General features: G+C 59.3%; 57 protein-coding genes and 1 tRNA gene (2 of these 58 cut by a window edge). 40 read left to right on the top strand and 18 right to left on the bottom strand.

The window, feature by feature from the left end:
* From JWP26_RS04545 to JWP26_RS04490, 12 genes are all read left to right on the top strand, one after another.
* Window positions 1-104, top strand: the final stretch of a protein-coding gene (locus JWP26_RS04545; protein ID WP_299724118.1) for a carbohydrate ABC transporter permease. Its footprint begins 781 nt before the window's first position; the window shows 104 of its 885 coding nt (coding positions 782-885); the start codon falls outside the window, past its left edge; the stop codon is at window positions 102-104.
* Between the two features lie 2 nt (window positions 105-106).
* Window positions 107-973 carry a carbohydrate ABC transporter permease gene (locus tag JWP26_RS04540; protein ID WP_299724115.1) on the top strand — a complete coding sequence of 289 codons (867 nt, stop codon included), beginning with the start codon at window positions 107-109 and terminating at the stop codon, window positions 971-973.
* The gene (locus JWP26_RS04535; RefSeq protein ID WP_299724112.1) at window positions 970-2076 is read left to right on the top strand and encodes an ABC transporter ATP-binding protein; all 1107 of its coding nucleotides are present in this window, start codon (window positions 970-972) and stop codon (window positions 2074-2076) included. Before JWP26_RS04540 ends, JWP26_RS04535 begins: the two co-directional genes overlap by 4 nt.
* A gap of 18 nt (window positions 2077-2094) precedes the next feature.
* On the top strand, window positions 2095-3090 hold the full coding sequence (locus JWP26_RS04530; RefSeq protein ID WP_299724109.1) for an aminoglycoside phosphotransferase family protein: 996 nt from the start codon (window positions 2095-2097) through the stop codon (window positions 3088-3090).
* On the top strand, window positions 3083-4375 hold the full coding sequence (eno, locus tag JWP26_RS04525; RefSeq protein ID WP_299724106.1) for a phosphopyruvate hydratase: 1293 nt from the start codon (window positions 3083-3085) through the stop codon (window positions 4373-4375). Before JWP26_RS04530 ends, eno begins: the two co-directional genes overlap by 8 nt.
* Window positions 4372-5121, top strand: coding sequence for an SDR family NAD(P)-dependent oxidoreductase (locus JWP26_RS04520; protein WP_299724103.1), 750 nt, complete (start codon window positions 4372-4374; stop codon window positions 5119-5121). The genes eno and JWP26_RS04520 overlap by 4 nt, the downstream gene beginning before the upstream one ends.
* Before the next feature lie 122 nt (window positions 5122-5243).
* Entirely contained in the window at window positions 5244-6218 is a 975-nt protein-coding gene (locus tag JWP26_RS04515; RefSeq protein ID WP_299724100.1) for an ABC transporter ATP-binding protein, read from the top strand.
* Window positions 6215-7027, top strand: coding sequence for an ABC transporter permease (locus tag JWP26_RS04510; RefSeq protein ID WP_299724096.1), 813 nt, complete (start codon window positions 6215-6217; stop codon window positions 7025-7027). Before JWP26_RS04515 ends, JWP26_RS04510 begins: the two co-directional genes overlap by 4 nt.
* Entirely contained in the window at window positions 7024-7857 is an 834-nt protein-coding gene (locus tag JWP26_RS04505; RefSeq protein ID WP_299724094.1) for an ABC transporter substrate-binding protein, read from the top strand. Before JWP26_RS04510 ends, JWP26_RS04505 begins: the two co-directional genes overlap by 4 nt.
* A gap of 163 nt (window positions 7858-8020) precedes the next feature.
* A complete protein-coding gene (locus JWP26_RS04500) occupies window positions 8021-8665 on the top strand; it encodes a cytochrome c (protein WP_299724091.1) in 645 nt (214 codons plus the stop codon).
* A gap of 50 nt (window positions 8666-8715) precedes the next feature.
* Window positions 8716-10479, top strand: coding sequence for a PQQ-binding-like beta-propeller repeat protein (locus JWP26_RS04495; RefSeq protein WP_299724088.1), 1764 nt, complete (start codon window positions 8716-8718; stop codon window positions 10477-10479).
* 60 nt (window positions 10480-10539) lie between these two features.
* Window positions 10540-11361, top strand: coding sequence for an ABC transporter substrate-binding protein (locus JWP26_RS04490; RefSeq protein WP_299724085.1), 822 nt, complete (start codon window positions 10540-10542; stop codon window positions 11359-11361).
* Here JWP26_RS04490 and JWP26_RS04485 read toward each other — a convergent pair whose 3' ends face one another.
* Window positions 11362-11967 carry a hypothetical protein gene (locus JWP26_RS04485; protein ID WP_299724082.1) on the bottom strand — a complete coding sequence of 202 codons (606 nt, stop codon included), beginning with the start codon at window positions 11965-11967 and terminating at the stop codon, window positions 11362-11364.
* A 535-nt stretch (window positions 11968-12502) separates the two neighbouring features.
* Between JWP26_RS04485 and JWP26_RS04480 the strand changes: the two genes are divergently transcribed.
* On the top strand, window positions 12503-12715 hold the full coding sequence (locus tag JWP26_RS04480) for a hypothetical protein (RefSeq protein WP_299724079.1): 213 nt from the start codon (window positions 12503-12505) through the stop codon (window positions 12713-12715).
* Window positions 12708-13031: a type II toxin-antitoxin system PemK/MazF family toxin gene (locus JWP26_RS04475; protein ID WP_299724076.1), complete on the top strand. Its 324-nt coding sequence runs from the start codon at window positions 12708-12710 to the stop codon at window positions 13029-13031. The genes JWP26_RS04480 and JWP26_RS04475 overlap by 8 nt, the downstream gene beginning before the upstream one ends.
* Before the next feature lie 7 nt (window positions 13032-13038).
* Here JWP26_RS04475 and JWP26_RS04470 read toward each other — a convergent pair whose 3' ends face one another.
* Window positions 13039-14286 carry a VCBS repeat-containing protein gene (locus tag JWP26_RS04470; protein WP_299724073.1) on the bottom strand — a complete coding sequence of 416 codons (1248 nt, stop codon included), beginning with the start codon at window positions 14284-14286 and terminating at the stop codon, window positions 13039-13041.
* Between the two features lie 74 nt (window positions 14287-14360).
* Complete coding sequence (locus JWP26_RS04465; RefSeq protein ID WP_299724070.1) at window positions 14361-14831, bottom strand: hypothetical protein; 471 nt, start codon at window positions 14829-14831, stop codon at window positions 14361-14363.
* 123 nt (window positions 14832-14954) lie between these two features.
* Here JWP26_RS04465 and JWP26_RS04460 point away from each other — a divergent pair, with 123 nt between their 5' ends.
* Together JWP26_RS04460 and JWP26_RS04455 are read left to right on the top strand one after the other, a co-directional pair.
* On the top strand, window positions 14955-15170 hold the full coding sequence (locus tag JWP26_RS04460; protein WP_299724067.1) for a helix-turn-helix transcriptional regulator: 216 nt from the start codon (window positions 14955-14957) through the stop codon (window positions 15168-15170).
* A 54-nt stretch (window positions 15171-15224) separates the two neighbouring features.
* Complete coding sequence (locus tag JWP26_RS04455; RefSeq protein ID WP_299724064.1) at window positions 15225-16487, top strand: PD-(D/E)XK nuclease family protein; 1263 nt, start codon at window positions 15225-15227, stop codon at window positions 16485-16487.
* A gap of 1 nt (window position 16488) precedes the next feature.
* Here JWP26_RS04455 and JWP26_RS04450 read toward each other — a convergent pair whose 3' ends face one another.
* The 3 genes from JWP26_RS04450 to JWP26_RS04440 all read right to left on the bottom strand — a co-directional run bounded on the left by JWP26_RS04450 (window position 16489) and on the right by JWP26_RS04440 (window position 18588).
* Window positions 16489-17397, bottom strand: coding sequence for a hypothetical protein (locus tag JWP26_RS04450; RefSeq protein ID WP_299724061.1), 909 nt, complete (start codon window positions 17395-17397; stop codon window positions 16489-16491).
* Window positions 17398-17763: 366 nt separating this feature from the next.
* A complete protein-coding gene (locus JWP26_RS04445; protein WP_299724058.1) occupies window positions 17764-18093 on the bottom strand; it encodes a hypothetical protein in 330 nt (109 codons plus the stop codon).
* Between the two features lie 42 nt (window positions 18094-18135).
* A complete protein-coding gene (locus tag JWP26_RS04440; protein WP_299724055.1) occupies window positions 18136-18588 on the bottom strand; it encodes a DUF6641 family protein in 453 nt (150 codons plus the stop codon).
* Window positions 18589-18914: 326 nt separating this feature from the next.
* On the opposite strand from JWP26_RS04440, the gene JWP26_RS04435 reads away from it, so the two are divergent.
* From JWP26_RS04435 to JWP26_RS04425, 3 genes are all read left to right on the top strand, one after another.
* Window positions 18915-19277 carry a hypothetical protein gene (locus JWP26_RS04435; RefSeq protein ID WP_299724052.1) on the top strand — a complete coding sequence of 121 codons (363 nt, stop codon included), beginning with the start codon at window positions 18915-18917 and terminating at the stop codon, window positions 19275-19277.
* A complete protein-coding gene (locus JWP26_RS04430) occupies window positions 19274-19885 on the top strand; it encodes an AAA family ATPase (RefSeq protein WP_299724049.1) in 612 nt (203 codons plus the stop codon). The genes JWP26_RS04435 and JWP26_RS04430 overlap by 4 nt, the downstream gene beginning before the upstream one ends.
* A 76-nt stretch (window positions 19886-19961) precedes the next feature.
* A complete protein-coding gene (locus JWP26_RS04425; protein WP_299724046.1) occupies window positions 19962-20456 on the top strand; it encodes a hypothetical protein in 495 nt (164 codons plus the stop codon).
* A gap of 329 nt (window positions 20457-20785) precedes the next feature.
* Here the strand turns inward: JWP26_RS04425 and JWP26_RS04420 are convergent, their stop codons facing one another.
* The 3 genes from JWP26_RS04420 to JWP26_RS04410 form a co-directional block, all read right to left on the bottom strand.
* Window positions 20786-22555 carry a DUF3732 domain-containing protein gene (locus JWP26_RS04420; RefSeq protein WP_299724043.1) on the bottom strand — a complete coding sequence of 590 codons (1770 nt, stop codon included), beginning with the start codon at window positions 22553-22555 and terminating at the stop codon, window positions 20786-20788.
* 239 nt (window positions 22556-22794) lie between these two features.
* Window positions 22795-23286, bottom strand: coding sequence for a three component ABC system middle component (locus JWP26_RS04415; protein ID WP_299724040.1), 492 nt, complete (start codon window positions 23284-23286; stop codon window positions 22795-22797).
* 1 nt (window position 23287) lies between these two features.
* A complete protein-coding gene (locus JWP26_RS04410) occupies window positions 23288-24454 on the bottom strand; it encodes an ABC-three component system protein (RefSeq protein WP_299724037.1) in 1167 nt (388 codons plus the stop codon).
* 543 nt (window positions 24455-24997) lie between these two features.
* On the opposite strand from JWP26_RS04410, the gene JWP26_RS04405 reads away from it, so the two are divergent.
* The 4 genes from JWP26_RS04405 to JWP26_RS04390 all read left to right on the top strand — a co-directional run bounded on the left by JWP26_RS04405 (window position 24998) and on the right by JWP26_RS04390 (window position 30893).
* On the top strand, window positions 24998-26938 hold the full coding sequence (locus tag JWP26_RS04405; RefSeq protein ID WP_299724034.1) for an AAA family ATPase: 1941 nt from the start codon (window positions 24998-25000) through the stop codon (window positions 26936-26938).
* The gene (locus JWP26_RS04400) at window positions 26935-28617 is read left to right on the top strand and encodes an ATP-dependent helicase (protein ID WP_299724031.1); all 1683 of its coding nucleotides are present in this window, start codon (window positions 26935-26937) and stop codon (window positions 28615-28617) included. The genes JWP26_RS04405 and JWP26_RS04400 overlap by 4 nt, the downstream gene beginning before the upstream one ends.
* Before the next feature lie 130 nt (window positions 28618-28747).
* Complete coding sequence (locus tag JWP26_RS04395) at window positions 28748-30097, top strand: hypothetical protein (protein WP_299724028.1); 1350 nt, start codon at window positions 28748-28750, stop codon at window positions 30095-30097.
* Window positions 30098-30323: 226 nt separating this feature from the next.
* Window positions 30324-30893, top strand: a complete 570-nt coding sequence (locus tag JWP26_RS04390) for a site-specific integrase (protein WP_299724025.1) — start codon at window positions 30324-30326, stop codon at window positions 30891-30893.
* 26 nt (window positions 30894-30919) lie between these two features.
* Here the strand turns inward: JWP26_RS04390 and JWP26_RS04385 are convergent, their stop codons facing one another.
* The 4 genes from JWP26_RS04385 to JWP26_RS04370 all read right to left on the bottom strand — a co-directional run bounded on the left by JWP26_RS04385 (window position 30920) and on the right by JWP26_RS04370 (window position 35892).
* A complete protein-coding gene (locus JWP26_RS04385; RefSeq protein ID WP_299724022.1) occupies window positions 30920-32119 on the bottom strand; it encodes a DNA-processing protein DprA in 1200 nt (399 codons plus the stop codon).
* A complete protein-coding gene (locus JWP26_RS04380) occupies window positions 32116-34218 on the bottom strand; it encodes a RecQ family ATP-dependent DNA helicase (RefSeq protein ID WP_299724019.1) in 2103 nt (700 codons plus the stop codon). Before JWP26_RS04380 ends, JWP26_RS04385 begins: the two co-directional genes overlap by 4 nt.
* 143 nt (window positions 34219-34361) lie before the next feature.
* A complete protein-coding gene (locus JWP26_RS04375; RefSeq protein ID WP_299724016.1) occupies window positions 34362-35630 on the bottom strand; it encodes a site-specific integrase in 1269 nt (422 codons plus the stop codon).
* A 187-nt stretch (window positions 35631-35817) separates the two neighbouring features.
* Window positions 35818-35892 (bottom strand) — tRNA-Thr (locus JWP26_RS04370).
* Between the two features lie 127 nt (window positions 35893-36019).
* Between JWP26_RS04370 and JWP26_RS04365 the strand changes: the two genes are divergently transcribed.
* The 6 genes from JWP26_RS04365 (at window position 36020) to rpmG (ending at window position 41723) form a co-directional block, all read left to right on the top strand.
* A complete protein-coding gene (locus JWP26_RS04365; RefSeq protein ID WP_299724013.1) occupies window positions 36020-36193 on the top strand; it encodes a hypothetical protein in 174 nt (57 codons plus the stop codon).
* Window positions 36194-36339: 146 nt separating this feature from the next.
* Window positions 36340-37632, top strand: coding sequence for a UDP-N-acetylglucosamine 1-carboxyvinyltransferase (gene murA / locus JWP26_RS04360; protein ID WP_299724010.1), 1293 nt, complete (start codon window positions 36340-36342; stop codon window positions 37630-37632).
* A 24-nt stretch (window positions 37633-37656) separates the two neighbouring features.
* A complete protein-coding gene (locus JWP26_RS04355) occupies window positions 37657-38040 on the top strand; it encodes a hypothetical protein (RefSeq protein WP_299724007.1) in 384 nt (127 codons plus the stop codon).
* 586 nt (window positions 38041-38626) lie between these two features.
* Complete coding sequence (rnr, locus tag JWP26_RS04350; protein ID WP_299724004.1) at window positions 38627-40915, top strand: ribonuclease R; 2289 nt, start codon at window positions 38627-38629, stop codon at window positions 40913-40915.
* A 4-nt stretch (window positions 40916-40919) separates the two neighbouring features.
* Entirely contained in the window at window positions 40920-41315 is a 396-nt protein-coding gene (locus JWP26_RS04345; RefSeq protein WP_299724002.1) for a DUF983 domain-containing protein, read from the top strand.
* A gap of 240 nt (window positions 41316-41555) precedes the next feature.
* Entirely contained in the window at window positions 41556-41723 is a 168-nt protein-coding gene (gene rpmG / locus JWP26_RS04340) for a 50S ribosomal protein L33 (RefSeq protein WP_299723999.1), read from the top strand.
* Between the two features lie 546 nt (window positions 41724-42269).
* Here the strand turns inward: rpmG and JWP26_RS04335 are convergent.
* Together JWP26_RS04335 and JWP26_RS04330 are read right to left on the bottom strand one after the other, a co-directional pair.
* Complete coding sequence (locus JWP26_RS04335; protein ID WP_299723996.1) at window positions 42270-43637, bottom strand: PleD family two-component system response regulator; 1368 nt, start codon at window positions 43635-43637, stop codon at window positions 42270-42272.
* Between the two features lie 83 nt (window positions 43638-43720).
* Window positions 43721-44092 (bottom strand): response regulator, encoded by a 372-nt coding sequence (locus tag JWP26_RS04330; protein ID WP_299723993.1) that lies wholly within the window; start codon window positions 44090-44092, stop codon window positions 43721-43723.
* Window positions 44093-44179: 87 nt separating this feature from the next.
* On the opposite strand from JWP26_RS04330, the gene JWP26_RS04325 reads away from it, so the two are divergent.
* The 10 genes from JWP26_RS04325 to JWP26_RS04280 all read left to right on the top strand — a co-directional run bounded on the left by JWP26_RS04325 (window position 44180) and on the right by JWP26_RS04280 (window position 52112).
* Window positions 44180-44470, top strand: a complete 291-nt coding sequence (locus tag JWP26_RS04325) for a DUF3572 family protein (RefSeq protein ID WP_299723991.1) — start codon at window positions 44180-44182, stop codon at window positions 44468-44470.
* Between the two features lie 3 nt (window positions 44471-44473).
* Window positions 44474-45832, top strand: a complete 1359-nt coding sequence (locus JWP26_RS04320) for a DNA polymerase IV (RefSeq protein WP_299723989.1) — start codon at window positions 44474-44476, stop codon at window positions 45830-45832.
* Window positions 45829-46293, top strand: a complete 465-nt coding sequence (locus JWP26_RS04315; RefSeq protein WP_299723987.1) for a RidA family protein — start codon at window positions 45829-45831, stop codon at window positions 46291-46293. Before JWP26_RS04320 ends, JWP26_RS04315 begins: the two co-directional genes overlap by 4 nt.
* A gap of 268 nt (window positions 46294-46561) precedes the next feature.
* Window positions 46562-47323 carry a glycerophosphodiester phosphodiesterase family protein gene (locus JWP26_RS04310; RefSeq protein WP_299723985.1) on the top strand — a complete coding sequence of 254 codons (762 nt, stop codon included), beginning with the start codon at window positions 46562-46564 and terminating at the stop codon, window positions 47321-47323.
* A 37-nt stretch (window positions 47324-47360) separates the two neighbouring features.
* Entirely contained in the window at window positions 47361-48488 is a 1128-nt protein-coding gene (locus tag JWP26_RS04305) for a GNAT family N-acetyltransferase (protein ID WP_299724243.1), read from the top strand.
* A gap of 55 nt (window positions 48489-48543) precedes the next feature.
* Window positions 48544-49668, top strand: a complete 1125-nt coding sequence (locus JWP26_RS04300; RefSeq protein WP_299723983.1) for a hypothetical protein — start codon at window positions 48544-48546, stop codon at window positions 49666-49668.
* Window positions 49669-49696: 28 nt separating this feature from the next.
* A complete protein-coding gene (locus tag JWP26_RS04295; RefSeq protein ID WP_299723981.1) occupies window positions 49697-50116 on the top strand; it encodes an HIT family protein in 420 nt (139 codons plus the stop codon).
* Window positions 50117-50212: 96 nt separating this feature from the next.
* Complete coding sequence (locus tag JWP26_RS04290; protein WP_299723979.1) at window positions 50213-51085, top strand: alpha/beta fold hydrolase; 873 nt, start codon at window positions 50213-50215, stop codon at window positions 51083-51085.
* A 54-nt stretch (window positions 51086-51139) separates the two neighbouring features.
* Complete coding sequence (locus JWP26_RS04285) at window positions 51140-51790, top strand: YoaK family protein (protein WP_299723977.1); 651 nt, start codon at window positions 51140-51142, stop codon at window positions 51788-51790.
* A gap of 73 nt (window positions 51791-51863) precedes the next feature.
* A complete protein-coding gene (locus tag JWP26_RS04280; RefSeq protein WP_299723975.1) occupies window positions 51864-52112 on the top strand; it encodes a helix-turn-helix transcriptional regulator in 249 nt (82 codons plus the stop codon).
* Between the two features lie 238 nt (window positions 52113-52350).
* Here the strand turns inward: JWP26_RS04280 and clpA are convergent, their stop codons facing one another.
* The 3 genes from clpA to maiA form a co-directional block, all read right to left on the bottom strand.
* Window positions 52351-54705, bottom strand: coding sequence for an ATP-dependent Clp protease ATP-binding subunit ClpA (gene clpA / locus JWP26_RS04275; RefSeq protein WP_299723973.1), 2355 nt, complete (start codon window positions 54703-54705; stop codon window positions 52351-52353).
* A 9-nt stretch (window positions 54706-54714) separates the two neighbouring features.
* Window positions 54715-55140 carry an ATP-dependent Clp protease adapter ClpS gene (clpS, locus tag JWP26_RS04270; RefSeq protein WP_367184064.1) on the bottom strand — a complete coding sequence of 142 codons (426 nt, stop codon included), beginning with the start codon at window positions 55138-55140 and terminating at the stop codon, window positions 54715-54717.
* A gap of 131 nt (window positions 55141-55271) precedes the next feature.
* On the bottom strand, window positions 55272-55922 hold the full coding sequence (gene maiA / locus JWP26_RS04265; protein ID WP_299723971.1) for a maleylacetoacetate isomerase: 651 nt from the start codon (window positions 55920-55922) through the stop codon (window positions 55272-55274).
* Between the two features lie 240 nt (window positions 55923-56162).
* On the opposite strand from maiA, the gene JWP26_RS04260 reads away from it, so the two are divergent.
* Window positions 56163-56802, top strand: the beginning of a protein-coding gene (locus tag JWP26_RS04260; protein WP_299723969.1) for a serine hydrolase. It continues 935 nt past the right edge of the window; 640 of the gene's 1575 nt are visible here — the first part of the coding sequence; the start codon lies at window positions 56163-56165; the stop codon falls past the right edge of the window.

Genomic DNA, 56802 nt, shown 5'->3' with positions numbered 1-56802 from the left:
AGCTCGGCTACGCCACCGCGATCGGCGTCGTGATGCTGGTGCTGACCTTCGTGCTCATCGTCGTCATGCGCCGCCTGTTGCGCCGCGAACAGCTGGAGTTCTAGGCATGACCGACACCACTGTCGCGGCCCGCCGCCAACCCCGTTTGCCCGGCTGGGTGCGCCGGCTTCCCGCCTATATCCTGGTCTGGGCCTGGACCGCCTTTACCCTCGCCGCCATTTTGTATGTCGTGATGAGCGCGCTCAAGACCAAGCGTGAAGTGCTGCGCTCAGGCTGGAACCTGCCGCAGGAATGGGTCTGGAGCAATTTCGCCACCGCCTGGACCGTGGGCCGGCTGGGCGAATATTTCATCAATTCGCTGCTGGTTGTCGGCGTCTCGGTCTTCGCCATCCTGCTGGTCTCCACCCCAGCCGCCTATGTGCTCGCCCGCGCCCGTTTTCGTGGCCGCGAGACGCTGACCAACCTCTTCGTCATCGGCATGGGCATCCCCATCCCCATGCTGTTCATCCCCATTTTCGGCATTCTGTCCTATCTGCGTCTCAGCGACAGCCTGACTGGGTTGAGCCTCGTCTTCATCGCCATCTCCATCCCGGTGACGATCTACCTGCTGACCGGCTTTTTCGCCTCGCTGCCCTCCGAGCTGGAGGCCGCGGCGGTGCTCGAAGGCTGCAATGATTTCCAGGTGTTCTGGCATGTCATGCTGCCGCTCGCCATGCCGGGCGTGCTGACGGCGCTGATCCTCAACTTGATTTGGCTGTGGAACGAATATCAGCTCTCCCTGGTGATCCTGAACAGTCCGCAAAACCGGACGCTGCCGCTCGGGCTCTATTCGCTGCAGAACGCCATGCAATATACGGGCGATTGGCCGGGCATGTTTGCCGGGGTCACCATCGTCATCATCCCGACCATAATCGCCTATGCGCTCCTCTCCGAAAAGATGATCGCCGGCATGACCATGGGTGCCGTCAAATGAGTACTGCGAGCAAAGCCTTCGAGGCGCGTGGCGTCAGCAAGCTCTATGGCGAAACCGCCGTGCTCAAGGATATCGACCTCAGCATCGAGCGCGGCGAATTCGTCGTGCTGCTGGGGCCATCGGGCTGCGGGAAATCGACCCTGATGCGCTGCATTGCCGGGCTCGAAAAGACCAATTCCGGCCAATTGCTGATCGACGGTCGCGACGTCACCACAGTGGCGCCCGCCGCGCGCGACGTGGCCATGGTGTTCCAGTCCTATGCGCTGTTTCCCCATATGAACGTCGCCGATAATATCGGCTTCGGCATGCGTATCGCCCATACGCCCAAGGCCGAAATGAGCGCCCGGGTGCTGGCGGCCGCCAAGCTGCTCAAGATCGAGCATCTGCTCGACCGCAAGCCGCGCGCCCTGTCCGGCGGCCAACGTCAGCGCGTCGCCATCGGCCGTGCCATCGTGCGCAATCCCAAGATTTTCCTGTTCGACGAGCCGCTGAGCAATCTCGACGCGGCGCTGCGGCTGGAGACGCGCGTGGAGCTGACCAAGCTGCACCATCGCATCGGCAATACCATGATCTATGTGACCCATGACCAGGTCGAGGCCATGACCATGGCCGACAAGATTGTGGTCATGCGCGAGGGCCGCATCGAGCAGATCGGCAGCCCGCTCGAGCTCTACAACAATCCCAAAAACCTGTTCGTCGCCACCTTCCTCGGCCAGCCACCCACCAATGTGGTGGAAACCACCGTGGTCGAAAGCTCCGCAGCGGGGCTGACCGTGGCGGTGGGTGAGGACCGCCTGACCCTGCCGGCGACCGGAGCCGTGCTGACACCGGGCCAGACCGTTCGCATCGGACTGCGACCAGAAAGCTTCTCCATCGGGCAGGGCAGGGGTGCTCTGACCGTGCTGGTCGACCTGGTCGAACAGCTCGGCAACGAAACGCTGGTGCATTGCCAACTGGCGAACGGTCAGACGCTGACGCTCAAGCTCCCCGGCCAGATCAATCCGCCCGCCGGCTCCAGCCTTGCGCTTGACGTGGCGCGCGACCAGACCATGATCTTCGATGGCGACGGCAACAATCTGCGCTACGACGGACGAGCCGAATAAAGCCAGCGGGGGACCCGAATGAGCGACCAATCCATCATCGCCGCACTCACGCGGCTGCATCTTGCCCAACCCGGCGAGACCGTCACGCTGACGCCGCTGACCGGCGGGGTATCGTCCGATATCCAATTGGTGGAAACGTCCGCGCGTCGCTTCTGCGTCAAGCGCGCCCTGCCGCAACTCAAGGTCGCCGCCGTCTGGGAGGCCCCGGTCGAGCGCAATGCCGCCGAGGCCGAATGGCTGCGTCTCGTCTATGGCTGGCTGCCAAACCTGGTGCCGGCCTTGCTCGGCGAAGACCGGGAGGCCGGCCTGTTCGCCATGGATTACCTGGCGCCGGAAGACCACCCGGTGTGGAAACAGCATCTGCTGGCCGGCCAAGTCGATACCGCTTTCGCCGCCCTCGTGGGCACGGCTTTGGGCGTCATTCATCGCCGTTCAAGCACCGAGCCAGGGCTGCCCGCGCGCTTCGCCAATGACGTGCTGTTCGACGCGCTGCGCCTCGATCCCTACCTGCGCGCCACCGCCCGCGTGCATGCCGATCTCGCCCCCGCACTGATCGACCTCGCCGAAACCACGGCCCGCACCAAGCTGGTGCTGATGCATGGCGATGTCAGTCCCAAGAATATCCTGATCGCCGCCCACGGTCCGGTCTTGCTGGATGCCGAATGCGCCTGCTTTGGTGACCCGGCGTTCGACCTGGCATTCCTGCTTAATCACATGCTGCTCAAGGCCACGCTCAAGCGCGACAACCCGGCGCCTTACCTTGCCGCCTTCGACGCCATCGCCGCCGCCTATCTGGCCGAAGTCGATTGGGAGGATCGGGCAGGCCTGGAACGGCGCAGCGCCCGTTTGCTGGCCGGCCTGTTGCTGGCGCGCATTGATGGCAAATCCCCGGTCGAATATCTGGTCGAGGACACCGACAAGACCTGGGTGCGCCAGTCGGCCCGCCATTTCCTCCTCAATCCGCCCGATCGGCTGGACCCCATTCGCATGCACTGGATGACCCGCAATGACTGATAGCTCCATCCGCGCCGTCCGCGCGCGCCGTATCTGGGACTCGCGCGGCAGGCCCACCATCGAGGCCGAAATCGAACTTGCCGATGGTAGCGTCGGCCGCGGCCTCGCGCCCGCCGGCGCCTCGCGGGGATCGCGCGAAGCCCTCGACCTGCGCGATGGCGGCACGCTTCTCGGAGGCTTCGGCGTCGCCCAGGCGCTGGCCGGCATCGCGCGCGAAATCGCCCCGGCTCTCCTGGGCCGCGATGCCCGCGACCAGGCCGGGCTCGATGCCTTGCTGATCGAACTGGATGGCACCGTCCTGAAATCGCGCCTCGGCGGCAACGCCCTGGTTGCCGTCTCGCTCGCCGCCTTGCACGCCGCCGCCGCCAGCGCCCGCCAGCCCCTGTGGCAATATCTTGCCGCGGGCAGTCCGGTGACGCTGCCCATGCCCGAAATCCAGATTTTCGGTGGCGGCGCCCATGCCGGACGGCGCATCGATATCCAGGACCTGATGGTTATGCCCATCGGCGCCACCTCGGTCAACGAAGCGCTAGAAATGACCGCCGAGGTCTATCTCGCCGCGGGCAAGATCATGACCGCGCGCGGCCTGCTGCAGGGCGTGGCCGATGAAGGCGGCTATTGGCCCGCCTTCGACAGCAATGAACAGGCGCTCGATACCCTGGTCGAGGCCATCGAACGCGCCGGCTACGATCCCAAGACCCAGGTCGCTATTTCGCTCGATATCGCTGCCTCCGAATTCGGCGCCGATGGCCGCTATCGCCTGGGCCTCGACAAGCGCGAACTCGACAGCGACGGCCTCTGCGCCCTGATGCTGGATTGGTGCGCCCGCTACCCGATCGTTTCGATCGAGGACCCGCTGGCCGAGGACGACGGCGCGGGGCTGCAAAAATTCACCGCGGCCATCGGCGATCGGGTGCAGGTCATCGGCGACGATTATCTCGTCACCAATGCCGCCAAAGTCGAGCAGGCGGCGGCCGACGGGGCCGTCAATGCCGTCCTCCTCAAGGTCAACCAGGCCGGTACGGTCAGCGAAACCCGCGCGGCGCTCGACGCCGCGCAACGCCATGGCTTCGGCACGATCGTGTCGGCCCGCTCTGGCGAAACCGAGGACGTCGCCATCGCCCACCTGGCCGTCGGCTGGAACGCCAAACAGCTCAAGGTCGGCTCGTTTGCCCGCTCCGAGCGCATGGCCAAGTGGAACGAACTCGTCCGCATCGAAGAAGCCTTGGGTTCGAAGGCCCAGTTTGCCGGCACGTCCGGCCTCCCCAAGGGAAAACAGTCATGACCAAGTCCCTCAACGGTCGTGCCGCGATCATCACCGGCGGCGCGCAGGGCATCGGCTATGCCACCGCCGAACGGCTTCTCGCGCTGGGCGCCGCAGTGACGCTGTGGGACGTCAACCCGGCAGCTCTACAGGAGGCCCAAGCCAGCCTCGCTGGCCAGGGCGACGTAACCATCGCGGCTCTCGACATCACCAACCCCGCCGCCGTTGAAGCCGCAGCAGTAGCCGCGGAAGCCGCCGGCCACAGCTTCGACATTCTCGTCCACAGCGCCGGCATTTCCGGCCCCGCCATGCCCATGGTCGATTATCCGGTCGCCGAATGGGCCAAGGTGCTCAACGTCAATCTGTTCGGCGCTTTCCTCGTCAATCAGGCCGTGGTGCGCCGCATGATTGCCCGCAGCTATGGGCGGATCGTCAATATTGCCTCGATCGCGGGCAAGGAAGGCAATCCCAATGCCTCGGCCTATAGCGCCGCCAAGGCCGGCCTGATCGGGCTCACCAAGAGCCTCGGCAAGGAAACCGCCACGCTCGATATCGCCGTCAACGTCATCACCCCGGCGGCCGCCAAGACCAAGATTCTCGAGCAGGTCAGCCAGCAACATATCGACTACATGCTGGCCAAAATTCCGCGCGGCCGCTTCGTGCTGGTCGAGGAAATCACCGCCATGATTGCCTGGTTGGTATCGGCCGAAAACTCCTTCACCACCGGCGCCGTGTTCGACATTTCGGGCGGCCGCGCCACCTATTAGGGCGCCGCGCAGGCAGTAAGAGCACCCTCGTCGCGCGGCTGATCATGAAAGTTTGCCTTGCCGATCGCTCCGGCATGGGGCAACCAAGTCGCGTTCAAGGGCTCAAGCCGAAAGTGACTATCATGACCGTCGCCGCCATCTCGGTAGAACAGGTCAGCGCCGCCTATGGCGGCAAGTTGGCGCTGGACAATGTCAGCCTCACAGTTCCGCGCGGCACCAGCATTGCCTTGCTGGGCCCCAACGGGGCCGGCAAGACCACGCTGATCAACATTCTTTGCACGCTGCGCCGGCCCGATGGCGGCAAAGCCAGCGTCGCCGGCGTCGATGTTGTCGCCCAACCCACGCGGGCCCGGCAGTCCATCGGCGTGGTCTTCCAGGATTCCAGCCTCGATGACCGGCTCAGCGCCTGGGAAAACCTTGATTTCCACGGCCTGGTTTATGGCATGGCTCCCAAAGACCGGCGCGCCCGCAGCGCTGCGGTGCTGGAACTGGTCGAACTCGAGGACTGGCGCGATCAGATCGTCCGCAGCTTTTCGGGTGGCATGCGCCGGCGTCTGGAAATCGCGCGGGCTCTGCTGCATGAGCCCGATATTCTGTTTCTCGACGAGCCGACAGTTGGCCTCGATGCGCAAACCCGCCAGCGCATCTGGCAATATCTCGACCAGTTGCGCCGCGAGCGCGAACTGACCGTCCTCACCACTACGCACTACATCGAAGAAGTCGAGGGCGCCGACATGGTCTGCATCATCGACCACGGCAAGATTATCGTTCAGGGTTCGCCCGACGAGCTCAAGGACCAGTACGGCATGCGCTGGCTACATGTTTTGCCAAAGGACCCGGAGGCGGGCAAAGCGATCCTCGCACGCTATCCCGAAGCCAAGCCCCTCGGCAGTCATGCGCTTGCCCTGCCGGCCAATGACGACGCCGTGGCCGACGCCTTTCTCGTCGAATTTCGCGATAGCCTGGCGGAAATCCGCTTCCAGCCACCAACGCTCGAGAGCGTCTTCCTGTCGCTCACCGGGCGCCAGCTCAGGGATCAGGCCGATGGCCAGCGCGACGCAGAGCGCGCGGCAGGCAAGCGGGGAGGGCGGCGATGACCAGTCCGATCGTACTGCTGCGCGGCGTCTACGGGGTATGGCTGCGCGAAATCATGCGCGCCACCCGCGATCGCGGCCAGATGATCGGCGGCGTCAGCCGGCCCTTGATCTGGCTGCTCATCCTGGGCGTGGGCCTCAATCCCTACTTCCGCGGCGAGGTCTTTGGGGAGGTGCGCTACGTCATTCCCTACACCTACCTGCAGTTCCTGTTTCCCGCCGTCATCGTGCTCAACATCATGTACACCTCGATCCAGTTCGCGGTGTCGGTGATCTGGGATCGCGAGTTCGGTTTCCTGCGCGAGGTGCTGGTGTCGCCCATGCCACGCTCGCTGATTCTGCTCGGCAAGGTGCTGGGCGGCAGCACGGTGGCGATGCTTCATGGCGCATTGGTCCTGATCCTGGCCCGTTTCGCCGACGTCACCCTGAGCATCGAACAGATGGCCATGGCGCTGGGGCTGATGTTCGTGCTGGCCTTCGGCCTGACCAGCTTCGGCGTCATCCTCGCAGGTCGCGTGCGCAGTTTTGAAGGCTTTGGGGTCTTTTCCAACACCATCATTCTGCCGCTCTATTTCACCTCGTCCTCGGTCTTCCCGCTCGACCCGGCGCTGACCCGCACCCAGACCGCCACGGCCTATCCCGAGTGGCTGGTGTTCATGGTACAGGTCAATCCCATCACCTATGCGGTCGATGCGTTGCGCGGCATCCTGATCGGGTTTAACCAGTTCCCGCCGCTCTACGGGCCAGCCGTCATCTTTGGCATGGCCGTGGTCTTCTTCGCGCTGGCGCTGATCGATTTCAGCCGGTCATGACCTGGGCGGGGCCTCATCGCTGGCTGCAAGCCGGGCTCAACATCGCCATCGTGGCGGCGCTGCTGTTTGCCGTGAGTTACCTGCCGCCCGATACGTCCCTGCAGGATCGCCGGCGCGACGGCATACTCAAAGTCTGCGTCCCCCCGAGCTATCCACCGCTGATAACCGGAGATCCATCCCGGCCTGGTTTCGACGCCGAATTGGCCGATGCCATTGCCAAAAACCTCGGGCTCAGACTGGCGCTGAACGTGCTGCCCTCAATCGGCAAGGATTTCAATCCGCGCAACTGGTCCCTGACGCGCGCCCAATGCGACATCATCGCCGGCGGAGTGGCCGATACCGTCCAGACCCGTAGCTTTTTGCAGACCCTGCCGACCCCAGCCGAAACCGGCTGGGTTGGCATCTCGGCTACCGGCGCCATGCCTCCCTCGGGCAGCACCGTCGCCATCCTGCCCGGCACCGCCGGGCTGGACCGTCTGGCGCTATCGACCTGGCTGCGCAAGCAGGGCCTGCGAGCCCAATTGATGCGCAGCCCGGCCGAACTCGAGCAGGCGCTGAACGCCGGAACGGTCGCCGCAGGAATCACCGAGCGCTTCGTTGCGGCGAGCCTCCGTCTCGACACAAATGCCCTCACCATGTTCTGGTTAGACGAAAGTATATCCCCGCGCTTCCGCATGGCCCTGGGCCTCTGGAAGGGGGACCAGACGCTCAAACGCGCAGTCGCCGACGCTCTGGAACTGTTTGAGAAGTCTGGCGTTATGCTCCGTCTTAGTGCGCGTTATGGCCTCGATAAAGACATTGTGGAGCCCGTTTCCGACCCGCGAAAATGACTTCGATGTGATCCCATTTGCGGCGGCAAAGTGGACGGATCGTGGCAAAATGCCCTGTACTTTCGGTTTTGCCAGGACTAAACCTAGCGCACGACGTCTTGCCTTAAACGATTGAAGGCAAACAGCTTTGCTGTCGTAAATCATAATTTATAGGGAGGTTTATGTGCCTTTCAAACTTAAGCGGATCGCCGCTCCCCTCGGTATTGCGACCCTGGTCTGCGGTGCCCTGAGCGCTGGCTCCGCCATGGCGGGCAACTTCACCGCCGAACAGGCGGCGGCAGGGCAGACGGCGTTCAATTCCAACTGCTCCCAGTGCCATGGCCGCAATCTCGAAGGCATCGAGGCACCCGCCTTGGCTGGCCCCGACGTGATGCAGAACTGGGATACGGCCGGCGGGCTGTATGACTTCATCTCGGTGGCCATGCCGCCATCCGCACCCGGTAAACTGGGTGAGGAAACCTATGTCAACATCATCGCCTATATCCTGCAGTTCAACGGCGCGACGCCCGATGACAAGCCGCTGACCTCCGACCGTGACTACGCCATCTCGCTGCCGGGCGAGACGGCCGCTGGCGCAGCCAGCGTCTCCGCGGCCGCGCTCGACGCCGGTGGTGCCGCGGCTCCCGCCGCCGATGCCGCCGCTCCAACCGAACCGGCGGTTGCCGTGCCGCAGGCCTTCACCTGGGGCAAGCAATTGCCAGGCGGTCCCGCCCCGGCGGAACAGGCCGCGGCCGCACCTGCCGCCGCTACATCCACGATCCCGCAAGCTTTTACCTGGGGCAAGCAACTCCCCACGGTTGGTAATTAAAAATGGTCAACTCAGACGTGCTCACCACACGTCGTTGGTAGGAGAAATCGATGAAAATCGATCTGATGAAATCACTGCTGGTGGCGACGACGGCTCTGCTCGCCCTGTCTGGCCCGGTCCACGCTCAGGACGCCAAGCCCGCCTATGCGCCGGTCACCGACGAAATGCTGGCCAACCCACCGGCGCAAGACTGGCTGATGTATCGCGGCGCCTACAACAACCAGGGCTATAGCGCTCTCGACCTGATCAACAAGGATACGGTCGGCAAGCTGCAGCTCGCATGGGCCTGGCCGATGGCCGAAGCCGGCATCCAGGAAACCGCGCCTCTGGTGCATGACGGCATCATGTTCCTGCAGACCAATAACAACATCGTCGAGGCGCTCAACGCCAAGACCGGTGACCTGATCTGGCAGTATCGCCATGTGCTGCCCGAGATCCCGGCATCCTGGAGCTATCAGGCCAATCAGGCCCGCCGCCAGAAAAACTCGATCGCGCTCTACCAGGACAAGGTGATCCTCACCACCGCCGACGCCAAGATCGTGGTGCTCAGCGCCGTCGACGGCAAGGTGGTCTGGGAAAAGCAGGTTCTCGATTATAACCTTGGCTACAGCTACACGGTCGGTCCGATCATCGCTGATGGCAAGATCATTACCGCAATTTCCGGCTGCTCGATCGCCGGCACCGCTGGCGGCTGCTACATTTTCGCCCATGACGTGAACACCGGGGACGAACTGTGGCGCTTCAACACCATCGACGATCCCAACAATCCCAAGCAGGAAGCAAGCTGGGGCGACGTTCCTGCTGAAAACCGTTGGGGCGGCACGCCTTGGACCACTGGCTCCTATGATCCGGCAACCAAGACCACCTTCTGGGGCATCGGCATGCCCGGCCCCTATTCCGAGCTGATCCGCGGTTCGGGCGACGGCTCGGTGCTCTATACCAACTCGACGCTCGCCATCGATATCGAGACTGGCAAGCTCAAGTGGTACTACCAGCACCTGCCGCGCGATAACTGGGACTTGGACTCCCCGTATGAGCGTATCCTGGTCGACCAGGACGTCGACGGCAAGACGCAGCACCTGCTGGTCACCGCCGCTGGCAAGAACGGCATCGTGTTCGCCCTTGATCGCGATACCGGCAAGTATCTCTGGCACAAGGACACCGTGGTCCAGAACGTCGTCAAGAGCATCGATCCTGACGGCACCGTCAACATCAACACCGACCTGATCTCCAAGGCCGTTGGTGAAGAACATCTCGTCTGCGCCTCCGTCTCCGGTGGCAAGCTGTGGATGACCGGCTCCTATAGCCCGCTCACCCAGGCCTACTACGTGCCGCTGACCGAAGCCTGCAACACCGTGGCGCCGACCCAGACCGAATTCACCGCCGGCAATGCCGTTGGTGCCGTCAAGTTTGGTCCCCGCGTTCTGCCTGAAGGCATCACCGATGCCGGCCTGCTCGACGCTGTCTCGATCAACCCCACCCAGGGCGATCACATCTGGCAGGCCCGCAGCCGTCCTTCGATGACCTCCTCGGTGCTGGCTACCGCCGGTGGCCTCGTGTTCGGCGGTGACGCCGCCCGCGATATCAAGGCCTGGGATCAGAAGACTGGCGACATCGTCTGGACCCAGCGCCTGAATGCTCCAGTGGGCGGTTATCCCTCCACCTACGAGATCGATGGCGAGCAGTACCTCGTCGTGCCCACCGGCTATTCCAATGCCGCCAGCTCGATTTCCTCGGCCTTCCCGGAAATCCCGCTGCCGACCGGTTCGGGCAATTCGATCTTCGTGTTCAAGCTGCCCAAGGCCACCAACTAAGCCGAACTGCAGAAAACAAAAGAAAGGGGCTTCGGCCCCTTTCGCTTTTAGGAGATGAGCATGTTCCGTTTTCTCGCCGTGGGCTTGGCACTGCTGGCGACGACTGCTGCCTTCGGGCAGTCTTCCGGCATCCCACCCGAAGAGATGAACAATACCCGCCGTCTCGCCGGCGACGCGATCAATGTCTGCTTTGATGTCACGAGCCTGGCTCGTCCGTTCGACGAGGAAATCGCCAAGGCCATCGGCGATGCCCTGTTCCTGCAGGTCAATGTGATCGAGGGCTTTGGCGGTTTTCCGCTCAATGGCGATGGCTTCATCGATGAGCTGACGCTGGCCATGAACAATACCTGCGACATGTTCATGGGCGTTTCGATTTCCGCCAATTCCCCGCTATCGGATGCCTTTTCGCTAACCCGCCCCTACGCCACCATGCCCTTCGTGATCGCCGTCGCCGAGCCGGATTGGCAGAGCCTTGGCGATATTCCCAAGGACCGCAAGCTGGGCACCGCCATGGCGAGCCTTGGCGAAATGAATTACATCACCTGGGCGCAGCAGCAGGCCAAGCCGGATCGCTGGATCCGCTTCCCCTATGCCGACTTCGACAAGATGGCTACCCGCGTGCTCGACGGAACCATTGCGGGCATGATTCTATGGCAGCCCGCACTGGCTCGCCTGCAGAAAGAACACCCTGGTGCCGACAAGCTGCGTATCGTGGCAAATGACCCGATCCCAGTGGCCGATATCAATGTTGGCGCTCTGGTCTCGAGCCGCAACACCTTCCTGCGCAGCCAGGTCGATCAGGCCATCGATGCGCTGGTTCAGGACGGCACTATTGCGGCGCTGATGGAAAAATACGGCTATGAGGGCCACGCTGGCGAATAGTCAGCGCCACTGCAGCCATGGCAACAACGTCGTCGCCAGGTTGGGCACCCAGCCGGCGACGATGGCCACGATCACCAGTGCCAGCCCGAACGGCTCAAGCCGCCGCAGTCGACGCTCGGGCCCCGGCCAGATCGCCTGCAGCAGGCTTCCCCCAATGAGCCCCGGGATCGGCAACACGTTCAGCGCAGTGGACGCAATTGCCACCGCCTGCAACTGCCCCAGCAAATAAAGCGCCGCATAGCCCCCCGTGCGTGGCAATAGCAGAGCAGGGGCCCTCAGGAGGTCCAACAGCGGCACAACCGCCACCATTGCGGCCAACCCCAGGCCCACAACCACCACGATCCCCCACCGCCCCAGCCGATTGGCCTTCGCATCGAACCAGATCGTGCGGATCCAGCTCACCCCGAACAGCGCCGCCATCGCCGCGCCCCACACCGACAAATGCACAAACGGGTTGGCCGTCAGCCGCCCATCATGGCTAGGCCGCTGGTCACCAAGCAGTCTGGCGATACCCGCCAGCAGCAAGCCCTGAATACCGGCATAGAGAATCGCCGCCGCAAGCCGCGACACGATTTCCCCCATGCTCAGTTCCCGCAACAAATCCACGCCCAAACTCCCTGACCCGCATCAGCAAATACCTCCGCAACGACCCGGATTGCAACTCGAGCGTATGTCGTTCCCGACGAGAGACGCTTCCGGGGCGCGGTCTACCCGGCCCAAGCGTGAAGGCCGCGACTTTGCTGCATAACTCGCGGCTTGTGCTCGCCCCGCAAAAAACTGACCCGGCCGTCAATGAAGCTATGGAGAGAGGGCGCCTTGTCAGCACAGCACTAACATACGGCTGCAACCGGCGACCAAGCCAATTACACAAGGTACTGATTTAGCTATGAAAATCTGGTGCTGCCGGACAGGATTGAACTGTCGGCCTCCCCCTTACCAATTATGCGACTTATAGCTAACTATCCAGCATACGCTGGTGCTTCGCGTCATGTGCGCTAAAATTGTGCTAGTTTTGGGCGAGCACGACTGACTTATGGGTACCCATGTGCTCCAGGTGAGTATACATTATCTGCGCACAGAATTGTACGACAAAAGGTGTGGCATGCCCAGCTCAAGTTCGCAGCAAATGGTGACAACAAGATTGGAACCCGAACTCAAGGATGAGTTCGTTCGCATCGCGGAGAGCAATAAGCAGAGCACCAGCGATGTTCTGCGCAAGCTGATTCAGCGTTACGTAGATGAGGCCCACGAACGAGAATTGGTTCGGCAAACAGCAAATATCCGCGCCAACACAGCCGAGGAAGAGGAAGCGATGCAGTGGATTGCTGCTTACGGTGTCGGCGGCAATGACTGAACGCGGCGCGATCTACACGATGGCATCCAAAGGAGCCTATACCGGCAAACCGCGCCCCGCCATCGTCCTGCAGAACAGCAGCATTTCCCTAGATAGCCTTATAGTTGTTCCGTTAACAACGACAGCGGTCGATGCTCCCCTCATCCGCGTGCCCATTTCTGCAAATGCGGCGACGGGGCTGAAGCAAATGAGCTTTGCCATGGCCGACAAGCTGACGACGGTGCCGAAATCGAACTTAGACAAGGCAATCGGCAAGTTGGACGACACCAACATGCTAGAAGTCGAACGGGCTCTGCGCCTGTTGCTTCGCCTTTAACAGGTCACTAGTGCGCAGGATAATCGGTGAGCACGATGTCAGTGCTATCAACGAGCCTGATCAACATATTTGTGCCGCCGAAGCTCCCAGCGTTCGTTATTGCCGACCCTACTACAGAGGCATCAACGCCAAAAGTGCCGTCGCCGTTGTTGCCGAACACATAGGAGGGCACTTCGAAGCGTGCTTCCGACTTGGTGAGGATATCGGGTCCCGATCCGTGGTCGAAGACGATAGCCCGAAGCTGCCATGTGTAAGGCTTGCTGGTGTTATTGAAGTAGGATTTGGCGTCCCCTTGAATAAGCTGGGCTGTCACGTCAGTGAACTCGCCATGCCCATCATTCCTCAGAATTTGTGTGGCGTAGCCCATGTACGCGTCGTTGCTCGTGACGAGCAGGTCATCATAGGGCTGAGCTTCATCCAGTTTCATCCGCTGGATATCGACAACAGTGCCACCGACGGTCCTGTCCACAAATTGCAATTTGCGCTCTGGAAACGGTGTTCGTGGAAGCTCAGACGGCCCGCCCCGATCAAACCGCCCACTTCCGTTGTTCAGATAAATCACTGAGCGCCAGTTGTGTTCGTCACTGGAGCCTAGAATGAGGTCAGCAAACCCATCCCCGTTGACATCGGCCAGTTCTGAGGCAGTAAATTTCTTGTCGTCCCGATGAATTGCGTTGGGGAGGTAATCCGCAGAGGCATCAATCAGCTTCTCACCGCGCATGATGAAATACTCCGGGACATACATGCTATTGATGTAAATGCCGATATCGCCGCGCTCGTTGATCACGCCAGTAGATACATCGTGTGAGAATTGAAGATCTTGAGGGAGCATGCGTGAGGCGTCCTTCAGGTGTCCATCGCCTGTAGGTAGGATCAACGTATTAGTAGCGCGGCTGAAGGGCGCCCGGTCCAATCCAGTATTCGCGATGACAATGCCCAGGCCCTTATCAGTTCCAAAAATGGAGGCTGCGCGTGGGTTGTCGGCCTTTGGAACTCGACCTTGAAATACCTCTTCAGTGCCATCTATGTAGGTCTTGGTCTCGTGATCATAGGTGAGGACCTGGAGCGGTACTTTCGTGCCACCAAGGTCCACCACCCAGAGTACCAGCAGGGCAGGGTATTCTGGATCATTCAGCGTGAACGGCACCACTTCCGCAATATGAGCTCCCTTCGCAGTTGGCTCAAACACCATCTTGATCAGGCTATCTTCACGCCTAATCCTGATATCTGGATCGGCCTTGGGGGTCTCTGCCATCGGAGCAATCTGTCGAGGGGCCGCACCCTCCGCCAGCCAATTCTGGACTGCTCCGGCGTACGCTGGGCATTGAATCAGGTTCTGGGCTTGACCGATGGGTCAACTGAGACGCCCTCTTTGATGAAGCTATAGGTGGACTTTCCACTTGCGTCGGCTCGAGCCGAGTAAGTGGTTAGAAGCGATGCACCACTAGGCCGCACGATGCGGATTGATCGTCCGCCATCACGTTCGTATTCCAGTGTGACATCACCAGCTTGCAACTGAAACCCGTTGCCATCGACCTGAGAGGTTGGGGCAATTGAGACCTGTGCCTTGGCGGGGGTCGGATAGAGCGTTGTGCCGTAACGATAGTCCTGACTTACGCAGTGGTCGGCCGTGCACATGTACAGAACGCCGGTGGCCTGTATGCATTCGTTGCCACTGTTGGCGTAAAACCCTGAAAGCGCCGACGCGTCGTCGGCCCTTGCACCGGTGGCCGAGGCCATCACCAGAACCGCTGCAGTAGCAAGCTTGAGCTTGCGCGTGCGCCAAATTCCGTCGTTCAACCAATGCGTCAAATTTGCCCCCTGTCCCTTTTGGGGGACACTATTGCCGCCTAGGTGCAGGGTAAAGACGTTTGTCCCCGATAGGGGATAGAGCGGAAGTTGCCAGCGCATGATTTTGCGCGCATGCGGCTCGTTGAAGTGTTTGGCAGAAGAGTTCGAGAGGTGCGCCACGATCGTGGTTGGACGCAGGAACAGCTTGCCTTCGAAGCAGGGGTTAAACGCGCCTATATCAGCGAGGTCGAAAACGGTCAGCGTAATGTCAGCTTGGATGTAGTTGATAAACTGGCAAATGCGCTTGATGTTTCGCCAGATATTCTGATGCTCCCCCTTAAACAGTGATGCGACATCGACAACTTTTATTAACGGCAAATTGCCGACTGAAAGCATCTATCTATGGCTAAGAATGCTCCGAAATCACCACAACGAAACGCGGTATCAAGCGTGGTTGCGGAGATGATGCTTTCAATGCCAAAGCTCGACGCGCTCCGCGAGGGCATAGACTTATACGGCGCTACCGCGTTCTCAATATTCTCAATCTTTGCGCCGAATGAAAACACCTTAAGCCGTGTCATCGTAGAACTTTTTGACCCTTCGGGAAGCCATGGCCAAGGGCTGTTGTTTTTAAGTGCAATGCTGAATTCGATCGACGTGCCGCGGGTAAACCAACGCGAGGCAGTGCGAGCCAATCGCGAGGTCCTCACACGGGCCAGACGCCGCATCGACATTGTCATTGAAACGCCAAGGTATGTGATCGGCATCGAGAACAAGCCGTGGGCCATACAACAGACCAAGCAACTTAAGGACTATCTGGATGAACTTTCTGCCGATTTAAGAGGGCGGAAGCCAGTTCTGATATTCTTATCAGACCAGGAAGCGCAAAGCGCCGAGAGCGACGTGGTCAAAATCCCGTACTTTTCGTCGGATGGCAGGGCTTCTTTGTATAGCATTCTGCAATCCGTTGTTGACGACATCAGGGCCGCACGGCCGAGGGAATTCGTCCGGGACTTTATTGGCTATATCGATAGCTATTTTGGAGATGGACATCCGATGGAGGCAACCGACGCTCCCTATCTAAACGCCGTGACAGCTGAGTTTGACGATCCAACGAAACGTAAGGCCATTGCAGCTTTCCTTCTGGCACAGGACCCTTTGCACCGTCGAATCGTGAACGAGATTGGCGCATATTTTTTGGCCGAGGTCAGAACAAAGCTTTCTTCGGACTTTGTAACTTCGACGGCTACTAGCATGGCCGACTGCCTTTACAATCAATATGAACCTTGGGGCGTTCGCCGCGCTTCATGGCCCGTAAATTGTATTGTCGCCATAGAAAGCCAAAAGTTCTTTTTCGATCAGATAAAGTTTGGAGCAAAGGCTCCTGATGCGAAGCGGTTGAGGGAAGATGTGCAGGACTACGCTAGTCCAGCGCGTGCCACGTTGGAGAATATGACCCAAGACATCCCTGGGGGTCGAAAGACGCCTCATTGGCCGTGGGAGCAGAAAGTTTGGGAACCTTACTGGGGGCAGGAGTTTGCGGCACGGCTCGTCATCCAATCTCCGACAGGGCTAGTTATAGACCATCCCGAAGTCCAAGAACTGTGCCGGAAATTTGTCGAAACTTCGCTAGCGGTAGAGAAACGTCTGACTGGTGGTGCCTAGGCTATAGCTTAACCTGCTCTAATTCTTCATCTGGGTCCTGAAGTTCATCTATCGCTGGGAAGAGGTTGCGCCCAGCAACCATGGAACTTGCCGCATCCAGCGTAGTCAGACGGGCTAGGAGCGACTGACGAGACTTTGCCCAACTGACCATTCTTCCTAGTTCTGTGCAGTCAGTCGCAATTTGATCCGGCGGAAGCGTCTTGAGCCAATTTCGGATGTCGTTCGCCTCGCGTTGCATTTCCACAATTCGTCTCAGATGGGCAATGCGCTTCTCCTCACGGTCCTTACGCTGCTGCGCTAGAAACCGGCGGTGCTCCACGTGTTGCCATCGCCGTTGTCGTTGTGCATGGTCTTCGCGCTTTGCCTTCTCAGCCCGAAGGAACGCTTGTAGACCGGCCACGATGTCGGGTAGTAGCGTTTCCACAGTTTGAGTTTTGCTATCAGCCCATCGCCTCCTGAGCCCGGTGCCGCCTCGAGAGACAATGGCAAGGACAAACTGTCCGGTGTAGCCGACAAGGGGCAGCATACGCTCAGCAAGGGTGAATCCTAGCTTATCCGGACCGTCAGCAACCTGAACCTCCTCTTTCGTACTCAAAACGTCCAAACCTGCATCTGTTAACTGGTCTGACAGCTGAGACAGAAAGCTGATCACGCGTTCGACCCGCAGGTAATGGACTTTGACCGCAGATTTTCCATCGGGATTGGTCTGGACTTCCCCAGCATCATCAGGCTTGGAAGTCCGAAGGGTCTGGGCCATCGCTGCCACAGCTGGTGCAACGACAATCTGAGCAGAGTCAGATTTCCCGTTGTTGAGTGACTTCTTCCGCCACCGCGTCTTTTCCGCTCTGGCTTCGCGGACGACATTACTGGCGGCCACCGACAACGCGGACAACGTATCGAAAATCGTCAATGGCTTCAGATCGTCATCCCCAAAATCCAGGAATAGTGGCCTTTCGGGGGTCTGACCGGCAGCAACCCGCGCCCAATAACCACGAGGTGGGGTTGGTATCCTATGTCGGATGCAGAATTTGGCTAGTCCACGACCTGACATACCCAATGCAGCCGATACTTTTGTCATCGGCTGCGACCATACCAAGTCGTAAAGCTCTCGGCGGGAGAGTGTCATGCTGCTTGGCACTGGCACTTCATACGTCGGCTGGTTTGGTCGCAGCGCGAACGCAGGCCTAAGGTTATCGACCATGATAACCCTGACGTTTGCCTTCGGTGCCAAGAAGATCGAGTTGGGGAGAAAGATGCCGTGCCAGCATCATCTGGCCTAATCGAACATCACGGTTTGCCAGCCGCTGTCCCGTTTCCACCGACGCAAGCGTGTCAGTTGGAGCCGTAATGTGCTGAGCCGAACACGCGCCTGCCAGCGGTCTCGGTCAGTTTTGGCTTCTTCCCAGTCGTCTTGATACACGCACTCTTGGAGGCCGAGACCGAATTCCAGTGAGTGCACGACGCTGGCCAGTTCCAGCAAGCTAAAGCCGCTGAGCCGCCGATAGGCATCGAGGTCTCCGAGCCATTTCGTGGAAAATTCCTCGCTGTCCTGGCAAAGGCCCAGCAGCGTGAGCTGATGGGCTGTTTGTCGGATCAGTGGACGCAAACTGGTAGCCAGCAGGTACGATAACCTCGGTGCGTCCAAGGTCTAAGCCTTCGCCCCCTTGGCCTTGGGGATCGGCCGCACGAAGGGCGAGACCTTCAACTGCTCGTCGAGTTCGCCGGCAGCAATGGCTTCCCGTAGCGTCTTAAGGACTTCGGGCAGGGCGGTGATATCGCCGACTTCAATGCTGACTTTGCCCGGTGCAACTTCCATAACGCGGTTGCCCTGGCGCAGCGAGACCATCAGTTGGCCCTGCTCATTGGTCCACCACCAACGTTTCACATGCACGGGCTTGGTGATCAGCTGCTTTTCGGTGCTGCCCTCGACACGCACCCACTTACGCACGCTGTGCAGGTAGTCGGAACCGTCGAGTTCGCAGTCCGCAGCTGTGATCTGGATATCCAACTGTTCAAGCAGTTTGAGCCGCTTGCGGGCTACCGGCGAGAGCTTCTCACGCGGGGATGCGCTGGAGAAAGTGAGCTTATCGAGCAGTGTCATGTGAGACCTCGTTCTGAATGAGGTCTTCTTAATTAAAGCCTTCTGGCGCCAAGAACGACTGATATTTCGATTCAGCGCGAATTCCGTGGCGAAACGAACTTGATGATTTTGGCGAGAGACGAAGACCCTGCAGGTGCTGCTGCCTGTGGTGCTTTCGCCAGTTGCGTTACGCGCAAGCGCAATGCGTCAATACGTTCCTGTGGGAACGCTACGGCATCGCGCTCTGAAGCTTTCCACGTCAGATAGTTTTGGACCTCGATGTGGATCAGCAAGGTATCCTCATACGCTTGGCGCCACAGCTTGCCGACTCCGGAGGCCCGTCAGGTGTGAAAAAGAATTCCACCAAAAACACCAAGAACGTCGAAACGGGTATTCAAGCGGCCAAGCAGCACTTCGGCGCCACTAACGCTCTGACAACAATTCCTGCAGTAGACGAGTTACGTGCGAACGCCGATGCCGACCACACTTTCGCCCTTGCGCTAGTTAGGGTCAGCGCCTCGGATCCAACGCGAATGGAAGTGGTGTTTGGCACCAACAACATCTCGCCGACTGACAAAGTCCTCGAGCATGCTGCCAAAAAGCTGTCTGCCGAACAAAAAGCCGACGCTCTCGCCGTAAACCAGCAGTTAATCGACGCAGCGTCGCTCGAAATCGAGGTCACCTCGATCTCTGCGGAGGTCGCGGCATGAGCAGTATATTCGACCGTTTCACGCCAACTTCAATCCACAACGTCACCTTTGCCAGCACCTCGCTGGCAAAGGTCGTCGGAAACATCGTCACCGGAAAGCAACAAACTCATCTGCTGCTCCACGGCGACCCAGGAACCGGAAAATCCAAGATCGCCGAACTGCTAATCGCAGCAATGTATCCGGCTACGGCAATTACCAAGTCATACGTTTTTGACGGTGACGAATGGACGACAAGCTGCACCGCTCAGGTTGAGGGCACCATGAATGCCTGGAAAATGACCGACCAGATTTGGCACTTCACAGTGATCAATGAGGTCGATCGGCTTAATGCGGACGAAATCGGTAATGTCCGTTGTTTCATGGACAAGCATTTGGATCACAAGTTCATCCTGACGACGAACCATGTCGGAAAGCTCCCTTCGAATTTCCAGAACCGATGCTCAGCCCATCATGTCGACATGGAACCTGCCGCCAGCGTCGCCCACAAGGTCTGCCAAGTTTTTGCTGACCATGGCAAGTTTATCAGCCCCGCTGATGCACTGGTCCTTGTGAGCGCGTCAAAGGGAAGTTGGCGTTCCTTGGAAAACCTGGTTCACCAGTTCCTATAATCAAATTGGCCCCGCGAAGTGCGGGGCCACTTCACCCAAACATTGTGGGCTAACCAACAAACCTGAAAGAATGGCAATGCTGACCTATGCGTCGAAATACGTAGAAATCACGAATATGACGTCGCCCATCAAGGCCGACCTCGAGAGCGACCTGCGGATCGCTGCCCTCAATAAGACTAGACGCACAAAATTATTGGAGCACGAATTTATAGTTGAATTCCAACCTATCTGGCATGACAAGCCTTTGGAACACTATCCTTTAGATAATGATCAAGATACACAATCTGGCAAAATACCCCAGTTTGCTTGTGAAGGGATGGGCAAAAACCGAACCGTCGACCAGATATTATATCGGAAAATCGTAGCTTGGCGCACGGACAATATGGATGTTGCAAGCTTAATCCCAAATTTTGAACCCGAAATCTGCCTTTTTGTGTTCCAGGACTTCACGTTCCATAACAGCCCCGATTTTCTGGAGATGTATGTGCGAGAGGATTATCTTCAATCGTCTCAAGGGCACAAATTTGCGCAATTCGTACTTCGTGCAAAGCTCAAGGGCGAGGTAATTTAGCTCGGTATTCGGAATGTAAGGAACTACGCAGTTTCTTGCATTCCTGGGCATGCCATTGATTTAGTTGGTACCTTTATCCATCAATCGCGCATTTATAGTGATGCACGTAACGTTTTTCGCGCGAGCGTGTTGCAAGGTTATTTTTCGCTGGCTTGGGCCCCAGGCAGCTTTGGAGCCGGTGGCGGATGCACCGCTTTTGGCATGTCCACCGAAATCCGACACTCTGTGCGCATCCCAGCGGCCGGCACGCAGCTCCCAGCTCACCACTGAAGGCGCGCACCGAGAGCCCGAAGAACTTTCAAAATAAAGGGAGTGCAGGGGAAACGCAGTTACTTGCCACCTACACCATCCGTGTCTGCATTATTTGAGGCCAACCAGCTTGGCGGGATTAGGGCGTCTTCACCCCGCCAATTTCCCACCTCCTCGATGTTCTCAATGTCGCCCCAAGTGCTGTGATCCGCGTGGTCGAGAATAATCAGTTGGAGACCGCCGAGCGCCTTTTGGACGTGCGCAACCGCTTGGAAGATTTGCCTCGTTCGCTGCAAATCCTTGCTCCGTGAAGAATTGTCCACGCCTCCATCCTTAGCGACGAGCCGCTCGTACGTGTCGCTTGGGAAATACACTTGGCTCGGCTGGTCGATGACCAGGAAACTTGGAACAGGGTTTTGTGCGCCGCGTTTCAAGAAAAGGGCGTGAAGGGAGAGCATCGCGGCTAGGTGATAGGCCATCCAGTTCTCGCCGCTGCCGATCTCGAAAAGGAAGTCTGGTTTCTCGCCTTCCGCGCGCTGGAATTTGATGTTGAGTTCGCGCTGGTCCAAGCTCGGTGTGCCGCCGGCGCCGTCAATACCGAGCAAGTCGATGAAACGTACGATGCCTTTAGAGATGGACGCGTGGACGTCAGTTTCCCGTTGATCATGCCGACCCTGGTCCAGAGCTCTATCGAGTTCTGCGATGCGCCGACGTAAATCCTCGGCTTGTTCTCGGAGGCCTCCTTCGCTTTCGACTTCTCCAACCATTCTCAGCGCTTCCTGAGTGCTGCCGAGGAACCGGTACACATTCTCAAGGCTTTGCGATCGCCCGTGCTCGGCATCAACCGTTGCTTCCGCTGCGACACGAGAGCGGCGCAAATTCACCAGCACCTGTTCGTCCTTCAAAAGCTGCGTCTCGACGTCAAGGATTTCCTTGTCCACTACAGGTGGAGTGGCAGTGGTGCCAGCGATCAGGTCCTCAAGCTCCGAAATCGGGCCCTCCAGTTCCGCTAGTGCGCGCTGGGCCGCACCTGTGTCAGACCCGCACAATATACATTCATGCGCGACGATGGCCTCCTTGAACCAGCCAACGCCACGGACACGCTGCTTCTGGTCTGCAAGAATTTCGCCATAGTCGGCGACCGAACCACGGAGGCTACGCAAGCGTCTCAAACGCCGCTTTCCATCGGAGATATTACGGTCGGATGTTCGTTCCAGTTCGCGCAGATCTCGCAACCGGTCGACCGCCACCGACACGCGCCCAGTCGCATTTACGGTTTCGCCTCCGGCCGCGACGACCTGCTTTAGGATGTCGATGACCTCGTCGAGAGATTCCGGCAAGGGACCACTGGGAAGTAGACTGAGCTCCTGTGCGTGGAAGAACGCGACGGTTGCGTTCCCGCGCCATCTTTCAAGCGCTTCGCGCCGCAGGCTGAGGTCGGCCTCGACACGCCGGAGCTCGTCTTTCAGAAGTCGTCGGGTGTGCAGCTTCACCAAGTCCTCGTTGGTGAGGATGCCCAAGGCGAGCGGCATCACACTGCGCAGCTTTTCTCGATGCTGCGAGGTGTCGGCCTTGAAGAACAGCGTGTACGGATTAGCCACCACGTGCTGCGGGAGGAAGTTGAACGCTGCCATGTCCCGGAAGCTCGCACGCCCGCCAAAGCCGCGACCAGCGGGGTCGGTGTCTAGGTTGGACAGCTGCGACAGGTCGTCGAACAGCTGCTTGACGCGTTCGGTTCGAGCGTTCGGACGCGGCCTGCGTAGAAGGGGCTGTGCGACCTCCTCGCCCTGCAAAAGCCAATACTGGTCGGAAACCTGCCTGGCCTGGGGCTTCTCCCGTGCCAAGCGCATCGGGCCGACGTCTGTGTCAAGTGTGAGGCCATACCACGACGCCTCGTCCCTTATTTCCCCTACAGGAATGGTGCTGGTACCCGCGCCGAGAACTTAGTCGATGATCGAGATGACTGAAGACTTCCCGGTCGAACTCCATCCTGAAATCACGCTAAGGCGCTTTGGGTCGAAAGCGATTATCCGCGGCTCTAGGTTCGGATCTTCCGGCCAAATGATGAGTTCTCGAATATGAAGCTTCATCAGAAACGCACTCCCATGCGGCTTCGAACTGTTGCTAAGTCTTCTCGAGCGAACCAAGCGCCCAACCGCCTTGCCGCGGCAACGCCATGACCGGTATCTGCTTGGACATCACGAAGCGCCTTGGGCAGGTTCGTCCCTAATGCGGGAAAGATAGGCAAACCTTCCCCGCCCTCGCGGCCAATGATCCTGGCTGCCACGCCGACCTGCAACGCCTGCATGCATGCTGGCAACGCTGCTTCCAGCCTAGGCTGTACCCCCGCAATAAGCTCGGGCACATCCGAAAGCGCTTTTAGTAGGCCACTTTCCATTTTCATCGCATAGATTTTTTCCACGCTGGCGGCGTGAAACAACATGCTTGTTCCGATCACCATGTGCGTGAGGTTCGGTGATCTCCCATCGCCCTTGTCGGCGAAAGATCGCGCCAGGCTCCATAGCAGGCACGCGAGATAGGCCGGATTTCGCAGAATGAGCTCTTCATGATCTTCCCGCATGTCAATTGCCTTGGAACTCTGGGTCCCACCAGACCTGGTTGTCGTCGGCCAGTCGGTGGTAGTGACCGGAGGTCACGTAGAGTTCGTCGCAAGGGTGGCCGGCGAGGTCCTCTCTATGAAAATACGTAGTGTCAGCGAACACGTGCTGGCCACGCAGGACACGATCCTTACCAGCGTGGTCGAGACGAACTTTCCGCGCGACACTTTGCCAGCGCTGTTTGAGCCGATTGCCCCGATCGACCCATTCCTGAGGCGGAATTTCACCCTCATTGACCAGCCGATGCCTTTCGACGTTGAACTGGAGAAAGTGTTCGATGGCCTGCAGCACTTCATCGTCATCGATCTTGATGCGGCCCAGATGGTCGACAAAGGCTCGGCCTCGCGCGCTTGCAACCTGTTCATCACCTACCATCACTTCGGAAGACGGCCTCGGCAACAATCGGCGCCGAGCCGTCCTCAGCCTGACGGCGTCGATCTGACGTAGGCATGCTTCCTTGGTGATTATACCCGCAACGCCGGACCCCCAAGCGCTCTGGAGCGTCTCGACCAGCCAACCCATGAGGTCGGTAAGAAATGCGTCGCGATCGAAATCCGGGCCTATCCCCAAATGCGTCGCGAGTTCGGGTCGCATGGCGTTGTAGTCGAAACCCTCCACCACCTCGATCCTCGCGACGAGATCGATCAGGTTTGGCCCCGGAAAAGCCATCACATCATTGATGATCGCTTGAATTTTAGATGGCTTCTTGGCCTTTCCGCGACCGGCCTGCGAAGCGGTGGCCATTGCCGTCGTAATCGCAGTCGCTCTATCTGACAGGCTACCCGACGCCCGCAGCGCATCCACAATCGCGCCCGCTGCCTTCGCGTTGGTGACGAGTAGATACTGAGAGCAGAGGGAGCCAGAGGCGCGGTAGTCGTTCACCCATATTTGCAGCGTCCGCCAGAGATCAATGCTGCGGTCGGCGAACATCTCCTTTTCGCCATCCAGCGTGTTCTTGTACTGCTCACGCATTGTTTCTGTGCCGTTCTTATGCCGCGAAACGTCGTCCACCAGTTCCACGGCTACCGACTCGCCATGCCCGCATAGAGCGAGATGGAAGAGCGCGCGCTCCAGCTGCAGGAACACTCCTTGAATCATCGGTTCTGCGGAATGAGCGGATTGCTTCGCCACGATGTTAAGAAACCTCCTATTCTCCGAGACGTGCAAACTATTGATCACACATAGAACTAGGATGAAAACCAAGATCGATGAAGCCCCGCATCTATCGTCAGTAGTCGCCCTGCTACTAGCGTGCGAGTTGTCCCCTAATTTTTAAGGGCGCATAGTCCGTCGACCACCTGAATGGCAGGGTTAGAGGGGGGGTCTTAAGCGGCTGACAAGAACGCTGCGCTTTACCGATCGACTGTGCCCGCATTGGATGTTCGAAATTCTAGTTCCGCGCTCCAAGTGCAACCAGATTGCGACCAGCCAAGGTCCGATGTGGAATCTTGCATCCCTGAAGCTGCCTGTCTGCAATCCATCCCGCAAGAGCCGGTCAGCCATCAAGTCCAGTCAACGCGCCCCACAGCCCCGCGCAGTCATCGAACTGGATGCGTCAGCCCGGCTTGTGCTCGGAATGCGGTCCGAGGCCTATTTGCCCCTTGAAGAACAAAATCGATTTGGAGTTTGATCAGATGCAAAGATTCGATCGCACATCATGCGACAGGGGGCAGGATGAAATTAGTTCGTTTGCGACTGAGCAACTTTCGGTCTTTTGGTGCGATCGCCACTACGATCGATCTGGCAAACATGACCTTCCTGCTGGGGCCGAATGGCTCTGGCAAGACCGCTACTCTGCAAGCGCTCGCCAGGATGTTCAGCCTCGACCCATCGCAGCGAAAAATCCGAAAAGCGGACTTTCATGTTCCTTACAATGAGAAAGAGGCTCCTCCAGAGAGAGTGCTCTGGATTGAGGCTGATTTCGAGTTTCCTGAGCTACTTGTCGATGATGGAAAGCCAAAGGCCGCTGTTCCTGGGGCATTCGCCCATATGCAGCTTCAGGCTGCGCCAGGACCCGCGCAGGTCCGTTTTCGCCTAACTGCGACGCTCGACCAAGATGGTGAAATCGAGGAGAGCTTCACCAACATCCAGGCGGTCGATGCTTCGGAAAACCCTGTCACACAGGCACGCGTGGCAAAGCACGAGCGAAACAGCATTCAGGTACACTATCTGCCCGCTCGCCGTGACCCGGCAGATCACATCTCCTATTCCACTGGCGCCCTCTTAGGGCGAGTCCTCAGGGCAGCGAACTGGGCGAAAGAACGCGCAGTCGTTGACGACCTAACCGAGAAAATCAGCTCGGCGCTCGCCGTCAATGCCGCAATGACCAACGTCACGAAGGAACTGTCTTCGTCTTGGGGGAGCCTCCACACGGGCAGCTATTTGACCAGTCCGTCGGTATTTTTCGGACGCAACGAGATTGAAGCGCTGCTCCGCCACATGAGCGTCGTGTTTGCTCCTGGTCATGAGGCCCAGAGCGTAGATTTTTCGCGCCTCAGCGATGGTCAGCAGTCGATCCTCTACCTCTCGATCGTCTTGGGTATCCACAACCTCAATCAGCGAGTTCTGGCTGGAGAGCTCAAAGCGGAATTCGACATCGACAAACTTCGCCCAGCTACGTTCACGTTCATCGCCGTGGAAGAGCCCGAAAACAGTCTTTCGTCCCACTATCTCGGGCGCGTGGTGGCTGCCCTAAAGGTGTTTTCTGCAGGACAGGACGCGCAGGCGCTCCTCGCCACTCATTCCGCTTCGATCATGCGCCGCATCGACCCCAAAAGCGTTCGCTATCTGCGCTTGGCAGCGGATCGGACAACCGCAGTGCGGTCAATCATTCTCCCTGACAAGGAAAAGGATGCTGACGCCCACAAATTCGTGCAAGAGGCTGTTCAGGCTTTTCCAGAGCTCTATTTCTCTCGCTATGTTGTCCTTGGGGAAGGGGATAGCGAAGAGGTTGTTCTGCCGAGGCTTATAAGCTCTGCCGGCACCAAGGTGGATGATGCGTCGATTTCAGTTGTGCCGCTCGGTGGCCGGCACGTGAACCATTTCTGGCGACTACTCAACGGGCTCGATATACCCTTCGTGACACTGCTCGACCTCGACCTCGCGCGCCACGGTGGAGGGTGGGGCAGAGTGCGATATGCGTGCACTCAGTTGCTCGCGTACGATGATAAAAAAGCCACGGGCCTCGACGCGGAAAATATCGGGCAAATTCCCCATTGGAATGGGCACCCACCCTTTTTGCAGGACACGCGCGGCTGGTTGAATTGGCTCGAGGGCCAAGGCGTTTTCTTCTCATCACCCCTCGATCTCGACTTTGCCATGATGATGGCATTCCCAAAAGCGTACCAAGTAGAAGCGTCTGAACTCGTTGCACCGACCGACGCAGTCCTGAAATCCGTTTTAGGAAAACAGCACGGGGATCAGGGGCAGTACGACGCCATCCAGCAGTCGTACTTCGAGGCTTATCACAGACGGTTCAAGATCGGCAGCAAGCCGGTCTGGCATATTCGAGCCATGGCGGAGCTCGATGACGAAATCCTCGTTACGAGAATGCCTCCATCGCTCAAACGCCTTGTCGGCCATGCGATGACGGCCCTTGAGGCAATCCCGGAATGATATCCGTCGATCGATGGAAGCCGGCCGATGGGCTCGTTCTGGAACCGAACGCCCTTATCGCGGCCACGATGATCGACGACAACCTCGCAGTCACCGCGGGACCTGGAGCCGGCAAGACAGAAGTTCTTGCCCAGCGCGCAGACTTCCTGCTGAGGACAGGAACCTGCCTATATCCAAAGCGGATTCTGGCAATTTCCTTCAAGGTCGATGCCAGTCAAAACCTGAAAGCCCGAGTCCGACTTCGTTGCGGCTATGACCTGGCGAGCAGGTTTGATAGCTATACGTTTCACGCCTTCGCGAAACGTATCATCGACCACTTTCGGACAGCACTGACGGGCGCCGATCAGCTTGAGGCTGACTACAGCGTAGGCCCGGTACGGGTCCAACGACAGTCTATCACGTTCAAGGACATGGTGCCGTTGGCAACCACGATCGTGCAGACCAATGCCATTGCAAGGAACGCAATCCGCCAGACGTATCGGCACGTGTTCCTCGACGAGTTTCAGGATTGCACCAAGGAACAGTATCAACTGATTAAGGCCTGCTTTCTAGACGCGCCGTCAAAACTGACGGCGGTCGGCGATACCAAGCAGAAGATCATGGGGTGGGCCGGGGCCCTCGAAGGAATCTTCAAGACATTCGCTGCAGATTTCGGTGCCACCCCGCTAAGTCTGTATCAAAACTTCCGATCAAAGCCCCGTCTCCGGCGTATGCAGAACGCCATGGTGCGAAATATGGACCTCGTAGCAGCGTTGGACGATGCCGAACTCGCAGGCGACGAGGGTGTGATTCGGTTCATCAGAACTTCTGATGCTGTCGAGGAGGCGGAGGCAATCGCTGCCACGGTGAAACGCCGAATTGTGGATGATGGAATTGCGCCATCGGACATTGCGGTCCTCGTGAGTCGCGACCAACCGTTTTTCTGCCAAAGACTACGAGTGGCGTTGCAGAGGCATGCTATCCCGTTTCGCGAAGAGGACAGTGCTCAGGATTTTGTCTCCGAACCAATCGTTAAAGTGATTGTCGATTTGCTCTTAATTGCTGGTACGTCTGCCAGTCCAGACGCCCATCGACGTCTGATTGATCTGATGGTCTACAGTCAAGCGGCGGATGAGGAGCATGAGTACAGGGCATGGTCGCGTTGGAATAGGTTCGTTACCGAGACACGAAATACCATCGCAACCGGCGCGATCGAACATGGCAATCGTGCTGGCTTGCAAGCGATCATCGATGAGTTGTTCAAGGTAATGGGTCCCGACGCGATAGTCGCCTTGTCAGCTGACTATGTACATGGCAGCCGCCTCAACGATCTGGTCAGGCAAACTATCGATCGACTGCATGAGGCACTCGCACATGAGAAAGATGTTGGTGTCGCGTTATCCGCGTTCTCCGGTGACAAAGCGGTTCGCGTTATGTCGATCCATAAGTGCAAAGGGCTGGAGTTCGACACGGTCATTGTGATGGGTGTCGAGAAAGAGACCTTCTGGGGCAATCCTGCCGATCAGCGCGCTGCCTACTTCGTTGCGATTTCGCGAGCAAAAGAACAGCTCCTCTTGTCGTTTACCGCAAATAGGGAGCGGCCAGAAGGGTTTCCTGCAAACAGGACGTGGGACACTGCCCGACATCCACACCTCGAATTTCTAGGGTATGCGATACCATATCAATCGGGAACGCCGTAGCGTCAGGCACCTGCGCAAGGAGCGGCGTCGGCCGTGGCTGTTTTTGACAGAAGCGGACGATCCGTAAACCATCCCAATCTTGTCGTCCGTTTCGGCGCGTGCAGATGTCCGCTTTTAGAAAGCGTGAAGGTTGATCGAACAGCTGCAGTGGGGGCGTGACCTCGACGCAATACGCTGGAGACATCCGAGGAGGAGTGCTTTTGAGGGTTTGACGGTCGGCTTGCCTGTGATGAAACTGAGAATATCTGCCCTTTGGCACCTCAGGAAATCTCTCATGCCATCAGATGCATTTCGGCGCCTGACCGCTTTCAAGCTTGACCTTGTAGACATCGAGGAGATCGTCGCCTGGCACTTCGGGCATTTGACTTTTCATGACGATTGCGTGGTGTTCTCCCACGGCAGCCATCGGTTCGGCGAGATCGCGCTAACCCTCCATTTCGACAAAAAGCGGAGACTTCGTGATGCGGAAACTGGACCTGGTCTACGGGAGAATGACATCGCAGCCATCGAGGCAGGCCTCGAGGTCCTAATAGCTACGTCGCAACTCTTCCACATCCGACAACATGCATTTTCGGACGTACCAATAAGAGGATTCTACAGATACCGGGACGAATTTCAGATAATCCCTGTAAGCCCTGAGGCGCCGAAGCCGAGAGAGCTTAATGCCAAGTGGCCATTCATTATTGAATTCAACTATTTGGGGACGGAACATATCGCGATCGATGGCCGAAGACGAGCCGCTGCAACGTCCAAGCTCATCTCCCTGCTTAATGCTCTTGCTAATGCCCACATATTTCCGGTCCTACAGTCAGGAGAGAAAGATTGGGTGATGACCCCGTCAGGTGGATCCTACTACGCCCAGAAGGGATACACGCACCCGCTACCATCGGGTTCCGGGTTCATTGAAATCAAAGATTTTCCCACGGTACGACAGGTCCATAGCGAGGCATATTATCACGGGCAGGTCGACAGTTTTCAAGGGTTTACCCTGCCTGACGATGTCGATGAGATGCTCGACAACTACCACGCAATGAGTGAAGTCGATCGAGACGCTTTTGATGTCGCGGCTCACTGGTATGGCCGGTATCCGGGGTTAGAGCAGATTTCTGAGTCAGCAGGATTGGTTGCACTTGTAACCGCGCTCGAGGCCCTTGCCCCCAAGGCTGTGGACCACGCTTGTTCTCACTGCGGAAATGTCGATGGGGTAGTTCGCGGGTTCCGCCTTCTTCTCGATGAAGCAGTACCCGGCCACGAAGAAGAGAAGCACCAGTTCTATAAGCTGAGGTCCCAGATCGCCCATGGGTCGGGACTATTGCTGAACGAATTTGGGGGCATGGGTGGTGGGAGCGCTGCTCAGGTGCAGGCCTCATCCAAGTACGAGTTAGAGACGGTTGTAAGACTCGCCCTTAGGAACTGGCTCATCCCCGAGGTTCGAGAGAAAATCGAAGCAAGCGCCGCCAGCCTGCCAGCGATGCGCTAATAGCGCGAACGCGTGACAGCTACCGGGGCCGCGTCGCGCTGGCGGGTGTTCCATCCGGCATCGGGAATGACCGACTGGGGGGGGCGCTCAGCAGACATAAGGAATTCAGGAGTTCCTTACATTCCCGCGTAAGTCGTTGATCCCGCTGTGGCTCACTCTTCAGTCGCTCTAGCAGTCAAATGGCAACATAATTTTCCCACGGCGCACAGTGGGAAAGGTTAGGTTTGTGAAGCAGGCAAAGGTGCTGAACGACGCGGAACTGAAGCGCGTGCTTACCATCGTCGGGCAGGGGAAGCACGCGGCGCGCAATCGAATTGCAGTGCTCCTGTCTCATTATGCGGGATTACGCGTGGGAGAGATTGCCACACTTCGTTGGTCCGATGTGTTGGGGGCCAATGGTGAGTTAAAGCAGCAGTTTTACCTCAAGGCAGAGAACACCAAATCCAACGAAGCCAGGCCTGTCCATCTCAGTAAGCGGCTTGCCAAAGAGTTGGCCGCATATCGCGACGGCTTGCGCAAGGAAGTCCGCAATGCGGACCCGCTGATCCCTTCGCAGAAGCGTGGGGCATTCTCAGCTAATAGCTTGTGCCAGCTTTTTGGTAGACTTTACGCGGAGGCCGGCATTGACGGTGCCACTTCCCATAGCGGCAGACGCTGGTTCATTACCCGATTGGCTCATTCCGGTGTCTCGCCCAAGGTTATCATGACTCTGGCTGGACATCGCAGCCTAGCCACCACCCAGCGATACATCGACGTGAATGATGAGATGATGGCCCGAGCTGTCGAGGTACTATAGCCAACGCTCGTGACGTTGCCCTTGACTTATTTGGTGTCGAAAGTGGCGCCCTGAAATACACGTTGCCAGCGAGCGTCTTTAGTGCAGTAGACTAGACCAGTCGTTGCAGCGTGATCAAGCCAAAGCTCGGCCTGATTAACCTGCAAACCTAAAGCATCGGCCACGGCCGATGTAGTCATCGGCGTTTCAAGCAAGGGTAAAATTAGCTCCATGAAGAGATTTGTGAAGGCGCCTTGAGTATTGTTTCTTACTTCTTGGGCTCCGGTTGACCGCTCATTTTCAGAGAATAAGGGTAGTGGATTTTTGGTGTTTACGCTGGTTTGGAGAAGCGACTGAACTGTGTTTCCCTTGGACAGCCAAGTGTCGCTAATTTCATTTAGACCCTCCCGTAGCAGCGCAACGTTGCCATCTCGCGCGTCGTTGCCAGTACGGACAAAAGCTGGGGCCCAGCGATATTTTAGGTTCTCAATCGCTCCGTTCCAAGTTCCGCCCTTTATATCGCTATCCGCGACGATGGTCGCATCTCCTGCGGTGTAAATGTAGCGATTACGCTCCATGGCTTGAGCAACCGTAAAGCGTGCGTCTGGCTCAACATGGGATAAGAGTAACAGCTTTCCACTGGAGATCGCCTGTCTGTTGCGCTTCGTCAAAACAGCTTTTGAAAGCGAGTCTGCTAGTATACCGATTACATCGCCACCTCGTTCTGACGCTCCGTCCATCGCAGCTCTATCTATTCCTCTTGCGTCTCCAGACACTGTAACGACGCCTTCAGCAGCGGCACGCTCCCCAATCCCCCGGGCGAACTCAAGGCCGGCATTAGTCGCGTCGCGGGATCCCACTACGCTGATAGTAGATCTTTCAAGCAGGGCAAGCTGCCCGGCGTAGTAGAGTATGGGATTGGATCCTCCTTTTAAAAGCGATTTAAAACGCGCCGGATAACTTGGATCTGCTCGACTGACGACTTGTATGCCGACTTGTCTCCACGAGTCGATTGCAAGTGCAAGTGCTGTGCCGCGAGATATTAGCTCCTTAATCCGTTCGGTATCTATCGAGAGGTCGTCTGGTATATTTTGGAAAAGATCCGAAGGCCGAAGTCCCTTCCGATGTAGAGCTTGAGCAACACGATTAAATTCTGTGCGTGTAAGAGGTTTGGCCTGTCCCTTTCCAAATCGCCCCACAAGTAGGAGCGTAGCTTGAGCATCAGGTGAAAGCATTGAGGTCGTCATTCTGCATCACTCGCAGATGCCAATGCTAGTGCAAGGGGAAAGACTTCTCCGCTGCCTGCTGACCGCAAAAGCGCTCCGACAACAGTCATCGACCATCGCGAGTCAACAATGTCATCAATGAGCAAAACTGCTCCGTCTTCAACCTCGTCTGGGTCGACTGCAAAGGCGCCATCCAGGTTGTGTGCCTGTTGCCAACTGTTCATCATCTTCCGTTGTCGCCGTGTTTCCTGAATCTTTGAAACGGCAGGTCTAAAAGGAATCCCGAGCGCGTCGGCTAGTCGTCTCGCAAAGTCAGGTACAAGTTCACGCGATCGGAGGGATGGAATACATGTTATCCATTGCGGACGGGGGGCTGGTTGCCAGCGATTGATCATTTCGACGCAAGCCCCCACAAGTTCATCTGAAAAGTGCGCAGCTTCTTTTCCCTCTTCAACCAGCGGCGACCAGCCGGCATCGCGCCAGATTGCCAAGGCCCGGCCCTCTTCGTTGCGCAGTTCCTGCCGGATATTGCCGCGCCAGCCATTGGCATCGAAGGCGCCCGACTTCCATTGCTTTCGTGGCTCAATCGCTACCTCGCTGAGCTTGATGAACCTTGCGGCAGCATTGGTCGCAGACCGTGTAAGCCTGATGCTAATAGGCGCCTCACCTAGGCAGGCTTGGCAACGTCCGCATGCTCCTGCATGCGGGTCATCGAGCTCACTGCTGAGAAATTCCATCAAACAGCCATCTGCATTTTGATATTCTTGAACGCGCCTCCATTCTAACTGCCTTTGAGCAGACAGCCTTTGAATACGCGCTCGGTCATCAACATACGGATGTGCTGTTCTGTACCAACGACTTCCCTGTTTGGCGACCGGAGGATTGTCGACAACCGCTAAGAGCTTGAGTACCTTGAGAAGCTGCCCTTGCCGAAGGTTCACGTGTTGAGAAAATTCGCCATTATTTAGGCCATTGTCCGCATCATCCAGTGCTTGCAGTACGTTCTCGACGTCTCTGGCTGGAGGAAATGCAGAGCCAATGAAATGACGGTTGATTTCGTCATCCTCCTCACCTGCCATCAATACGCCGAAGGCGTTATCTATACCCCGGCCCGCGCGACCCACCTGCTGATAATAGTGCACTATTGATTGTGGTGCCTGGAAATGAATGACAAAAGCGAGGTCAGGTTTATCGAAACCCATACCAAGAGCATTCGTAGATACTAGGACTTTGATTTCATTGTGCAGCAAACGTTGCTCAAGAGATTCCCTGCCATCAAAATCGTCGTCTGCCTCCAGAGCTCCATAGTATGCTTCTGCAACGATTCCCTGCTCTTGAAGCCAGGCAGCAACTGACTTCGCGTCTCGCACTGTAGAGGTATAAATGATGCCGCTACCCGCAATCTGTGGCAGCGCTGACGACAACCACGCCAGACGTGATGCTCGGTCAGGCAAATCCACGGTTTGCAGTGAAATTGTTTCGCGGGTGAGCGGACCGCGTTGCAAACTGGTGCTTGCACCAAGCTGAACTAGTACGTCCTGTACCACACGATCATTTGCCGTTGCGGTTGTTGCAAGTACCGCGACATTGGGCGGTAGGTCGCGGAGCAATCGATTAATGCGCTGATAGCTCGGCCTAAAATCATGGCCCCAATCCGAGATGCAATGAGCCTCATCAACAACAATGAATTCTATGTTTTCTGAGATCGGGAGCAGGCATTCATCCATAAATTGTGGATTTTCTAGTCTTTCTGGAGAGACCATGAGTACATCAATTTCGTTATCCCTGACTCGAGACATGATCTCGGCCCAATCGTCTGGGTTTGTACTATTGATCGTTTCTGCGGATAGGCCGTATTTTCGGGCGGTCTCAATCTGATTGCGCATTAGCGATAGCAAAGGAGAAATGATCAGAGTTGTGCCAGCCCCCTCATCGCGTAGAATTCGGGTGGAAAGGAAATAAACCATGCTTTTGCCCCAACCCGTGCGTTGGACGAGCAGAACCCGTTGGCGTTCATTTGCAATTGCATCAATGGCTTCCCACTGCCCTTCAACGAAATCCGCGTTCTGATTCTCGATAGCCTGTCTCAATAGTCTGCGAGCGTCATTCCGAGTGACCATAGGGATTTACTCCGATTTTCGCCCGTTGCCGCTACTTGGTTCACGGACATCATTAGATTGGCCGTGATTAGCCAAAGTTGGTTCGCCACACTGGCTGATGACGCCCATTTCGAATTTAGCTGATGTGTGAGGACGTTGCCACGTCATTGATCCGAGTTGGCGTATTCGTAGCCGCCCTCTAGCTGCTTTGCCATTTCGTCGGGCACTACGTCTGAGTAGTACATCTCGATCATGCGCACCGACGTCCGCATGTTGATGGCCAGCGTATAGATGTCCGTGCCCTTACGGATTTGGTTCGACGCATAGGTGTGGCGGAAACTGTACGCCGTGCGTTTGCGGCCAAAAGCATCCTCTTTCAACCCTGCTGTGCTCAGCAGCGCGTTTAGGCTGTTCTTTGTGCTCTGCATGCGCTGCCCGTCCAAGTTGCAGAATACAGGCGTCTGAGGCGTTGGCTCTTTCCCGTGCAAACGCTGGTACGCATCCCAAAGGTTGATGAAGCTACCGAAGGCCTCGACATTCGGCACTAGCTGTTTGGGCGCAAAGCCTTTGCCATAGGCCTCGATGCGAATGCGGCGTTGCTCGATGGACTTCATGCGTTCGTCGGCGAAACCCACAATGTTGGCCCAGTTCAGGTTGTGCAGCTCAGTCGGGCGCATCCCTGTATTCACGGCAATGTCGATGAAGCAGAACAGAACGAGTCGCTCATATTGAATTTTGGGCAGCTGAGCCATTTCCTGCACGCGCTGCTCGGCAAGCAAAAGCAGGGTGTTGATCTCCTTGCTAGAGAACGATGGACGCTTGTTTTTGGTCTCCTTACCCATTGCCAACTGGGGGATGGCATCACGTGAGATATGGCCATGACGAGCGGCGTATTTGAAAACCGCGCGTAGGGTGACGATTTCCCTGCGCATGGTGTTTGTCGTGGGCTCTACGTGAACCGCTGGCCGTGAAAATGTTCGGCCATCGCGCTCGTAGGTGATTGCCTTTAGCGCCTTGCCTGGACCGGTTGTCCAATAGGTGCGGCGCCAATCCAGATACTCATACAGCTTGGGCTCGTTCAACGAGACAACCGTTCGGTTGCCGAAGAATGGTGCCAGATACCGATCGATGACGCCCTTGTGGGCCTTGTAGGTGTCCCGCTGCTTTGGTGTGGTTCCCTCGCTTGGCTCGATCGATGCGAGAAAGGCCTTCACCAGTTTATCGAAGGACATTTTGCCCGGCAGGATATTGTGCTCAGCCTGCCAAACGGCTTTCTGATATTCGCCACCGGCTTTCGCTTCAGCAGCAGTTTTGTCAGGCGTCTTTAGCCCAATCCGAATCTGCCCCTGACCAGGCAATGAGAAGCGCATCCAGAAGTTGGCGCTGCCTTTGCGCAGGAACACCTCATAACGCTTCCTCGGATCGTCGCTCAAATCGTCACCACTCAGAAATTACTGTGGTGTGCTGCTGCGCTAGCTTTGTGCTAACCGGGCAAATCCCGCTTCGCTAAGTCATTGAAAACGTTGACGCCAAAACAGCTGTGTTAGCACTGTGCTAGCATATGGCGGCTTCGTCAGCGAACCAAATGATTTCGTAAGTCATTGATTTTGTTAGAATTTCTGGTGCTGCCGGACAGGATTGAACTGTCGGCCTCCCCCTTACCAAGGGGGTGCTCTACCACTGAGCTACGGCAGCATCTGGCGCGCTGGAGGATCGGTTGGATCGGGCGCGGCGACGTGGGCTCTACTGCCATAGGCCTTATCTCGACGCAAGGCCAAAAAGCGCTTAAACCCCCGACCGAGACAATCTGGATGCAATGCCCATGTCCAAATCCGATGAGGCCAAGCTGCGCGAGCTAAGATTAGCCGCAAAGCTTCGCGAAAACCTCAAGCGTCGCAAAGGCCAGGCGCGGGCCCGCGCGGATGCAGATGCGCAGGCGCCTACCGCGCCGAACCCACAGATTGGTCAAGACCACGATACTGGCAAGACATCGTAAACTATTTTCGGGCGAACTGTCCGGGATCGCCTCCCCCGCTTCGATTGCCCTTCGGGCATGACTCGGATACCAAGACCGGCTTTCACCGGCGCCTGGCGCGCCAGTCAAGATTTGGGCAGAACGCCCGTCATTTCAGGATACCGATAATGGATCGCATTCGTTTGGTTGGCGGCAATGAGCTTCGGGGCGAAATCCCCATCTCCGGCGCCAAGAATGCAGCACTGCCGCTGATGATCGCCTCATTGCTCACCGATGAGCCGCTGGTCCTGCAAAACGTGCCGCGCCTCGCCGATGTCAAGCAGCTCGAGCGGATTCTGGAAAACCACGGCGTCGATATTGCGGTGCACGGCCGCCGCCGCGGCGAGGACGATGGCGCCGGCCAGCGCATGACTTTCCATGCCGCCGATATCGTCGATACCACCGCGCCCTACGAGCTGGTCTCAGTGATGCGCGCCAGCTTCTGGGTTATTGGGCCGCTGCTGGCCCGCGCCCATGAAGCGCGCGTCTCGCTGCCCGGCGGCTGCGCCATCGGCACGCGCCCCGTCGATCTGTTCCTCTATGGCCTCAAGGAATTAGGCGCCCAGATCGAGATCGACGAGGGCTATGTTGTCGCCAAGGCGCCCAAGGGTGGCCTGATCGGCGCCCATATCGTGTTCCCAAAAGTCTCCGTCGGCGCCACGCACACGCTGCTGATGGCGGCCACGCTGGCCCGCGGCGTGACGGTTCTTGAGAACGTCGCTATGGAACCCGAAATCACCAATGTCGCCGAATGCCTCGTCGCCATGGGCGCCAAGATTTCCGGCATCGGCACCCGCATTCTCACCATCGAGGGTGTCGAGCGCCTGCATGGCGCCACTGTCGATGTGATCCCCGACCGCATCGAAACCGGCACCTTTGCCATGGCCGCCGCGATGACGGGTGGCGATGTGCTGCTGCGCGGCGCCCGCGCCGAGCATCTGCAGACGGCGCTTGATATTCTGGCTCGCACCGGGGTGGAACTGACCCAGGAGGCCAATGGCCTGCGCGTGCGTCGCAATGGCAATGGCATTCAGCCGGTCGATGTCGAAACCGATCCGTTCCCCGGTTTCCCCACCGATCTGCAGGCGCAGTTCATGGCGCTGATGACCATGTCGTCGGGCGTGTCCAGCATTCGCGAAACCATCTTCGAGAACCGCTACATGCACGTGGCCGAACTCGCCCGCTTCGGCGCCGATATCCGCGTCGAAGGCCAGGTCGCCACCGTCACCGGCAAGCCGACACTCAAGGGCGCCCAGGTCATGGCGACCGATTTGCGCGCCTCGGTGTCGCTGGTCATTGCCGGTCTCGCTGCGCATGGCGAAACCGTCGTCAACCGCATCTATCATCTGGATCGCGGCTTTGAGCGGCTGGAAGACAAGCTGAGCCGCTGCGGCGCCGAGATCGAGCGCGTCGCGGGATAACGCTGCGACCGGGCAGGGGCATCGATGTTGGTTTTGCCATTGATCGTCTTCGGGTTTTACCTGATCCCGATCCTGCTCATTTGGCAGGTGCCCCGGCCCCTGTTGCTGGCGGCGCTGGTGCTGACCGTCGTCGCGCCGGCCATCTGGCTGCTCGTCACGCTCATCGGTGACGGCAGCGCCGCCGCGCGGCTGGGCCTGCCTTGGTCCGTCCTGGTCTATCTGGCGTTGGCGATTGTAGCCGGCATCATCATGGGTCGTATTGCGCTGCCGATCGCGCACTGGTTCGCTCGGGTGCATCCACGCGGCGTGGTGCCCACCTGGATTGTTGCCATCGTTTTTCTGCCCGGCGTGGCGTTTTACCTGCTGATGGGCGCACAGGCCGGAACGCTGTTCAATCCGGCACCGTAGTCTTCCCTCGGCTTCCAGCCCTAGACTATCGGCTCCCACCGCACCGCCTTGCCTATGGCACGATGCCACCCCACCCACTCGGTGTCATACCGGCGCAGGCCGATATCCATCCCGAGCGGTCACCCCAGCCGCAATGTCGCCGTGACGGCCGCGCGATCTAGCGGCGTGATTGCGATCTCAAGATGGGCCCCGGCCTGCGCCGGGGTGACACGGTGGGGGTGTGGATGCTTTTGCGGTCCTCTTGTCCAACTAATCCCCATCCCCTCCACCTCGCGCTATCCTGCTCCCGATATCTCCACAATGGCTGCGGGTTCGCGACGAACGGCCGTGGGGAGTTTGGTGGGAGGGGAATGCGGTCGCGCAATCCCTGGGCCAGCGCGACGTTCGTCTCCTGAAATAGTGGAGGCCACGTTCGGGCGGCCAGAAACCCCATCGCATGCGGCGAGGCGTTGTCTCGCTTACTACCAAACCCATGAGGCACGTCCCGCCGCATGCCGCAGTCTTTCCAAAACCGCCCGGCAATCCCGTGCGGCGCTCCCCCACGCCCAAAATTGTCGAATCCGCCAGGATGTCCTACATATCCGTCATGCCCACAAAAAAACCTGCCCCCAGAACGCCCCGCACCTCCGGTCCCAAGCGTCCGCGCCAGCCCGCCGCCGGTGAACTGCCGACGCGCGAGCAATTGCTCGAAGCGCTCGCCAATACCGATGACATCAAGGGCAAGCGTGACCTCGCCAAGGTATTCGGCATTCGCGGCGATATGCGCCGGCCGTTCAAGGCCATGCTTGCCGAGCTGGAAGGCGAAGGCGTGATCACCCGCACGCGCAAAGCGCTGCGCCGCACTGCCGCCCTGCCCGCCGTTACCGTGCTCGATATCCCGACGGATGCCGATCCTGAAAACCTGCACGCCTATCCGGCGCAGTGGAACCCCGAGGAAGGCGATCCGCCGCGCGTCACGGTGCTGAGCGGCCGCGACGCCCGTGTCGTCCCCGGCCCCGGCGACCGCATTCTCGCGCGCATCGATGCCGGCGAGGCCGAGGTCCCGGTCTACACCGCCAAGGCAATGAAAATCCTCGACAAGCCGCGCCGCGGCCAGATCGGCATTGTCCGCCTCGACAATGAAGGCGCCCGCCTGATCCCGGTCGATCGCAAGCAGAAGGAAATGCGCATTCCGCTCGGCGACCTGCTGGATGCCAAGGAAGGCGACCTGGTGGAAGTCGAGGTCAAGCTGTCTGGCCGCCTGATGATTCCCCGCGCCAAGGTCACCGCCGTCATCGGCAATCCGATGTCCGAAGGTGCCATCAGCCTGATCGCCATCCACAATCTCGAAATTCCCTTCCGCTTTCCGCCAGCGGTGATCCGCGAATCGGAAGAAGCCAAGGAAGCCACGCTCAAGGGCCGTGAGGACTGGCGCGACCTGCCACTGGTCACCATCGACCCCTACGACGCCAAGGACCACGACGACGCGGTCTACGCCGAGCCGGACAAGGACGAAAAGAACCCTGGCGGCCATATCGTCTACGTCGCTATCGCCGACGTTGCCGCCTATATCCGCCCCGGCACCGCGCTCGATCGCGAAGCCTATCTGCGCGGCAATTCGGTCTATTTCCCCGACCGCGTCGTCCCCATGCTGCCCGAGCGCATCTCCAATGACCTGTGCTCGCTCAAGGAAGGCGAGGCCCGCGCCTCGCTGGCTGTGCGCATGGTGTTCGACAAGAGCGGCCACAAGCTCAGCCACACGTTCCATCGCGTCCTGATGCGCTCGGCCGCCAAGCTGAGCTACCAGCAGGCCCAGGCGGCCATCGATGGCCGGCCCGACGACAAGACCGGCCCGATCCTCGAACCCATCCTCAAGCCGCTCTACGCTGCCTATGCGGCCATGGCGAAGGCCCGCGACCAGCGCGGCCCGCTCGATCTCGACCTGCCAGAGCGGAAAATCATCCTCGACGACAAGGGCATGGTGAAGGACATCCGCGTTCCCGAACGCCTTGATGCCCATCGCCTGATCGAAGAAATGATGATCGCCGCCAACGTCGCCGCCGCGCAGACGCTGGAGCAAAAGAAATCGCCCCTGCTCTACCGCGTCCACGACGTGCCCAGCTCCGAAAAACTGATGGCTTTGCGCGACTTCCTCGGCTCGCTCGATATCTCGGTGAAAAAATCCGACGCCGTCCGCGCCAGCGATTTCAACGGCATCCTCGCCCAGGCCCGCAAGGCCGGCAATGTCGAGCAGGTCTCCGAAATGGTGCTGCGCAGCCAGGCCCAGGCCGAATATTCCGCCGACAATTACGGCCATTTCGGCCTCAACCTCGAGCGCTACGCCCACTTCACCTCGCCCATCCGCCGCTATGCCGATCTCATCGTGCATCGCGCGCTGGTCAAGGCCATGGGCTTCGGTGACGATGGCCTCAGCGATAATGAGGGGCTCAAGCTCCCCGGCATCGCACAACATATCTCGGCCACAGAGCGCCGTGCCATGCTCGCCGAACGCGAAACCGCCGACCGGCTTTTGGCACAGTTCCTCGCCGGCCAGATCGGCGCCCGTTTCGAGGGCCGCATTTCCGGCGTGACGCGCTCGGGCCTGTTCATCCGCCTGCGCGACACCGGCGCCGACGGCTTCATCCCCGCCTCTACCCTGGGCCAGGATTACTACCGCTTCGAGCAGGAGCAGCAGGCCATGATCGGCGACCGCACCGGGGAGAAATTCACCCTCGGCGACAACGTCACCGTGCGCCTCCTGGAAGCAGCCCCCGTTGCCGGTGCCCTACGATTCGAATTGCTCTCGGAAGGCGTCCGCGGCAATCCGTCATCTGCTAAACGCAGCGGAAAGCGCCCATCTAACAGTTACGGCCCCAAGGGTCGCAGGAAGAGGTGACGCGATGGGTGTGCAGGTCAAGACCATGGAAGATCGCAAGGTCGGCCAGGCGATGTGGCGCGGTGCGCTGTGCAAATGTCCGAACTGCGGCCAGGGCCATATGTTACGCGCCTACTTGAAAGTCGCCGATAGTTGCGACGTTTGTGGCGAAGAACTTTTCCATCACCGCGCCGATGATTTCCCGCCCTACATCGCCATCATGATCGTCGGCCACCTGCTGGTTGGCCTGATGCTGCATATGGAAATGACCTGGCACATGAACCCGGCGGTCTATCTCTACACCCTGGTCCCGCTTGCCATCGTCCTGCCGCTCGCCATCCTGCCCTCGATCAAGGGCGCTATCGTGGGCATGCAATGGGCCGCGCGCATGCACGGCTTCGATCCCGCCCACCGGGACTAAACTTGCTTCACCTCTCCCTTTGGGGGAGAGGTCGACCCTCTTGGGTCGGGTGAGGGGGCCTTCCCCAAACTCCGCACCCGGTAAAGGCCCCCTCACCCGGCGCTGTGCGCCGACCTCTCCCCCGAAGGGAGAGGTGAGAAGGGTCCAGCCCACCCTTGACAATCCGCGGCAAATCCGTAGGTTGCGCCCAAATTCAAGCGTTGCCCCGTGCAGCGCCTTTTGTTCTGTTAGGATTCACAAATGGCCAAAGCCGCTTCCGTCAAGATCAAGCTCGTGTCGACGGCTGATACTGGCTTCTACTATGTTACCAAAAAGAACGCCCGCACCCAGACCGAGAAGCTTTCGTACAAGAAGTATGATCCGGTTGTGCGCAAGCATGTTGAATTCAAGGAAGCCAAGATCAAGTAATCCACGCCTGATCAAGTTGCCGTAAAATAAAAAGCCCCGCATCATCGATGCGGGGCTTTTTCGTGCTCTGTGACGTGAGCTTTGGAGTGCAGTTAACAAAAAACCACAACGTCGTGGCAAAATTTAGATGGCTCGGTTTTGGCACGGAAACTTCGTTGAGATTCGCGTCAGGCGGAGTCGAAAATGGTGATGTCCGAGAACCGGCGGAGCGTACGTTGGTACGTGAGCACCGGAAGCGCAGGACATTGCCATTTGCAGACCTGCATGGCGCGAATATCGATGAAGTTTAGTGGCTGGTCCGGAGCGGCATGTCGAAGAGGCCACTCTGTCCGCGTCCGGACCAACCGCCCTACGGACCCAAGCGTTGCGGCGGACTTGGGTGGATCGTAGGGAACTGTGAGCGAAACCACGTAGATGACTGCGGCCCGCTGTTGAGGCGAACCTACGCCACCGCAGCAAAAACTCAAGCAATACCAGACCTTTCGGCTCGGCAATGCTTTGTTAAGTATAAGAGATAACCCTAACGCGGCGGAATTGACTTATGAATCAAGCCGCATCGAACACAACGCGGTTCCGGCCTTCGCGCTTGGCACGATACAGCGCCACGTCCGCCCGCTTGATCAGTGTCTCGGGCGTATCGGCCAGGCTCTCCTGCAGCGTCACACCCACCGATACGGTGACGGTCAGCGGCCGAGCCGTGCCCACTTCGAAGCCGCGATCCGCCACCGCTTCCCGCACGCGCTCGGCGACGGCTTCGGCCTGGCCGAAATCGGTATCGGGCATCAACACCACGAATTCCTCGCCGCCAAACCGACAGGCGAGGTCGACGCCACGGATATTGCGCTTCAACCGCAGGGAAAATTCCTTGAGCACCGCATCGCCGATATCGTGGCCATGCGTGTCGTTGACGCTCTTGAAGTGATCGATATCAAGCAACATCACCGCCATGTCGCGCTCTTGCGCCTGCGCCTTGCCCAGCATCACGCCGAGATGCCGGTCGAAATAACGCCGATTATAGAGCCCCGTCATGTCGTCGGTGACCGCCAGCGCCATGGTGTTGCTGACGCTCTGGCGCAGTTCCAGCGCATAGCGCTGCCGCCGGATTTGCGTGCGCACCCGGGCCGCCAACTCGTTGCGCTCTACCGGCCGCGAAATGAAATCGTTGACCCCAAGGTCCAGCGCCCGGACCACGCGCGGCTTGTCGCCCTCGTCGGCCATCAGGATGATCGGCAGCGTGCGCGTATGCTCCAGCGTACGGATTTGCGAACACACCCGCAGCGGGTCGAAATCGTCCAGCGCCATCGACACCAGCGCCAGCTCATACTGCGCACCGGTCACCTGGAATACCGCATCGGCTGGCTGGGTCAGCACGTCGACCTTGTGGTCGCCCAGATAGCCCTTAATCCGCTCCGCATGGCGCGCATCGGTATCGATGATCAGGATCGAGCCACCCGTGGTGGTGATCTGGTCCATCACCCGCATCGCATCTTCGATGGCGATCTGCTGGCCGGTCAGTGCCCGCGCCCGCAACTCGTCGGTCAGCGACTTCAGCCGCACCAGGCTCTTGACGCGCGCCATGAGCTGCATGTCGTCGACCGGCTTGGTCAAAAAGTCGTCTGCGCCCACCTCCAGGCCCTTGACCCGATCCGAAGGCTGGTCGAGCGCCGTGATCATCAGTACCGGAACGTGATGGGTCTTTGGATTGGCCTTCATCCGCCGGCAGACTTCGAAGCCGTCCATATCCGGCATCATCACGTCCAGCAGCACAATATCGACGTCGGAATTATTGCAGATTTCCAGCGCCTGCGGCCCCGACGAGGCGGTGACCACTTCATAATATTCGGCCGTCAGCCGCGCTTCCAGCAGCCGCACATTGGTCGGAATGTCATCGACGATCAGTACACGTGCGGTCACTGCAGAGCCCCGGAAATACAGCCAGGGCCCGTAGCGTCCACCACAGGCGTCCAGCTTACCTTAAGGGGCCGTTTCTGGGCCTCTTAAGCGGGACCAATGTAGCGGGCAATAGTTTCCAAAAAGTGAGGCACGGAGATCGGTTTACTGATGTAACCCTCGCAACCGCCTTGCAAAATGCGTTCCTCGTCGCCCTTCATCGCAAACGCGGTGACGGCGATAACCGGAATGTGAGCCAGCTCGTCATCGTCCTTGAGCCATTTGGTCACCACCAGCCCAGAAACCTCCGGCAGTTGGATGTCCATCAGGATCAGATCGGGCCGATGCGCGCGCGCCAGATCCAGAGCCTCCATGCCATTGCGGGTCTGGATCACTGCATAGCCACGCGATTCGAGCAGATCGTTGAAGAGCTTCATGTTGAGCTCGTTGTCTTCCACGATCATGACTGTCTTGGGCATTCGTCCTCGCTTGCGCTTATCAGCGCTGGCAGCACTTCGTTTTGCCGCCTATCTCGGGTAACATTGAATCTCTTTACAAAACACCAAATGAGCCTGCCGGTGCCCATCCAGAAGTCCGTCTCGATCGATGCAACGCAACTGGCTGAACTTTGCCTCGGCTACCTGGCCGAAAACAGCGACGAACTGCTGCGCTTCATGGACTTTGTCGGTTACGATCCCGCTTCGCTTCGACTTTCCGTCGGGTCCACCCAACTGAATTCTGGTCTCATCGACTACTTTGCCTCAAACGAATCGATTCTGCTCGCTCTGTGCGCAAATGCCGGGATCACCCCCGAACAATTCATGCGCGTCTGGGCCAAGCTGAACCCGGCGGGATGACTTATGAGTGCGCCCTGGCTCTGCCGCGATTGCCTGGAGAGCGGCCACACTGCCGCCGCCCCGGCGCGCTGCCCGACCTGCGGCTCCCCACGCATCCGCAGCCATGACGAGCTGTTCTCGCTCTCCATCGCCCATGTCGATTGTGACGCCTTCTACGCCTCCGTCGAGAAGCGCGACGACCCCAGCCTGCGCGACAAGCCGCTGATCATCGGCGGCGGCACGCGCGGCGTCGTCTCCACCTGCTGCTATATCGCGCGACAGTCCGGCGTCCGCTCCGCCATGCCTATGTTCCAGGCCCGCAAGCTGTGCCCCGATGCCGTCATCATCAAGCCCAACATGGCCAAATATGTCGAGGTCAGCCGCCAGATTCGCACCTATATGGATGCGCTAACGCCCTTGGTCCAGCCCATCTCGATCGATGAGGCCTTCCTCGACCTCACCGGCACCCAGGCCCTCCACAAGGCCCCGGCCGCCGTGGTGCTCGCGCGCTTTGCCAAGGCGATCGCCAACGACATCGGCGTCACCATTTCGGTAGGCCTAAGCCACAACAAATTCCTCGCCAAGCTGGCCTCCGATCTCGACAAACCACGCGGCTTTGCTGTCATCGGGGCCGCCGAAACCCTCGGCTTTCTCGCCCCCAAGCCCATCAGCATGATATACGGCGTTGGCAAGGTGTTCACCGAAACCCTGCGCAAGGATGGTCTCGTCACCATTGGCCAACTCCAGGAGGAGCCGCCGGAAAACCTGATGCGCCGCTATGGCGAGATGGGTGCCCGCCTCGCCCGCCTGTCGCGCGGCCAGGATAGCCGCAAGATTTCCAGCGAAGGCGAGATGAAAACCGTCTCGTCCGAAACCACGTTCAACAGCGATATCAGTTCGCTCGAAGCCCTTTCCACCGAACTGCTGCAAGTCACCGAGCGCCTGTCCGAACGCCTCAAAGCCAAGAACATCGTCGGCGACACGGTGACGCTGAAGCTCAAATCTGCCGGTTTTCGCTTGCGCACCCGCGCCCGCCACCTGATGATCCCCACGCAATTGGCCAATGTCATCTACGAGGCCGGACTGCAATTGCTGGCCCGCGAGATCGACGGCACCGCTTTCCGGCTGATTGGAATCGGCGTTTCGGGTATCGATACTGCCGACGGCACCGATCCGGCCGATCTGCTGGAGCCGGCAATCGCCCGCAAGGCGGCGGCCGAACGCGCCATGGATCGCGTTCGCACCCGGTTCGGGCGTGACGCGGTGGTGCGCGGCAAGCTATACAAGCTCAAGCCGGTGCTCGATCCGGCCGAGGCCGATACCAGTCCGGAACACGCTTTAGACGTGTCCGACCCCGACCAAACGCAAGGTAAGACGCGATGACCAGCCCGATCGAAAAGCTCCGCCAATACGGCTACGAACTCCCCGCTCCCCGCCCTCCCGTCGCCAGCTACGTGCCGGTCACCCGCGCTGGCAACATCGTTTATGTCTCCGGCCAGATCTCCAGCAGCGAAGCCGGCGTCATCACCGGCCGTCTCGGCGACAACATGAATGTGGTCCAAGGCGGCAATGCCGCCGAACTGTGCGCCGTCAACATCCTGGCCCAGGTCGTCCACATCGGCGGCTTCCGCCTCGAAGACATCAAGCAAGTGCTCAAGCTGACGGTCCTCGTAGCGTCCGACCCCGAATTCTTCGAGCAGCACCTAGTCGCCAACGGCGCCTCCAACCTCCTGGTCGGCGTCCTCGGCGACAAAGGCAAACACGCCCGCGCCGCGTTTGGTGTTGTGGCCTTGCCGTTCGGCGCTGCGGTTGAGATCGACGCGGTCTTCGAGGTCGAAGGTTAGAAAGCGACTGAGCTCTCCGTATTCCTCTCCCCATCGGGGAGAGGGTGCCCGAGCGAAGCGGAGGGCGGGTGACGGGGAATCTCCAGCCAAACTCAGACCGAAAAATCATCACTGGCGGCGAGCACCCCCTCATCCGGCGCTGCGCGCCATCTTCTCCCCGATGGGGAGAAGAATAGAAAGTCCGGCGACTGATCGTCGTTCTGCCCTGTAACACACCCGTCACATTCCCCTGCCACTCCAGACCCTTCCCACACCGATGAGGTCCCATATGACCACCGCTCTTTTCCCCCGCCCCATCGCCCATCGCGGCCTGCACAATCGCGCCGCCGGCATCATCGAAAACAGCGCCGCCGCCTTCGAAGCCGCCATTGCCGGCAATTTCGCCATCGAATGCGACCTGCAACTGACCAGCGACGGCGTCCCCGTCGTCTTCCACGATGACGAGCTCGAACGCCTCACCGGCAAGACCGGCCCGGTCTCGGCCATTTCCAGCGCCGAACTCACCAGCACGCCCCTGCTCGGCAGTGCCGCCGGCAATTGCCCACAGCGCTTCACCGATTTCCTGTCCCAGGTCGGCGGCCGCACCTTGCTGCAGATCGAGCTCAAATATCAGCGCGACGTCGCCGGCACCCAACTCCTCGCCCGCGCCGCCGCCGAACTGCTGAAATCCTACGAGGGCCTGGTCACCGTCGAATCCTTCGATCCGAACCTCTTGACCCAGATCCGCCAGTTCGGCTTCACCGGCCCGCGCGGCATCATCACCTATGATTACGAGCCCAATGAGTGGGACGCTCACCTCACCACCGACCAGCGCTACACCCTGCGCCACCTGCTGCACTGGCACGAAACCCAGTTCGATTTCATCTCCTGCGACAAGGATGCGCTCGAACTGCCCGCAATCAAGTTCTGGCGAGCGCTCGGCAAACCCGTGACCGCCTGGACCATTCGCAGTAAGGTTGAAGCCCTTGCGGCTGCTCCCTACATTGACCAGATTGTTTTCGAAGGGTTCGATCCCGAACTTGCCAGATAATTCCTATACGGCCACTATCCATAACTCGACCGCGGCCATCCCCGCCGCGGTCTGGAACAGCCTCGTGCCGTCCACCAATGGTAAGCCGGACAACCCCTTCCTGGACCACGCCTTTTTCCTCGCCCTTGAGCAATCCGGCTGCGCCACCGGCAAAACCGGCTGGCAACCCCAGCACATCACCATCGACGATGCCGACGGCAAGCCGATCGGTCTGATGCCGCTATTCCTCAAATCTCATTCCATGGGCGAATACGTCTTCGACCACGGCTGGGCCAATGCCTTAGAGCGCGCGGGCGGCTCCTATTACCCCAAGCTGCAATGCTCGGTGCCGTTCACGCCGGCCACCGCGCCCAAGCTGCTGGTGCCCTCGGGCGATGCCGCTATCGAAGCCGCCCTGCTCGCCGCCGCACAGCAACTGGCCATCCAGCGCGATGCCTCCTCGGTCCACGCCACCTTCGTGCCCGAAGCCGAAGCCGACCTCATCGAGTCGGACGGCTGGCTCAAGCGCGTCGATACCCAGTTCCACTGGCACAATGAGGGTTTTGCGACCTTCGACGATTTCCTCGAAACCCTCTCCTCGCGCAAACGCAAGACCATCCGCCGCGAGCGGCGCGACGCGCTGGCCGATGGCCTCACCATCAAATGGCTGACCGGGAGCGACCTGATGGAGCACCATTGGGACGCCTTCTACGATTTTTACGAGGACACCGGCGCCCGCAAATGGGGCCGCCCCTACCTCAATCGCAAATTCTTTTCCTTGCTCAACCAGACCATGGCCGACCGCATCGTCTTGATGCTGGCCTATGACGGCGACACCCCCATCGCCGGCGCCATCAACTTCCTCGGCTCGGATCGCATTTTCGGCCGCAACTGGGGCGCAATCCGCGAAGTCCCGTTCCTGCATTTCGAGCTGTGCTATTATCAGGCCATCGATTTCGCCATCCAGCACAAGCTTCAGGTCGTCGAAGCCGGCGCCCAGGGCGAACACAAGCTCGCCCGCGGCTACGCCCCCGCCAGCACCTACTCCGTCCACTGGATCGCCCATCCCGGCCTACGCGCCGCCGTCGCCGATTTCCTCGAACAGGAACGCGCCTCGGTCGAACACCAGCAGGAAATGCTGGATCAATACACGCCGTTCCGGAAGGGCGAACGGACGGACAAGTAGCGGCGCGGCACTATCGCCCCTTCCCTCCGCCCTCCAACGGCCTTATCTAAATTCCATGATCTGGGACATAATCGCGTTCGCGCTCCAAGCATTTTTAGCCTTCGTTGTCTCGACGGCGCTGTTCGATGCCCTGCATTGGGTTCTCCACCGTTGGGAGACCTCGCGCTTCCAACTGCTACGCACGTTCTCGTCCTGGCATTGGGTGCACCACAAGTTCCTCGGCCTCGATATGCAGATCAACCCGGCCTATGCGCGGGCCAATATCTGGTTCCATATCCTGCCCGAATACCTAACCTCGATCCTCGGCACGCTGATCTTCCTGACTATTTTCCCGTGGCCGCCCATCGTGGTGGTGGTCGTCGTCCGCACCGTGATGCTGGGCATGACCCTCAAGGAAGAAGGCCTCGACTACAACCACATGTCGATGTCCCGCGTTGGAGGCCAGCAGGGCCTGCTCTGGGTGGATAACAACTACCACGCCATGCACCACGTCTATCCGCACAACTTCTTCTCGTCCTTCAGCAACATCTTCGACCTGATCGCCGGCACTTCATGCCAGATCAAGGGCCGCCACTTCCTCATCACCGGCGCCAGCGGCGCCTTCGGCTCCGCCATGGTCGACCGCCTGACCAGGGCCGGCGGCATTGTCGAAACCGCCAAATCCGGCACTGACTTCTCCCCCGGCAACTCCGCCGCCATGCGCGAAAAACTCGAGCGCGCCGACGTCCTGATCCTCGCCCACGGCGCCAAGACCGACGACGCCTGGAACGCCAACTACGTCACCTTCGCCGACCTGATCGACCTGTTCACCGACCTCGGCAAAACCCGCCTTGCCCCGCCCGAAGTGTGGGCCCTGGGCTCCGAAGTCGAGTTCCACGGCGATATGGGCATGGCCGAGCTCAAGGATTATTCCGCCTCCAAGCGCGCCTTTGCCCTCCGCGCCCGCGATTACTATCGCTCCGACGCCCTGCTCTATCGCCACATCGTCCCTTCCTCCTTCACCTCCCCCATGGGCAAAGGCGCCATGAGCGCCGGCACGGCCGTCTCCATCGCCCTGTTCTTCATCCGTCGCGGCTTCAAATACGCCCCCGTCACCCTCACCGGCCTGGCTCTCCTCAACTACTTCCGCTTCCGCTATTTCCAGAAGCCCGCCGCTGACGAATTGAAACCAGCCGAATAGGCGCATCCTCACTCCGCGAGAGAGAATCATGACCTACGACCCCTCCAACATCTTCGCCAAAATCATCCGCGGAGAAATTCCGGCCCATAAGGTCTACGAGGACGCCACCGCTCTCGTCATGATGGACATTTTTCCCCAGTCCCGCGGCCACCTGCTGATCATCCCCAAGACCGCCTCCCGCAACTTGCTCGATGCTGATCCTGCGACCCTCTCGGCCATCATGCCGCTGGTCCAGCGCGTCGCAAAAGCTCTCCTCGCCGTCACCGCTGCCGATGGAATCCGCTTCGCCCAGTCCAACGAAGCCGCCGCAGGCCAGAGCGTCTTCCACCTGCATTTTCATCTGATCCCGTCCTATGACGGCCAAACCCTTGCCCCCCACGCTGGCGGCAAGGGTGACGATGCCGAACTTGCCGCCCTCGCCAAGACTATCGCGGCGCACCTGGGCTAAGTTTGCAGCCGACCAATGAACTGGTTGCCAGGTCGCCGATTTGGCTAAACACTCTTTCCAGCGCTCCAAGGCGCCAAGCAATGGGATGGTGCAACAATGTTCAAAGCCTTGATACCCGCCATGATGGCAATTGGTTTGACGGTGAGTTCCGTGCAGGCACAGACGACAGAAGAGACGATCAACTACCCCGTCGATGGCCTTAGTATCGTCGGCACCCTTTCCGTTCCCGCCGGCCACCCGGCGCCGGTTATCCTGCTCCTGCATGGCTTCGGCGGCAGCCGCGACGAACTGGAAATACCCTCGGTCAAGGAAGGCATCTACACCCGCACCGCCCGCCTGCTGGCTGACGCCGGCTATGCCAGCCTGCGCATCGATTTCCCGGGCTCGGGCGATAGCGGCGGCGAATTCGCCGACATGACCTATTCCGGCCAGATCGCCGCCGCGACCGCCGCGCTCGATTTCCTCAAGGCCGACCCACGCGTCAATAGCAGCAAGATCGCCGTGATCGGCTGGAGCCAGGGCGGCCTCGTCGCCAGCGCCATTGCCGGCCGCACCGGCACTCCACTCGCAACCGCCCTCTGGGCCGCCGTCGGCGAGCCCGAGGTGACCTTTGCCAAGCTGCTCGGCGCCGACAAGATCGCCGCCGGCCTCAAGACCGGCGCGACACCGCTCGAACTGCCCATGCCCTGGGGGTTCTCGCTCTACCTCAAGCAACCCTATTTCGAGGAAATCGCCACCACCCACCCGCTCGAAGAAATCGCGGCCTATAAGGGCCCGCTCTTTGTCGCCGAGGGACTGAATGACGAGGCAATCCCGGTCGGCACCGGCGAAAAATTCATCGCCGCCCATGACGGCCCGGAGGAACTGTGGATTCGCCCCATGGACCACGGCTTCAATACTGCCACCGGCGTCCAAACCCTGGACGAAATGGTCGCTGCCACCGTGGCCTTCTTCAAACCCTATCTGTGACGCACGAGGCCGGGAGCGATCCCGGCCTCACCCTCCTGCCCCATCGGACCCCGCGTGACCCCCGCCCCCAAGCTCAGCCTCGGCCTCCTGCTCACCGCTGCCGCGGGGTTCATCGACGCCATCGGCTTCATAAAATTGGGCGGCTTCTACACCTCGTTCATGAGCGGCAATACCACCCAGCTTGGCGATGCGCTCGTCAATGGCGTCTGGTCGGTGGCGCTACTGACGGCGTCGCTGGTGCTGCTGTTCTTCCTCGGCAGCTTCGCTGGCTCGGCGCTGGCGCTCACCAGCCGCCACTGGGGCCCGGTCCTCACCCTTGCCTTGGTGCTGCTCGCCCTCGTCACCGCGCTCTCGCTTACGCTGGCTGGCTATCCCGCCTCGCAGGCCATGCTGGCGCTTGCCATCGCCGCCGGCGCGCAGAATGCCGTACTGCTCTCGGAAGGCTCGGTGCGCCTCGGCGCTACCTTCGTCACCGGCACCTTGTTCGTCGCCGGCCAGGATCTGGCCCGCGCCTTGCGCCATGAGGCTCCGCCCTGGCGCTGGGCGCAGCACCTGTTGGTCTGGGCGTCGCTGCTCGCCGGGGCCGCCTTTGGCGCACTTGGCTATCGCACTCTGGACATTTATGCGCTGGCTTTGCCCTTGGCAGTCTATACCGCGTTCCTGCTTGGCTTTGCGCTGCTGGGGCCGCGCGCCGCCAAACTCTGACCTCACGCTCCACAGTTGAACTTTTTGCCTGCCGCCGGCTTATCTCCTCACCACGTCGCACGAGGAGATGACCATGACCGAACCAGTCTACGATGACGAGCGATCGCCGAAAGGCGACCATAATCGCCGTATCGCCCTCGGCTTCAGCCTTGAGGAATTCGCCGCCGAGGCCGGGCTGATCCCCGAGGCCCTGCGCGAATACGAAACCACCGGGCCAGATGACGATTTCAACCTCGCTGTCGCCCACCAGGTTGGTGTGACCCTGGACCGGCTAGAGGCGCTTGCCGAACAGCCGGAAACCAACCCACCGACGTTCATCTAGAAGCACCACGACGCGCATTAGGCCTTAGGCACTGAACCACTTCACTTCCTTCCCGCGGGCTTGACCCGCGGGCCGCTCTCAACACGGTGCAAGCGGCCAGAGGCCGCGGATCAAGTCCTCGGGAAGAAGAAGGAAAGAACGGTAGGTGAGGATGCATAGGGCTAGGCACGAGCCTTAAATCCCAAAAACAAAAGGCCGGGATCGCTCCCGGCCTTCCGCATTCTCTCCAAGCTTGCGCTTAGTTGTCTTTTTCGACAGTCGCCTTGCTCTTCTTCGGGCGCGGCAGGGCCTTCGGCTTGGCTGGACGCGGCGGCACTGCCACCAGTTCCAGCTTGGCCTCGGAGCCTTCGCCGACAACGGCAACCGTTACCGAACCACCGTTCACTAGCTCGCCAAACAACACCTGCTCTGCCAGTGGCTTCTTGACGTATTCCTGGATCACTCGGCCCAGTGGGCGGGCGCCCATGCGTTCGTCATAGCCGTGCTCGGCCAGCCAATCGGCAGCTTCCGGCGTCAGGTTGATGGTCACGCCACGCTCGGCCAACTGGCCTTCAAGCTGCAGCACGAACTTCTCGACCACGCGACGCACAACTTCGCGCGGCAGCGGAGCGAACGAGATGATCGCATCCAGACGATTGCGAAACTCCGGCGTGAACAGGCGGTTAATCGCCTCTTCGTCGTCGCCCTGCTCGCGCTTGCGGCCGAACCCGATCGGGCTCTTCTGCAAGTCCATGGCCCCGGCATTGGAGGTCATGATCAGGATGACATTGCGGAAATCCACCTGCTTGCCGTTGTGGTCGGTCAGCTTGCCGTGATCCATCACCTGCAACAGGATGTTGTAGAGATCCGGATGCGCCTTCTCGATTTCATCGAGCAGCACCACGCAATGCGGATGCTGGTCCACGCCATCGGTCAGCAAGCCACCTTGGTCGAACCCGACATAGCCCGGAGGCGCGCCGATCAGGCGCGACACGGTATGCCGCTCCATATATTCGGACATGTCGAACCGCAGCAGTTCCACACCGAGCGTATCGGCGAGTTGCTTGGCGACTTCGGTCTTGCCGACACCGGTCGGGCCGGTGAAGAGGTACGAGCCAATTGGCTTTTCCGGTTCGCGCAGGCCAGCACGCGCCAGCTTGATCGCTGATGCCAGCGAGGTTATCGCCACGTCCTGCCCGAACACCACGGTGCGCAAGTTGGATTCGAGACTCCGCAGCATCTCGGAATCCGACTTGGACACCGATTTTGGCGGAATGCGAGCAATCGTGGCGATGGTCGCTTCGATGTCCTCAACGTCGATGACCTTCTTGCGGTCCTCTGCCTTGAGCAGCATCTGGCTGGCGCCGGTCTCGTCGAGCACGTCGATGGCCTTGTCCGGCAGCTTGCGGTCGTTGATGTAACGCGCCGAAAGCTCGACAGCGGCGGTCAATGCTTCGTCGGTGTACTTGATCTTGTGGAACTCTTCGAAATAAGGACGAAGGCCCTTCACGATCTCGATCGCATCCGGGATCGACGGCTCATTGACGTCGATCTTCTGGAAGCGACGCACCAGCGCCCGATCCTTCTCGAAGAACTGGCGATATTCCTTATAGGTGGTCGAGCCGATGCAACGGATCGCGCCGCTCGCCAATGCCGGCTTGAGCAGGTTCGAAGCATCGAGCGCGCCGCCGGAGGTCGCGCCCGCACCGATCATGGTGTGGATTTCGTCGATGAACAGCACGGAATTGGGGAGCTTTTCCAGCTCCTTCATCACCGCCTTGAGGCGTTCCTCGAAGTCGCCGCGATAACGGGTGCCGGCCAGCAGCGAGCCCATATCGAGCGAATAGATCACCGCTTCCTTGAGCACTTCGGGCACGTCGCCTTCGACGATCTTGCGCGCAAGACCCTCGGCGATAGCCGTCTTACCGACGCCAGCGTCACCCACATAGATCGGGTTGTTCTTGGAACGGCGGCACAGAATCTGGATGGTCCGCCGCAGTTCGGCATCGCGGCCGATCAGCGGGTCGATCTTGCCGGCTCGCGCCTTGGCATTGAGATCGACGCAGAAATCGGCCAAAGCCGAGCTCTTGGCGTTCTCGCCGCGGCCACTTCCGCCTTCGCCATTGCCTTCACTGCCGTCCTCGGCTCCGCGCACTTTGCGTTCCTCGCTGGCACCCGATTTGGTAATGCCGTGGCTGATGAAATTGACCGCGTCCAGCCGGCTCATGTCCTGCTGTTCGAGGAAGTATGCAGCATGGCTCTCGCGCTCGGCGAAAATAGCGACGAGCACATTGGCGCCCGTCACTTCTTCGCGGCCCGAGGATTGGACATGGATGACAGCGCGCTGGATCACGCGCTGGAACGCGGCGGTCGGCCGCGCGTCCTGGCCATTGGCCACGATCAGGCTGTCCAGCTCTTCATTGATGAAATCTTCAAGATCGCTCTTGAGCGCATCGACATCGACATCGCAACCGGTGAGCACCGCAATGGTCTCCCGGTCGTCGGTGAGGGCGAGCAGCAGGTGCTCGAGGGTTGCGAACTCATGGTTGCGCTCACGCGCCAGGTTCATCGCCTGATGCAGAGCCTTTTCAAGTCCGCGAGAAAATGAGGGCATCTGATGTTCCTATTGCTTTTCCATCACGCATTGCAGCGGATGCTGGTTTTTGCGTGCAGTATCCATGACGCGCGTCACCTTGGTTTCGGCGACCTCGTATGGAAAGACGCCGCATTCACCCACCCCCTTTTGGTGAACGTGCATCATGATCTGCATGGCCTCTTCACGCGATTTGTTGAAGACGTCCTGCAGGACCAGAACGACGAATTCCATCGGCGTGTAATCGTCGTTCAGCAGCAGCACTCGATACAGGTTCGGCCGCTTGGTCTTGGTCCGCGTTTTGGTCGCGGTTCCGGTTTCGGTGCCGCCCACTCCGCCCCCGCCAGCGCCCTTGCCGCCGTCGTCGTCCTTCGGCCCAGCCCAGGCGGGAACCGCGGACAACCGCAGGGCGGCGTCCACTTCGGGATTCTGGGCGAAAAGGCTTGATGGCGTCATGGCAATACATCTGTCGTGGGAGAAACGAAGCAGCGTGGTGGACCCATTATGTAGGCAAAATCCAGCCGGTGTTAAGGGCCAATCCTTCTCTAATTCGTGACCGGCAAAAACGCCCGGAAATCGGGCGTTTATCAGCGTGGCACGGGCTCGCCAGGATAGTCGGGCTGCATTTGCGGCTCGGCCAGACGGAATGGTTCGAGCTGGCGACACCGATCGGCGATTTCCGTCACGCGCTGGTAATCCGTCAGATCGATTCCGAGCCGGCGACCGTTAGCCACCTGCGGAACCATGAATAGATCCGCCCAACCCGGCTCTTCACCGAAGCAAAAAGGCCAATCGGCCGATCGTGCCGCCAGCAATCCCTCCAGCGTGGCAAAGCCCAGCCCCAGCCAATGGGCCACCCATTGCTGCACCTGGGCTTCGTCGGTGCCCATGTTACTGCTCAGGAACCGCCGCACCCGCTGCACCGTCAGCGCGTGCATCTCTGCGGCAACCACGGAACCAAAGGCGATCGCCTGCGCCCGCACCACCAGATCGGCCGGCAGCAGCGCCCGTTCGGGAAAGGCCGCCTCTAGATAGTTGAGGATCGCCGCCGACTGCGTGATGACGCGCCCATGGACCTCCAGAGCCGGCATCAGGGCCTGCGGATTAATCCGCGCATACTCGCCGGGCCCAAGCGTCGACACCGCCACATACTCATAGGCGATGCCCTTGAGGTTGAGCGCGATACGCACCCGCTCCCCAGCCGAATTCTGCGCCCGGGTATAAAGCTTCATGTCCATTCTTCCCGCTCGTCTCTGCACATTAGCTGCCTCTCGATCACACTCTCACCCAAATCGTTCGCATTTTACGGATTCGTAACGCGCTGTCGCTAGATTGCGCCAGTAACGGGTGAATTGGCGGATGGGGGCATCGTCAGGCCTCCGGCTTTGTAAATTGTGTACGGGCGGTGTTCGCGCCCGAGAGTTATGTTGGAGTACCGGGTGGCTTCCCAGGCGAAATCCCCTTGGCGCGCAGTTCTTATGCGCACCCTTGCCGCAGTCCTTGTGTCCTTCGCCATCCTGGCGCCCATGGTCGCGCCGGCTCAGGCCATTGAAAATCTTCGTAAATATGCTGGCATCGTGGTCGACGCCAAATCCGGCAAGGTCATGTACGAGGAAGCCGCTGACTCCAAGCGCTATCCCGCCTCGATCACCAAGGTGATGACGCTCTACATCCTGTTCCAAGAACTGTCGGCCGGTAACCTGAGCCTGACCACCAAGATGACCGTGTCGCGCCATGCCGCCGCTGCCGAGCCAACCAAGCTGGGCCTGCGCGCCGGCGCTACCATTTCGGTGGAAGACGCCATCAAGGCCATCGTCACCTTGTCGGCCAATGACATGGCCCGCGTGATCGCCGAGCACATTTCCGGCTCGGAAGAAAAATTCGCCCAGCGCATGACGGCAACTGCCCGCGCGCTCGGCATGCGCAACACCACCTACCGCAATGCCTCGGGCCTGCCCGATGGCGGCCAGCTCACCACAGTGCGCGACCAGGCCGTTCTCGGCATCGCCATCTATCAGCACTTTTCCAACTATTACGAATTCTTCCAGACCCGCAGCTTCAGCTATGGCCGCCGCACGTATGGCAACCATAACCGCGTGCTGGGCTACATGGACGCCG

Source organism: Devosia sp., from assembly GCF_028290435.1.
Taxonomy (GTDB): Bacteria; Pseudomonadota; Alphaproteobacteria; order Rhizobiales; family Devosiaceae; genus Devosia.
Note: the sequence above shows the minus strand (reverse complement) of the source record. Positions and strands in the feature narration are given on the sequence as shown.

Bases quoted from the DNA above. Each gene is read 5' to 3' on its own strand.
- JWP26_RS04400 (WP_299724031.1), top strand. From the start codon at position 26,935: ATGATATCCGTCGATCGATGGAAGCCGGCCGATGGGCTCGTTCTGGAA.
- JWP26_RS04355 (WP_299724007.1), top strand. From the start codon at position 37,657: ATGTTGGTTTTGCCATTGATCGTCTTCGGGTTTTACCTGATCCCGATC.
- JWP26_RS04515 (WP_299724100.1), top strand. From the start codon at position 5,244: ATGACCGTCGCCGCCATCTCGGTAGAACAGGTCAGCGCCGCCTATGGC.
- JWP26_RS04385 (WP_299724022.1), bottom strand. From the start codon at position 32,119: ATGACGACCTCAATGCTTTCACCTGATGCTCAAGCTACGCTCCTACTT.
- JWP26_RS04425 (WP_299724046.1), top strand. From the start codon at position 19,962: ATGCTGACCTATGCGTCGAAATACGTAGAAATCACGAATATGACGTCG.
- clpA (WP_299723973.1), bottom strand. From the start codon at position 54,705: ATGCCCTCATTTTCTCGCGGACTTGAAAAGGCTCTGCATCAGGCGATG.
- JWP26_RS04475 (WP_299724076.1), top strand. From the start codon at position 12,708: ATGACTGAACGCGGCGCGATCTACACGATGGCATCCAAAGGAGCCTAT.
- murA (WP_299724010.1), top strand. From the start codon at position 36,340: ATGGATCGCATTCGTTTGGTTGGCGGCAATGAGCTTCGGGGCGAAATC.
- JWP26_RS04415 (WP_299724040.1), bottom strand. From the start codon at position 23,286: ATGCGGGAAGATCATGAAGAGCTCATTCTGCGAAATCCGGCCTATCTC.
- JWP26_RS04365 (WP_299724013.1), top strand. From the start codon at position 36,020: ATGTCCAAATCCGATGAGGCCAAGCTGCGCGAGCTAAGATTAGCCGCA.
- JWP26_RS04310 (WP_299723985.1), top strand. From the start codon at position 46,562: ATGACCACCGCTCTTTTCCCCCGCCCCATCGCCCATCGCGGCCTGCAC.
- clpS (WP_367184064.1), bottom strand. From the start codon at position 55,140: ATGACGCCATCAAGCCTTTTCGCCCAGAATCCCGAAGTGGACGCCGCC.
- JWP26_RS04320 (WP_299723989.1), top strand. From the start codon at position 44,474: ATGAGTGCGCCCTGGCTCTGCCGCGATTGCCTGGAGAGCGGCCACACT.
- JWP26_RS04495 (WP_299724088.1), top strand. From the start codon at position 8,716: ATGAAAATCGATCTGATGAAATCACTGCTGGTGGCGACGACGGCTCTG.
- JWP26_RS04300 (WP_299723983.1), top strand. From the start codon at position 48,544: ATGATCTGGGACATAATCGCGTTCGCGCTCCAAGCATTTTTAGCCTTC.
- JWP26_RS04325 (WP_299723991.1), top strand. From the start codon at position 44,180: ATGAGCCTGCCGGTGCCCATCCAGAAGTCCGTCTCGATCGATGCAACG.
- JWP26_RS04420 (WP_299724043.1), bottom strand. From the start codon at position 22,555: ATGCGCTTGGCACGGGAGAAGCCCCAGGCCAGGCAGGTTTCCGACCAG.
- JWP26_RS04530 (WP_299724109.1), top strand. From the start codon at position 2,095: ATGAGCGACCAATCCATCATCGCCGCACTCACGCGGCTGCATCTTGCC.
- JWP26_RS04380 (WP_299724019.1), bottom strand. From the start codon at position 34,218: ATGGTCACTCGGAATGACGCTCGCAGACTATTGAGACAGGCTATCGAG.
- JWP26_RS04460 (WP_299724067.1), top strand. From the start codon at position 14,955: ATGCGGCTCGTTGAAGTGTTTGGCAGAAGAGTTCGAGAGGTGCGCCAC.
- JWP26_RS04330 (WP_299723993.1), bottom strand. From the start codon at position 44,092: ATGCCCAAGACAGTCATGATCGTGGAAGACAACGAGCTCAACATGAAG.
- rpmG (WP_299723999.1), top strand. From the start codon at position 41,556: ATGGCCAAAGCCGCTTCCGTCAAGATCAAGCTCGTGTCGACGGCTGAT.
- JWP26_RS04295 (WP_299723981.1), top strand. From the start codon at position 49,697: ATGACCTACGACCCCTCCAACATCTTCGCCAAAATCATCCGCGGAGAA.
- JWP26_RS04290 (WP_299723979.1), top strand. From the start codon at position 50,213: ATGTTCAAAGCCTTGATACCCGCCATGATGGCAATTGGTTTGACGGTG.
- JWP26_RS04520 (WP_299724103.1), top strand. From the start codon at position 4,372: ATGACCAAGTCCCTCAACGGTCGTGCCGCGATCATCACCGGCGGCGCG.
- JWP26_RS04505 (WP_299724094.1), top strand. From the start codon at position 7,024: ATGACCTGGGCGGGGCCTCATCGCTGGCTGCAAGCCGGGCTCAACATC.
- rnr (WP_299724004.1), top strand. From the start codon at position 38,627: ATGCCCACAAAAAAACCTGCCCCCAGAACGCCCCGCACCTCCGGTCCC.
- eno (WP_299724106.1), top strand. From the start codon at position 3,083: ATGACTGATAGCTCCATCCGCGCCGTCCGCGCGCGCCGTATCTGGGAC.
- JWP26_RS04280 (WP_299723975.1), top strand. From the start codon at position 51,864: ATGACCGAACCAGTCTACGATGACGAGCGATCGCCGAAAGGCGACCAT.
- maiA (WP_299723971.1), bottom strand. From the start codon at position 55,922: ATGGACATGAAGCTTTATACCCGGGCGCAGAATTCGGCTGGGGAGCGG.
- JWP26_RS04405 (WP_299724034.1), top strand. From the start codon at position 24,998: ATGAAATTAGTTCGTTTGCGACTGAGCAACTTTCGGTCTTTTGGTGCG.
- JWP26_RS04535 (WP_299724112.1), top strand. From the start codon at position 970: ATGAGTACTGCGAGCAAAGCCTTCGAGGCGCGTGGCGTCAGCAAGCTC.
- JWP26_RS04540 (WP_299724115.1), top strand. From the start codon at position 107: ATGACCGACACCACTGTCGCGGCCCGCCGCCAACCCCGTTTGCCCGGC.
- JWP26_RS04440 (WP_299724055.1), bottom strand. From the start codon at position 18,588: ATGACACTGCTCGATAAGCTCACTTTCTCCAGCGCATCCCCGCGTGAG.
- JWP26_RS04510 (WP_299724096.1), top strand. From the start codon at position 6,215: ATGACCAGTCCGATCGTACTGCTGCGCGGCGTCTACGGGGTATGGCTG.
- JWP26_RS04345 (WP_299724002.1), top strand. From the start codon at position 40,920: ATGGGTGTGCAGGTCAAGACCATGGAAGATCGCAAGGTCGGCCAGGCG.
- JWP26_RS04470 (WP_299724073.1), bottom strand. From the start codon at position 14,286: ATGGCAGAGACCCCCAAGGCCGATCCAGATATCAGGATTAGGCGTGAA.
- JWP26_RS04490 (WP_299724085.1), top strand. From the start codon at position 10,540: ATGTTCCGTTTTCTCGCCGTGGGCTTGGCACTGCTGGCGACGACTGCT.
- JWP26_RS04430 (WP_299724049.1), top strand. From the start codon at position 19,274: ATGAGCAGTATATTCGACCGTTTCACGCCAACTTCAATCCACAACGTC.
- JWP26_RS04455 (WP_299724064.1), top strand. From the start codon at position 15,225: ATGGCTAAGAATGCTCCGAAATCACCACAACGAAACGCGGTATCAAGC.
- JWP26_RS04315 (WP_299723987.1), top strand. From the start codon at position 45,829: ATGACCAGCCCGATCGAAAAGCTCCGCCAATACGGCTACGAACTCCCC.